Source organism: Magnetovibrio blakemorei (genome assembly GCF_001746755.1).
Classification (GTDB): Bacteria; Pseudomonadota; Alphaproteobacteria; order Rhodospirillales; family Magnetovibrionaceae; genus Magnetovibrio; species Magnetovibrio blakemorei.
On record NZ_MCGG01000014.1, the window covers coordinates 1 to 57,671 of the forward strand.

General features: G+C 54.9%; 46 protein-coding genes and 1 pseudogene (1 of these 47 running past the window's edge). 25 read left to right on the forward strand and 22 right to left on the reverse strand.

Features of this window, described 5'->3' with window-relative positions; genetic code table 11:
• The 4 genes from BEN30_RS04800 to BEN30_RS04815 all read right to left on the reverse strand — a co-directional run.
• A partial coding sequence (locus tag BEN30_RS04800) for a hypothetical protein (protein WP_139134855.1) occupies window positions 1–279 on the reverse strand: 279 nt, incomplete at its 3' end.
• Between the two features lie 41 nt (window positions 280–320).
• Window positions 321–1,943: a FecR domain-containing protein gene (locus BEN30_RS04805; protein ID WP_069957215.1), complete on the reverse strand. Its 1,623-nt coding sequence runs from the start codon at window positions 1,941–1,943 to the stop codon at window positions 321–323.
• A gap of 338 nt (window positions 1,944–2,281) precedes the next feature.
• Window positions 2,282–3,763, reverse strand: coding sequence for a S41 family peptidase (locus BEN30_RS04810; RefSeq protein WP_170826960.1), 1,482 nt, complete (start codon window positions 3,761–3,763; stop codon window positions 2,282–2,284).
• 41 nt (window positions 3,764–3,804) lie between these two features.
• On the reverse strand, window positions 3,805–4,740 hold the full coding sequence (locus tag BEN30_RS04815) for a DHH family phosphoesterase (RefSeq protein ID WP_069957217.1): 936 nt from the start codon (window positions 4,738–4,740) through the stop codon (window positions 3,805–3,807).
• A 655-nt stretch (window positions 4,741–5,395) separates the two neighbouring features.
• On the opposite strand from BEN30_RS04815, the gene BEN30_RS04820 reads away from it, so the two are divergent.
• Window positions 5,396–7,327 (forward strand): methyl-accepting chemotaxis protein, encoded by a 1,932-nt coding sequence (locus BEN30_RS04820; RefSeq protein WP_170826961.1) that lies wholly within the window; start codon window positions 5,396–5,398, stop codon window positions 7,325–7,327.
• A gap of 112 nt (window positions 7,328–7,439) precedes the next feature.
• On the opposite strand, the gene BEN30_RS04825 is transcribed toward BEN30_RS04820, so the two are convergent.
• From BEN30_RS04825 to BEN30_RS04835, 3 genes are all read right to left on the reverse strand, one after another.
• The gene (locus BEN30_RS04825) at window positions 7,440–8,516 is read right to left on the reverse strand and encodes a COX15/CtaA family protein (RefSeq protein WP_245648990.1); all 1,077 of its coding nucleotides are present in this window, start codon (window positions 8,514–8,516) and stop codon (window positions 7,440–7,442) included.
• 113 nt (window positions 8,517–8,629) lie between these two features.
• Window positions 8,630–8,851 (reverse strand): DUF6967 family protein, encoded by a 222-nt coding sequence (locus BEN30_RS04830; RefSeq protein ID WP_069957219.1) that lies wholly within the window; start codon window positions 8,849–8,851, stop codon window positions 8,630–8,632.
• A 19-nt stretch (window positions 8,852–8,870) separates the two neighbouring features.
• Window positions 8,871–9,878 (reverse strand): TauD/TfdA family dioxygenase, encoded by a 1,008-nt coding sequence (locus tag BEN30_RS04835; RefSeq protein WP_084005032.1) that lies wholly within the window; start codon window positions 9,876–9,878, stop codon window positions 8,871–8,873.
• 529 nt (window positions 9,879–10,407) lie between these two features.
• Here BEN30_RS04835 and dsrA point away from each other — a divergent pair.
• From dsrA to BEN30_RS04915, 16 genes and pseudogenes are all read left to right on the forward strand, one after another.
• Window positions 10,408–11,619, forward strand: a pseudogene (gene dsrA / locus BEN30_RS04840) (dissimilatory-type sulfite reductase subunit alpha); the annotation flags it as partial.
• A 99-nt stretch (window positions 11,620–11,718) separates the two neighbouring features.
• Entirely contained in the window at window positions 11,719–12,801 is a 1,083-nt protein-coding gene (dsrB, locus tag BEN30_RS04845) for a dissimilatory-type sulfite reductase subunit beta (protein WP_069957221.1), read from the forward strand.
• A 105-nt stretch (window positions 12,802–12,906) separates the two neighbouring features.
• Complete coding sequence (tusD, locus tag BEN30_RS04850) at window positions 12,907–13,266, forward strand: sulfurtransferase complex subunit TusD (RefSeq protein ID WP_069957222.1); 360 nt, start codon at window positions 12,907–12,909, stop codon at window positions 13,264–13,266.
• A 4-nt stretch (window positions 13,267–13,270) separates the two neighbouring features.
• Window positions 13,271–13,693, forward strand: a complete 423-nt coding sequence (locus BEN30_RS04855; RefSeq protein ID WP_069957223.1) for a DsrE family protein — start codon at window positions 13,271–13,273, stop codon at window positions 13,691–13,693.
• A gap of 17 nt (window positions 13,694–13,710) precedes the next feature.
• Window positions 13,711–14,013 (forward strand): sulfurtransferase complex subunit TusB, encoded by a 303-nt coding sequence (tusB, locus tag BEN30_RS04860; protein WP_069957224.1) that lies wholly within the window; start codon window positions 13,711–13,713, stop codon window positions 14,011–14,013.
• Between the two features lie 119 nt (window positions 14,014–14,132).
• Window positions 14,133–14,468 (forward strand): TusE/DsrC/DsvC family sulfur relay protein, encoded by a 336-nt coding sequence (locus BEN30_RS04865; protein WP_069957225.1) that lies wholly within the window; start codon window positions 14,133–14,135, stop codon window positions 14,466–14,468.
• Window positions 14,469–14,703: 235 nt separating this feature from the next.
• Entirely contained in the window at window positions 14,704–15,444 is a 741-nt protein-coding gene (locus tag BEN30_RS04870; RefSeq protein WP_069957226.1) for a respiratory nitrate reductase subunit gamma, read from the forward strand.
• 38 nt (window positions 15,445–15,482) lie between these two features.
• Window positions 15,483–16,979: a sulfate reduction electron transfer complex DsrMKJOP subunit DsrK gene (gene dsrK / locus BEN30_RS04875; protein ID WP_069957227.1), complete on the forward strand. Its 1,497-nt coding sequence runs from the start codon at window positions 15,483–15,485 to the stop codon at window positions 16,977–16,979.
• A 110-nt stretch (window positions 16,980–17,089) separates the two neighbouring features.
• Window positions 17,090–19,030 (forward strand): NAD(P)-binding protein, encoded by a 1,941-nt coding sequence (locus BEN30_RS04880; protein ID WP_069957228.1) that lies wholly within the window; start codon window positions 17,090–17,092, stop codon window positions 19,028–19,030.
• 38 nt (window positions 19,031–19,068) lie between these two features.
• Window positions 19,069–19,563 carry a hypothetical protein gene (locus BEN30_RS04885; protein ID WP_139134856.1) on the forward strand — a complete coding sequence of 165 codons (495 nt, stop codon included), beginning with the start codon at window positions 19,069–19,071 and terminating at the stop codon, window positions 19,561–19,563.
• The gene (gene dsrO, locus BEN30_RS04890; RefSeq protein WP_084005034.1) at window positions 19,560–20,312 is read left to right on the forward strand and encodes a sulfate reduction electron transfer complex DsrMKJOP subunit DsrO; all 753 of its coding nucleotides are present in this window, start codon (window positions 19,560–19,562) and stop codon (window positions 20,310–20,312) included. The genes BEN30_RS04885 and dsrO overlap by 4 nt, the downstream gene beginning before the upstream one ends.
• 4 nt (window positions 20,313–20,316) lie before the next feature.
• Complete coding sequence (gene nrfD / locus BEN30_RS04895; protein WP_069957230.1) at window positions 20,317–21,537, forward strand: NrfD/PsrC family molybdoenzyme membrane anchor subunit; 1,221 nt, start codon at window positions 20,317–20,319, stop codon at window positions 21,535–21,537.
• 146 nt (window positions 21,538–21,683) lie between these two features.
• Complete coding sequence (locus tag BEN30_RS04900) at window positions 21,684–22,688, forward strand: glycosyl transferase family protein (protein ID WP_069957231.1); 1,005 nt, start codon at window positions 21,684–21,686, stop codon at window positions 22,686–22,688.
• Window positions 22,689–22,700: 12 nt separating this feature from the next.
• Complete coding sequence (locus BEN30_RS04905) at window positions 22,701–24,140, forward strand: cobyrinate a,c-diamide synthase (protein WP_069957232.1); 1,440 nt, start codon at window positions 22,701–22,703, stop codon at window positions 24,138–24,140.
• 27 nt (window positions 24,141–24,167) lie between these two features.
• Window positions 24,168–24,965: a uroporphyrinogen-III C-methyltransferase gene (cobA, locus tag BEN30_RS04910; RefSeq protein ID WP_245648991.1), complete on the forward strand. Its 798-nt coding sequence runs from the start codon at window positions 24,168–24,170 to the stop codon at window positions 24,963–24,965.
• A complete protein-coding gene (locus BEN30_RS04915; protein ID WP_069957234.1) occupies window positions 24,958–25,791 on the forward strand; it encodes a CbiX/SirB N-terminal domain-containing protein in 834 nt (277 codons plus the stop codon). Before cobA ends, BEN30_RS04915 begins: the two co-directional genes overlap by 8 nt.
• Here BEN30_RS04915 and BEN30_RS04920 read toward each other — a convergent pair.
• On the reverse strand, window positions 25,763–26,689 hold the full coding sequence (locus BEN30_RS04920) for a DMT family transporter (RefSeq protein ID WP_069957235.1): 927 nt from the start codon (window positions 26,687–26,689) through the stop codon (window positions 25,763–25,765). The genes BEN30_RS04915 and BEN30_RS04920 overlap by 29 nt on opposite strands.
• A 208-nt stretch (window positions 26,690–26,897) precedes the next feature.
• On the opposite strand from BEN30_RS04920, the gene BEN30_RS04925 reads away from it, so the two are divergent.
• Together BEN30_RS04925 and BEN30_RS04930 are read left to right on the forward strand one after the other, a co-directional pair.
• The gene (locus BEN30_RS04925; RefSeq protein WP_139134857.1) at window positions 26,898–27,911 is read left to right on the forward strand and encodes a sterol desaturase family protein; all 1,014 of its coding nucleotides are present in this window, start codon (window positions 26,898–26,900) and stop codon (window positions 27,909–27,911) included.
• The gene (locus tag BEN30_RS04930; RefSeq protein ID WP_069957237.1) at window positions 27,908–28,999 is read left to right on the forward strand and encodes an acyltransferase family protein; all 1,092 of its coding nucleotides are present in this window, start codon (window positions 27,908–27,910) and stop codon (window positions 28,997–28,999) included. Before BEN30_RS04925 ends, BEN30_RS04930 begins: the two co-directional genes overlap by 4 nt.
• Before the next feature lie 80 nt (window positions 29,000–29,079).
• On the opposite strand, the gene BEN30_RS04935 is transcribed toward BEN30_RS04930, so the two are convergent.
• From BEN30_RS04935 to BEN30_RS04950, 4 genes are all read right to left on the reverse strand, one after another.
• Window positions 29,080–33,258, reverse strand: coding sequence for a coiled-coil domain-containing protein (locus BEN30_RS04935; protein ID WP_139134858.1), 4,179 nt, complete (start codon window positions 33,256–33,258; stop codon window positions 29,080–29,082).
• 146 nt (window positions 33,259–33,404) lie between these two features.
• Window positions 33,405–34,475: a sulfite exporter TauE/SafE family protein gene (locus tag BEN30_RS04940; protein ID WP_139134859.1), complete on the reverse strand. Its 1,071-nt coding sequence runs from the start codon at window positions 34,473–34,475 to the stop codon at window positions 33,405–33,407.
• A 101-nt stretch (window positions 34,476–34,576) separates the two neighbouring features.
• Window positions 34,577–35,425 carry a universal stress protein gene (locus tag BEN30_RS04945; protein WP_069957259.1) on the reverse strand — a complete coding sequence of 283 codons (849 nt, stop codon included), beginning with the start codon at window positions 35,423–35,425 and terminating at the stop codon, window positions 34,577–34,579.
• Window positions 35,426–35,489: 64 nt separating this feature from the next.
• Entirely contained in the window at window positions 35,490–35,807 is a 318-nt protein-coding gene (locus BEN30_RS04950; protein WP_139134860.1) for a hypothetical protein, read from the reverse strand.
• 237 nt (window positions 35,808–36,044) lie between these two features.
• Between BEN30_RS04950 and BEN30_RS04955 the strand changes: the two genes are divergently transcribed.
• Window positions 36,045–36,974, forward strand: coding sequence for a LysR family transcriptional regulator (locus tag BEN30_RS04955; protein ID WP_069957241.1), 930 nt, complete (start codon window positions 36,045–36,047; stop codon window positions 36,972–36,974).
• A gap of 3 nt (window positions 36,975–36,977) precedes the next feature.
• Here the strand turns inward: BEN30_RS04955 and BEN30_RS04960 are convergent, their stop codons facing one another.
• Window positions 36,978–37,706: an SDR family NAD(P)-dependent oxidoreductase gene (locus tag BEN30_RS04960; protein WP_069957260.1), complete on the reverse strand. Its 729-nt coding sequence runs from the start codon at window positions 37,704–37,706 to the stop codon at window positions 36,978–36,980.
• Window positions 37,707–37,916: 210 nt separating this feature from the next.
• Here BEN30_RS04960 and BEN30_RS04965 point away from each other — a divergent pair, with 210 nt between their 5' ends.
• The gene (locus BEN30_RS04965) at window positions 37,917–38,657 is read left to right on the forward strand and encodes a Tgt2/MlaC family protein (protein ID WP_069957242.1); all 741 of its coding nucleotides are present in this window, start codon (window positions 37,917–37,919) and stop codon (window positions 38,655–38,657) included.
• Between the two features lie 32 nt (window positions 38,658–38,689).
• On the opposite strand, the gene BEN30_RS04970 is transcribed toward BEN30_RS04965, so the two are convergent.
• From BEN30_RS04970 to BEN30_RS04990, 5 genes are all read right to left on the reverse strand, one after another.
• Window positions 38,690–39,562 carry a universal stress protein gene (locus BEN30_RS04970; RefSeq protein ID WP_084005038.1) on the reverse strand — a complete coding sequence of 291 codons (873 nt, stop codon included), beginning with the start codon at window positions 39,560–39,562 and terminating at the stop codon, window positions 38,690–38,692.
• A gap of 63 nt (window positions 39,563–39,625) precedes the next feature.
• Window positions 39,626–41,179: a bifunctional aminoglycoside phosphotransferase/ATP-binding protein gene (locus tag BEN30_RS04975; protein ID WP_069957244.1), complete on the reverse strand. Its 1,554-nt coding sequence runs from the start codon at window positions 41,177–41,179 to the stop codon at window positions 39,626–39,628.
• 73 nt (window positions 41,180–41,252) lie between these two features.
• Window positions 41,253–42,503 (reverse strand): MFS transporter, encoded by a 1,251-nt coding sequence (locus BEN30_RS04980; protein WP_069957245.1) that lies wholly within the window; start codon window positions 42,501–42,503, stop codon window positions 41,253–41,255.
• A gap of 160 nt (window positions 42,504–42,663) precedes the next feature.
• Window positions 42,664–45,945, reverse strand: coding sequence for an efflux RND transporter permease subunit (locus BEN30_RS04985; protein WP_069957246.1), 3,282 nt, complete (start codon window positions 45,943–45,945; stop codon window positions 42,664–42,666).
• A 35-nt stretch (window positions 45,946–45,980) separates the two neighbouring features.
• Window positions 45,981–46,997: an efflux RND transporter periplasmic adaptor subunit gene (locus tag BEN30_RS04990; RefSeq protein WP_084005040.1), complete on the reverse strand. Its 1,017-nt coding sequence runs from the start codon at window positions 46,995–46,997 to the stop codon at window positions 45,981–45,983.
• Between the two features lie 285 nt (window positions 46,998–47,282).
• Here BEN30_RS04990 and BEN30_RS04995 point away from each other — a divergent pair, with 285 nt between their 5' ends.
• Window positions 47,283–47,489 (forward strand): YgaP family membrane protein, encoded by a 207-nt coding sequence (locus BEN30_RS04995; protein ID WP_069957247.1) that lies wholly within the window; start codon window positions 47,283–47,285, stop codon window positions 47,487–47,489.
• 95 nt (window positions 47,490–47,584) lie between these two features.
• Here the strand turns inward: BEN30_RS04995 and BEN30_RS05000 are convergent, their stop codons facing one another.
• From BEN30_RS05000 to pdxH, 3 genes are all read right to left on the reverse strand, one after another.
• A complete protein-coding gene (locus BEN30_RS05000; RefSeq protein WP_069957248.1) occupies window positions 47,585–51,328 on the reverse strand; it encodes a chemotaxis protein CheB in 3,744 nt (1,247 codons plus the stop codon).
• Between the two features lie 332 nt (window positions 51,329–51,660).
• Entirely contained in the window at window positions 51,661–52,596 is a 936-nt protein-coding gene (locus tag BEN30_RS05005; RefSeq protein WP_139134861.1) for a cation diffusion facilitator family transporter, read from the reverse strand.
• A 27-nt stretch (window positions 52,597–52,623) separates the two neighbouring features.
• A complete protein-coding gene (pdxH, locus tag BEN30_RS05010; RefSeq protein WP_069957249.1) occupies window positions 52,624–53,217 on the reverse strand; it encodes a pyridoxamine 5'-phosphate oxidase in 594 nt (197 codons plus the stop codon).
• A gap of 288 nt (window positions 53,218–53,505) precedes the next feature.
• Here pdxH and BEN30_RS05015 point away from each other — a divergent pair, with 288 nt between their 5' ends.
• Window positions 53,506–54,483 (forward strand): DnaJ C-terminal domain-containing protein, encoded by a 978-nt coding sequence (locus tag BEN30_RS05015; protein WP_069957263.1) that lies wholly within the window; start codon window positions 53,506–53,508, stop codon window positions 54,481–54,483.
• Window positions 54,484–54,504: 21 nt separating this feature from the next.
• Here the strand turns inward: BEN30_RS05015 and BEN30_RS05020 are convergent, their stop codons facing one another.
• Window positions 54,505–55,686, reverse strand: coding sequence for a YihY family inner membrane protein (locus tag BEN30_RS05020; RefSeq protein WP_069957250.1), 1,182 nt, complete (start codon window positions 55,684–55,686; stop codon window positions 54,505–54,507).
• A gap of 230 nt (window positions 55,687–55,916) precedes the next feature.
• Here BEN30_RS05020 and fabI point away from each other — a divergent pair, with 230 nt between their 5' ends.
• Together fabI and aroC are read left to right on the forward strand one after the other, a co-directional pair.
• On the forward strand, window positions 55,917–56,729 hold the full coding sequence (fabI, locus tag BEN30_RS05025; RefSeq protein WP_069957251.1) for an enoyl-ACP reductase FabI: 813 nt from the start codon (window positions 55,917–55,919) through the stop codon (window positions 56,727–56,729).
• A 26-nt stretch (window positions 56,730–56,755) separates the two neighbouring features.
• Window positions 56,756–57,671, forward strand: the 5' portion of a protein-coding gene (aroC, locus tag BEN30_RS05030) for a chorismate synthase (RefSeq protein ID WP_069957252.1). 170 nt of this gene lie beyond the right edge of the window; only the first 916 of its 1,086 coding nucleotides appear in the window; it begins with the start codon at window positions 56,756–56,758; the stop codon falls past the right edge of the window.

Consider the following 57,671-nt stretch of genomic DNA (forward strand, 5'->3'; position numbering starts at 1 on the left):
CACCGTAACGCCCAAGGTGGTCGTCGCCGACGCCGTATCCGAAGGCAGACCCGTGGCCGTGTCCGTCACGGTGGTGGTCACTTGCAGATCAAACGAACCGTTGTAGTTGGCGTCCGGCGTGATCGAAAGACCGGACAGATCGTCCGCCCCCAGCGTCCACGTGCCGTTGCCGTTGTCGGTACCAGCCGACAGTTTGGCCCCCGAAGGAACCCCCGAGATCACCACTGACGTGATGGTTTCCGAGCCGTCCGTATCCGACACTCCGGTGGCAATGTTCAAGGCAATCGCCGTGTCTTCCGCACCCGTTGCCGCCGTCGCCGTCAGGTCGGGGCATCCGCAACGGGATTCACGTTCACAGATGCCGTCGTCGATGAACTCGCCGTATCAGTGTTGTCAGAGGACGTGGCGGTGGCGCTGACCGAAAGATCAAAGGTGCCGGAATAATCGCCCTTGGGGATAATTTGCAAGCCATTCAACTGGTCTTGCGTCACCGTCCAGGTGCCATTGCCGTTGTCGGTACCCGCCGACAGCGTCCCGCCGTGCAGATCGCCAGAGATGATGATGTCTGAAATGGTATCATTTGGATCACCCGCCGCAACGGTGATGTTGAGATCAAAGGAACCGTCTTCATTACCCGTCGCGCCCGCAAAGGTGATGACCGGTTCGGCGGCAGAATCGGGGGGCGGGCTGGTGGGATCGTCGTGACCTTTGGGATCACTGGAGGGTTTCGGATCCTTGGAAACCTTGGGTTCTGATGGCGGGCCGTCAGTTCCACCCAACTTGGTCAAAATGGCTGACGCTATATGATCGACATCCATGGCAGAGTGACTGTCGTTGGAACCCGTCTGACCGGTATCGCCACTGGCCACGTTCCAGTTGGCAAGGTCAGTATCCAGCACATCGGTGACAGAGGTGGTGTCGATCTCGGCCAAAGCATCGCCGCCAACTTGAGCACCGCCTGCGGCGGTATCATATTCATTGTAGTTGATGCCAGAGGCCTGAAGGCCAAAATCGTTTGCGTTCGGCTGCGTTAACGGCAAATGACGCAATGCGCTGGAAAACTGGGAGATCATTTGATCGGACGAGATGGTTGACGTGGCCGACGGCGAGGTCGAGAAGCTGTGCACGACCGTAAATTCATTGGCACCGTTCAAAACCGACACGCCCGCACCGTTCATGACCACGACTTCACCAATGAAACCGTCAGATTCTTCCATCAGGGCAATATCGAGGGTTTGACCGTCTTTGATGTCCAGGCCCACCTGGGTGCCGCGAATACCAATGGTCGCCACCGGGGTGTGCAGACTCATGGCGTCGGGATCGGTTTTGGCCACTTGGCCCGAAACGAAGGTAAACACGCCTTGCATCACAGACAAAGACACCGAACCTTCTTGGGTGCCCGGATCGTAAACCATTTCATCCAGCACCATGCGGCCGTCTTCGGCCATGGAGAAGGTGGTTTCGTCTGCCAAAATAACACCGATTGAACCGTCGGCACCGGTTTCGAGAATGTCGCCCTGATAAACGGGGTCGCCGACTTTCAGCTCAACGCGCGTACCGTCCGCGCGGATGGCCGTCACCGTGCCTTGAAGATTTTCAACCTGACCGATGGGTTGTTCCGCGACGCCTTCAGCACCAGCCTGGGCTACCATACCAGGGGCGACAGAGCCCGCCAAACGACCGGCCAAATCGCCGGCAACTTGCGCGCCTTGAGCAGAGGAGAGATCGGGCAACGGATCCATCGTGAAGTAATCCGTCACAACGACTTCGCTGCCGTCAGGCCACGTCATCACCAAATCAGGTCCCTCATGGGCGAAATCCGCCGTCGCAGGATTAAGCCCATCGGGCAACGTCAGCATATCGCTTGTCGTTGCTTCAATCGTCGTGCTGGCATTTGCACCAGTCGCGTCGAGGGGGGTATTGCCTAGATCATTGGTAGCCATGATTCGAAACCTTCCGATGTCATAAAACTGCAGGGGTCCATAGCAAACCGGTCATTTGATCCGGCCCCTAGAACGCAAAAAACCAACCAAAAACTAGAACCCGATTCATGGGGTTTCCGCCTGGTCAGCCTTCAAAAGAGCGTAAATGTGTTGGTGTTGCTTTCAAAAGCATATATCGGCGCTGATTCTCCCGTCAACAGACGCCCCCCAATGTGATGATATAAGGAAAGCTGTTGATCTTGGCGGCACATAAAAGCGCACGCCATGGACAAAACGTTTACCTTAGCGTGACGTTTTAGCCCGCTTGAGAGCGCAAAAACGGGGGATTGAGGGAACCGCTACAAAGCCGGCTTGGCAGTGACTTCCTGGGCGATGTTTGCAAGAAATGCCGTCGTTGAACCCGCGTGCAAATACGCCAACGCGCAGCCCAGTTCGCGGTCGTCATTTTTAGGCCCTGCCATCGGACATGCGCTTTGATCCAAAGTGGCGCTGGCCGGTTTTTCTTCCAGAGAATCTCCGTCCAGTGCGTGGGGCAAGTCCGCTTCGCGTGGGAAAACGGGCAGATCTTTTTGCTCTTGTGTTTGCTCGCTTTGCGGGCGCTTCAGCACAATATCCGGGCCAACGCCACGGGCCTGAATGGTATGGCCGGACGGCGAGTAATAGCGCGCCGTCGTCAACCGCAGCCCCCCTTCCAGTGGCAACGGCTGAATGGTCTGCACGGAGCCCTTGCCAAAGGAGCGACGTCCCATAATCAAGGCACGGTGATGATCTTTCAGGGCACCCGCAACGATTTCGGACGCCGAGGCAGAACCTTCGTTGATCAGCACAACGATGGGCACACCGTGGCTCAAATCACCGGGTTTAGCCAAAAACTCGCGGTTACGCTTGGCATCGCGTTCGCGCACCGAAACGATCTTACCCTTGTCCAAAAAGCTGTCCGACACAAACAAGGATTGATTCAAAAGCCCACCCGGATTGTTGCGCAAATCCAAAACGACGCCCTTCAGATTTGATCCGGCTTGAGCATCCAATTCGGCAAAAGCCTGTTCGAGTTTATCTTCAACCTTTTCCGTAAAGCTGACGATACGCACATAGGCCACATCGCCTTCCATCCGCCAGCGTACGGAGCGTATTTGCACGATGGCTCGCACAACCTCCACATCAAACGCACTTTGACCTTCGCGCACAATGGTCAACACAATAGATTCACCTGGCCGCCCGCGCATCCGTTTAACGGCTTGGCTTAGATTCATGTCGCCAATGGACTCACCATCGAGGTGGGAAATGTGGTCTCCGGCCAGAATTCCGGCGCGAAACGCAGGCGTGTCTTCGATGGGCGAAACCACCTTGATCAAGCCTTTCTCCTTATCCATCATCACTTCAAGACCAAAACCGCCAAATTCGCCCTGCGTAATAACGTGGGTTTCACGCAGTTCTTCGGGGTTTAAGTAGCTGGAATGCGGATCCAAGGTCGCGATCATGGCGTCTAGCGCCGCTTCCACAACCACGCGCGGATCGCCGGAACCGGGAGCCAGTTTTAAGTCTTCCACCCCTTTTATAGCGGCGTCGACCAGCATTGCGCTGTCGGTTGTGGTGACGTAATTGGACTGAACAACCCGAAAGGCATCGCGGAAATGATCGCGCTGGCGCAAGTTTGCGGGGTTGTTGACGGTGAGCTTATAGGTATCGTCAAACCGCTCCAGATCTTTTTCGCTGTCCGGATCGATGGTTGTCACGGAGCCGAACACCCGCAGCACCTGATCGATGGCAACATTTCCATCCGAACAGGCGCTGAGCGTCTGCAGAAGCCCAAAGGCCATGGCTCCGCCCAAAGCGAAAACCATTATCTGCGTAAAGCGGTTCATCCGTCGGCTGTAATCCGGCTAATCAATTCGGCTTGAACGCGGGCCGCGTCATCATTGTCGATCTGGCAGGTCCCGGCGTTCATGTGCCCGCCCCCGCCATATTCGAGCATCAATGTGCCGATGTCCGTCTTGGAAGATCGGTTGATAATCGACTTACCCACTGCAAACACGGTATTCAGCTTGTTCAAGCCCCAAATCGCGTGAATGGAAATGTTGGTATCCGGATACATCGCATAAATCATAAAGCGATTGGTGGCAAAGATGGTGTCTTCTTGGCGCAAGTCCAAAACCACCAAATTACCATGCACGGTGGAGCACCGCTCCACTTGTTCACGCGCTTTAATGGCGTGGTCTTTGTACAGTTCGACCCGTTCAATCACGTCGGGAAGCTGCAAAATTTCTTCGATCGAGTGATCGCGGCAATAATCGATCAGTTCCATCATCAATTGATAATTGGAGATGCGAAAATCTTTAAAACGACCCAGTCCGGTACGCGAATCCATGATGAAGTTGAGCAAAACCCATCCGTCAGGGTTGAGAATTTCGTCTTCACTGAACTGTGCACTATCGGCTTTGTCGACCGCATCCATCATCTCGGTCGAGACGTTTTTGAACTCCAACCGACCGCCGTAGTAATCGTAAACCACCCGCGCCGCAGATGGGGCTTCGGGGTCGATGACATGATCGGGGGGGATATCGTCAAGGCGGATCATCTCACTGGCGTGGTGATCAAACGCAATATGAACGCCCGGCACGTAGGGCAAGTTGGTGGTGATGTCATCTTCCGAGATCAGAATGGTGCCATCTTGCATGTCTTTGGGGTGAACGAACTTAATGTCTTCGATCAAATCCATTTCTTTGAGCAGCACAGCGCAGACCAAGCCATCAAAGTCACTTCGAGTCACCAAACGGAATTTTCTGTGATCGCTCATCCAAGTCTATCCCTTAATCGACAGTTACTACCTTAATGAAGAACCTGCTCCATAATCGATCCCAAAGCCAGCGTTTTGCTCAACGTCTTATATAAAGAGATTCTAGCGTTCATTCACAAGTCCAAAGGCATTCTATCGGAAATCAACCAACACTCACAAGGCGTTATTGCCGCGTTGAAGCTGTAAATCGGATTTTTTCGCTCCAGAGCCGCTCGCAACCTCCAACATTGGCGCAAACGCGCTCTGTTCACGTCTCATCAATTGATCAAGAAACAAACGGCCCTTTGCGCCATCTCACAACCACCCGAAAGCCGATTATGGTTGATTATAAGAATTAAAACCTCGTCTAAACACCATTAACGCTTCTGATTTTCTAAGGAAAAACACACAATTGTGAACAGTCTATGCATGATATCAAATGTTTTTCTCCCCCCCTGACTTGACCTTAATCAAATACCTAGCTTATATCCCGTGCCATCTATACTGCCTAAAAACCTCTTTTTTAGGGTTAAGCACTTTACCGCCAGGAGTTAAGGCTATGTTTTCAAACATGAAAATTGGGGCTCGAATTGTTTTAGCCTTAACACTTCCGATCTTAGGATTACTGTTCTTTTCCGCTTACTCGATTTATGCAAAGCATCAAGTCTCGTCTGAGATGGATTCGCTTCAGCAATTGGCTGAAGTCGCTCCGCAGATCAGTGGCGTTGTCCATGAATTGCAAAAGGAACGTGGAACTTCAGCCGTTTACATCGGTTCAAAGGCTGCCAAATTTGCCAAGGAGCTTCCTGTACAACACGCTGACACCAATGCGGCTATGGATGCCTTAAACGCCGCCCTGAAATCCTTTGATGCTCAAAGTTTTGGCAAAACCCTCAACACCAAGCTCACCGCCGCACTCAGTGCGCTGTCCGAATTGGATGCCAAGCGTAACGGCGTCTCAGGTCTGACAATGAGCGTGCCGGATATGGCTTCGTATTACACCGGCACCATCGCAAAACTGCTCAGCATCGTTGAAGAAATGGCCGTCATCAGCACCAACGCCAAGGTCACCAAGACCATCACGGCCTACACCAGTTTTCTCCAAGCGAAAGAACGCGCGGGCCAAGAACGCGCCATGGGTGGCGCTGGTTTTGGGGCCGGCAAGTTTGCACCGCCGATCTACCGTCGTCTGGTTGAGCTGATCGCTGAACAAAACGTGTTGCTGTTCACCTTCAATGTCTACGCCACAGACACGCAAAGAACCGCCTTAAAAGACATCGTCAAGGGTGACGACGTCGATGAAGTCACCCGCATGCGCAAAATTGCCGTGGACAGCCTTTACACCGGCACCACCGAAAACATCGAAGGGCCTTATTGGTTCAAGACCATCACGTCAAAGATCAATAAACTGAAAGAGGTGGAAGACGTCATTTCCACCGATTTGAAAGCGCAAGCCAGCTCCATCAAAAGTGCTGCTTCCACATCGTTTTATCTGTTCTTGATTGCCACCACAGTGCTGATTGTGATCACCACAGGACTGGTTTATGTCATCGTATCTGGAATCACCCGCCCGATCACCAGTCTGACCTCAACCATGCGCACCCTGGCTGACGGCGACACGTCCGTGCATGTGTCCGGCACCCATCGCGGCGATGAAATTGGTCCCATGAGCATGGCTGTTGAAGTGTTTAAGGAGAATATGATCCGCAACCTTGAAATGGCCGCCCAGCAAGAAGTCGAAACGCGCGCAAAAGAACAAAAAACTTTGGCCATGGAAAAATTGGCTTCCTCGTTTGAAGTCGATGTTACGGGCGTTTTGAATGAGGTCTCTCAGGCCTCAAACTCCATGCAAAAAACCGCGGAAAGCATGGCCGCAACGGCCGAAGAAACCTCGACCCAATCCACCATCGTTGCGGCGGCGGCCGAAGAAGCCTCGACCAACGTGCAAACCGTTGCCAGCGCAGCCGAAGAACTGTCCAGTTCCATTTCAGAAATCTCGCGCCAAGTGGCCCAGTCGACGCAAATTTCGTCGACCGCCGTGGCGGAAGTCAAAGGGGCCAATGACAAGGTCCAGGGCTTGGCCGACGCCGCGCATAAAATCGGCGAAGTGGTGGCGTTGATCACCGACATTGCCGATCAAACCAATTTGCTGGCGTTGAACGCAACCATCGAGGCGGCGCGGGCGGGTGACGCGGGTAAAGGCTTCGCCGTTGTGGCATCCGAAGTCAAAAACCTCGCCAATCAAACGGCCAAGGCAACGGAAGAGATTTCCAACCAAATCGGAGGCATTCAAACCGCCACCCAAGATGCCGTGCAGGCCATCGGCTCCATCGGTGGAACCATTGGGAAAATGAGCGAAATTGCCTCCGCCATCGCCGCTGCCGTCGAAGAACAAGGCGCTGCAACCCAAGAAATCGCCCGCAACGTCGAACAAGCCTCTGCGGGAACCGGGGAAGTAACCTCCAACATTGCGGGCGTCAGCCAAGCCGCTGGGGATACCGGACAGGCCGCCGAAATGGTCCTGGCTGCGGTCAACACCTTGACGTCTCAGTCCGATAAACTGAGCCACCAAGTGCAAGACTTCCTTCAAGGCCTGAAGAAGATCTAAGGCGAAGAAGATCTAAGGCGAAGAAGATCTAACGCTTCGTTCTGGGCACTGAGTTCTGGGCGCTCTTGGCGCTTAGTCTAGGGCGCTTAGTTCTAGGGTTTGGTCTCGGCGCTTAGTTCTGGCGGGGTGCGCGCAGTTCATGTGCGCACCACAGCGCCAGAGAAAACAACACCACAGCGCCCATTTGATGCAGGCTGGCAACAGCCACCGGTACCACCAACACCAGTGTGGTGATGCCCAGGCCAACTTGAACCAAGGCCATCATCCCCAACAGGGAAATCGCTTTGCGGGTGCGCGGTGCCAGGTGCTTGTCCACCGAACTGATCCAAAACAGCACCACCAATACGCCCGTCAACTCCGCCAAGGTGCGGTGGTTGAACTGTATGGTGGTGATGTCTTCAAACGGCGCCGCCCATACAGGGACATAATCGTACAGACCGCCGGGTATGAGCGAACCGTCCATGAGCGGGAAGGTGTTGTAGGCAAAGCCAGCGTCCGTGCCCGCGACGAAGCCACCCGACAGCGCCGTCAACGCGATCAGGGCGAACAACCACTTCACCCGTCGGCTCAAGTTTTGCGGATCTTGATGATAAACGTCATAAGGTTCACGTTTCAGCAAGCCCATCGCCACCCACAACAAGGCGGCAATGATCAACAGCGCCAAGCCAAAATGAGCGGTCAGACGGTACTGACTGACGTCTGGATGGTCCACCAAGCCGCTCATGACCATAAACCAGCCCATCACGCCCTGAGACCCGCCCAGCACAAACAGGCCCAGAAACTTCCAAAACAAAGCCTCCGACACCCGCACCCACCGCATAATGAAGAAGGCTGCAAAGGGCAAGAAAAACGCAAAGCCCAGCAACCGCCCCCACACCCGATGAATAAACTCCAGCCAAAAAATGCCTTTAAAGCCGTCCAAGTCCATGCCGGCATTGATCCGGCTGTATTCCGGGAATTGCTGATATTTGGCGAACAAATCGGCCCATTCGGCATCATTAAGTGGCGGAATCCAGCCCATCAGGAGGTTCCATTCCACCATCGACAGCCCCGAATGCGTAAGCCGCGTCAAGCCCCCCAGCAAGACCATCACCATCACCATGCCCGCAACGGACAAGAGCCACCCCGCCATCCAATTGGCGCGACGCTGAATCAATCTGGCACTGAGTGGAATATGCGTGTTGGTCAAAATGGCCTCCCCATGAGCATTTTTTGTCTTTAGCTTCTATACATAAAGTTTATACGCCCCCCACCGGGGTGTGACAATTGACCACGGTTAACCGGAATGGCGAAACAACGCCGTCACGCAGCTGGCGGATTGGCCTTCACCCACGCGCCCATCAGCTCGATGAGGTGCTGCGCGGTGTCTGAATCGAGTTCCAAGTCGGTGAACCGTTTGCCCTCTTTGACGCGCATGCGCAGCATTTTAAAGCCGCCTTCGTACTCAACGTCGGAAAAGGTGAGTTCTTTGTTCCACGGCGCGTTGACAATCTCGATTTCAGTGATGGATTTGTGATCGCTCATGGGCGGTTTCCTTTTTGTCTTAAATGAGAGAGGCAGTCCCTTCTATACGCTCAATATAGCGCGCGCGCAGCATCATGCGATTCAGGTCATCTTGAGCACCGTCTTCAAACCCGGTGCGGGTGTGCAGAACATTGTTGCAGATTAAGCCTTCGCCCGGTTTCATCGTGTGACGGAAAATATAAGGCTCGCCGGGGCCGCCATCCGTCAAAATCTCTTCCATAAACGCCACCGCCTTTTGGCTGGCAGCGTCCTTGGCCCACACAATATTGCGTTTGCGCGCGGTGTAACGCATGTACAAGCTGCCGTCTTTACGGTTGAGCGAGAATACCGGCCCTGTCACATCGCCACGATTGACGTCTGTGTCCACATCGTTGCCGGGAATGGTCATGGCCTCATCGGCACACAGAGCCGCGACCATTTCGGGATCGCGTTCGCGCATCAATAAATAGACCATTTCCGGATCAAACAGGGCATTTTGCCCCCCCGCCGTCCCAGCCGGGCGCACACAGTGCAAAATCATCGCCCGGATTCGCCGGGCCGGCGTGTTGTAATATCCATCGGTGTGCCAATTGATTGGTCGGCTGGTGTAAGGAATGTACATTTTACGCCCCGCTTCCAGGCGCTGCGCACCTGCCGCAACGTGCAGCGGCGTGATGGCATCTTCGTCGGCGTACGGGTTTTTGTCCAAGTGGTGCAAGCCAAAACACCGTCCCAAGGCACACACCTGATCCTTGCTGTCTTCCACATCCGCCAAGACTGGAACCGCGTAAACGGCCATGTTGCAACGACGCACCCGGTCGCGAATCGCATCTAATTCAAAGGCACTAGGCGCCGAAGAATCTTTCACCTCGACCACCAGGTCCGCAGCCGTTTTTGGGAAGCCTGCCAGCTTGACATCGCGCCAGCGCGCGTAAGCCTCTTCATTATCGAGAGAAAACGGGCCTTTTGCGCCTCCACCGGGCGCCAACGAGACGGCTTCACACTGAAACTGCTGTTTTTGCCCCGGCTCAAAAAATGTGTTGGTCATTTTATTTTTTTTATCCTTCTCGCCGATTTTAGCAATTTTAGGTATTTTTCAACATCACCAAATTGTTACTCGATTTTTTAGTCTGATTTTAGTGTTTATATACGGATGATTAAGACACTGAATTGTAACAAAATTTCAGAATTGGTGCGTTGCAGCACATTTCCTGTTGGACATATTAGATTGCCGTAATATAAAATCCATCGAAATAACGAACAAATGCGTGGAGACACGCACACGAACTTACAAAAAATATAATTGTGAGACGTGCAAAAAAAGAACAGGCGTTGGCTGTACCGGGGGTTCGCCCTCACAGGCAAAACCGCTAACAGACGCGTCCTGGTGTGTCCCGATGGGACATACTGTTTTTTGGCTGGATTTCCAGCTTGGAAACGGGGGGACCTCTTTAAGCTCCTGAAGGTTCAGGAGTGGGGACCCTTTTTGTGTCCTTTTTGGGATCGAACGAACTCTGCGGAGGAATGAAAAAAAATAGGCGACGAATAAACCAAATACTCCCAATCTCGATCAGCTCGAAGCTGGCCCGTGGCCGAGCTTTGTTACGGGCCTTAAGCGCCTGGCTGACGATGAGGGTAAATCTTATGCTCCGATCATGAAGAGCCTGCTCGGTCAGCTTGAGCACTCCTATGAAACCCGTAAGGGTTATTGGAAAGGCGGCACCGTTGGTGTGCGTGGTTATGGCGCTGGCGTTATCCCTCGCTTCTCGGAAGTTGCCGATAAGTACAAGGAAAGCGCTGAGTTCCACACACTGCGCATCATGCCGCCGGCTGGCATGCACTACGACACTGGCACGCTGCGCAAAATGTGCGACGTGTGGGAAAAGTATGGCTCTGGCCTGATTGCTTTCCACGGCCAGTCTGGCGACATCATGTTCCAGGGCTGCTCCACCGAAAACGTCCAACCGGCTTTTGATGAGCTGAACGAAATGGGCTTCGATTTGGGTGGTGCCGGTGCAGGCGTGCGGACCTCGATGAGCTGCGTCGGCGCTTCGCGTTGCGAACACTCTTGCTACGACGAAGGCAAGGCCATGCGCATGGTCATCAACAACATGCTTGATGACATGCACCGTCCGAGCTTGCCGTACAAGTTCAAGGCAAAGTTCTCGGGCTGCGCCAACGATTGCGTCAACGCTTCGCACCGTTCAGATTTCGCCGTTTTGGGCACCTGGGCCGACGACATCAAAGTCGACCAAGCCAAGATCCAGGAAAAAGTTGCGGAAATGGGCCGCAAGGCGTTCAACGACCAAGTCGTGAACATGTGCCCGACCCGCGCGTTGTCCCTCAACGACGACGACACCTTGGACATCGATAACGAAAGCTGCGTTCGTTGCATGCATTGCATCAACGTTTGCACCAAAGCGATGTCTCCGGGCGACGAAAAGGGTGTGACCATCCTGATGGGTGGCAAGCGCACGCTGAAGATCGGTGATCTGATGGGCACCGTGGTCGTTCCGTTCCACAAAATGGAAGATGAAGACGATTACGAGTGGTTGGTTGAACTGTCTGAAAACGTTCTCGACTTCTTCGCCGAAAACGCACTCGAACATGAGCGCACCGGTGAAATGATCGAGCGTATCGGCCTGGTCAACTTCCTGGAAGGTATCGACATCGAAGTTGATCCCAACATGGTCAGCCATCCGCGCACCAGCTCTTATGTCCGTATGGACGGCTGGGACGAAGAAGTTGAAAAGTGGAACGCCCGCAAAGGCGCTGCAGCGGCCGAATAAGCTTGGCTCAACCCACTAATTTGTAAACAAACACCCGCCGGGATTTCATCCTGGAATTCCGGCGGATGTTGACTGACACGAGAATTTTGGAGGACTACCATGAGTGAAGCGCAAGAAGCTCCACGTATGCCGGATGAATGCGGCGTCCCGGACGGCATGGCTTTCATGCATCCGGCTCTGAAGAAGAACTACGGCAACTGGGACTATCACGACCGTCCCCAAGTCGGCGTTCTTCATCACGTTGCAAAAGACGGCAGCGAAGTCTGGACTGTCAAGGCGGGTACGCAGCGTCAGATGGACGTTTATACCATCCGCAAGCTGTGCGATATCGCTGACGAATTGGCTGGTGGCCACGTTCGTTTCACCACCCGCTCGAACATCGAGTATATGGTTGAAAGCGCAGCCGAAGTTGAACCGTTGATCGCACGTCTGGAAAGCGAAGGCTTCCCCGTTGGCGGCACCGGCAACTCGGTTTCGATGATCTCTCACACCCAGGGCTGGCTGCACTGCGACATTCCGGGCACCGATGCCTCGGGCGTTGTGAAGTCTCTCATGGATGCCATGTACCATGAGTTCAAGCATGAAGAGATGCCGAACCGCGTCAAAATCACCACCTCTTGCTGCCAGATCAACTGTGGCGGTCAAGGTGACATCGCGATCAACATTCAGCACACCAAGCCGCCGATCATCAACCACGATCTGGTGTCCAACATGTGCGAACGTCCGGCCGTTGTGGCCCGTTGCCCGGTGGCGGCTATTCGTCCCGCGCTGGTGAACGGCAAAGCAACCCTGGAAGTCGATGAGAAAAAATGCATTTGCTGCGGTGCGTGTTTCCCGCCCTGCCCGCCGATGCAGATCAACGACCCGGTTAATTCCAAGATCGCCATCTGGGTTGGTGGTAAGCACTCTTCGACCCGTTCCAAGCCGTCTTTCCACAAGCTGGTTGCCGCTGGCATCCCGAACAACGCTCCGCGTTGGCCGGAAGCTACGGAAATCGTGCTGAAGATCCTTGCCGCATACAAAGAAGGTGGCAAGCCTTGGGAACGCATGAACGAATGGATCGACCGTATCGGTTGGCCGCGCTTCTTCGAAGTCACCGGTCTGCCCTTCACCAAGTTCCACATCGAAGATTGGCGCGGTGGCCGCAGCACGTTGAACGCGTCCTCTCACGTTCATCTGTAGGCATCTTTAGACCAACTCTGAAGTCGACAGCATTTCTTGCGGGGGGCGATTATTTTCGCCCCCCCAAAGAAAACAAGACAAAGATATGAAACAAGGGATTGTTTTATGAAGTTCGGTATTTTGATCAATGAAGGACCGTTCACACATCAAGCGTCCGACACGGCTTATCATTTCACCAAAGCCGCGTTGGAAAAGGGCCATGATGTCCCCCGCGTGTTCTTCTATTACGACGGCGTGAACAACGCCAACAAGCTTTCCGAGCCACAAGCCGATGACCGCAATTTGGTCAAGTTGTGGGGCCAATTGGCCGCTGAAAAGAACGTTGACCTGGTGGTGTGTGTCGCCGCCGGTATGCGTCGCGGCATTAAGGACGAGAACTTGGCCGACGGGTTCCGCATTTCTGGCCTCGGCCAGTTGGTGGAAGCCGGTATGGGCTGCGACCGTCTCATGATGTTTGGAGACTGATCCCATGGCTGAATACGAATTTGAAACAGAAGGCGTCAAAAAGACCTTCACCTTCATGAACCGCAAAGCGCCTTATGGCACGGTCTACGCTCTCGAAGTGTTGGAAACGGTTTTGATCTCGGCAGCGTTTGAACAGCACGCCAACATCGTGTTTGCTGATGATGGCGTCTACCAGCTGAAAGCCGGCCACGACACCACCGGGATCGGCATGAAAAACTTCTCGCCCACGTTCGGCATTATCGAAATGGAAAAAGAAGACGCCGATGAAGACGAAGACATTGATATGGTCTGGCGCATCATCGTCGAAAAAGAATCCATGGAAGCCCGTGGCTTGACTGCGGATGACTTCAAGGTTGAAGTCGAAGTGCTCAGCGCGGCTGAACTTGCTGACATCGTTGACGCCTCCGACTGCGTCATCAGCGGCTAGAGAAGGAGAGACATATTATGCTTCACACCGTGAACAAGTCGCCCTTCGAACGCAACTCGCTTGACACATGCTTGCGTCTGGCGAAAAAAGGCTCTGCCATTTTGCTCATTGAAGACGGCGTTATCGGTGCCGTTAAGGGCACGGTGCAGTCTGCAAAAATTGAAGGTGCCGTAAAAGACCACCCCGTTTTTGTTTTGGGTCCGGACTTAAAAGCCCGTGGCCTTGCCGAAGATCAAGTGATTGATGGCGTAAAAGTCGTAGATTACGCGGGCTTCGTAGACTTAGCTGAGGAACACGGCACGCACAGCGCGTGGCTTTAAAGTAACTTGAGTTCTGCCCCAAGCCGGGGCTGATTATTCGCCCCCGTTTGGGCATTGGATTCCGATCTCTCCCCCCGCAAGGGACCACCCCAGGGGATCGGACAAAAGGAGACAACACTATGGCTGCATATACCGTAAACGGTGTAGATTACGAACACGACGAAGAAGGCTACATTCTTGACGTTACCAACTGGAACGAAGACTTGGCAAAAGTCATCGCCGTTGAAGAAGGCCTGGATATGACCGACGAGCATTGGCTGGTCGTCAACTTCCTGCGCGAATACTACAACGAATATCAGATCGCTCCTGCTGTTCGCGTGCTGGTCAAAGCCGTGAAAAAGCAGTTCGGCGCTGAAAAAGGCTCCAACAAGTACTTGTATGAGCTGTTCCCCTACGGTCCTGCTAAACAGGCTTGTAAGGTTGCCGGTTTGCCGAAGCCCACGGGCTGCGTCTAAGGCGTCTTGATTTCCTGGGGCGAGCGGATCTCCGGCCAGCTCGCCCCGGACTTCACCACCGTTATTGGCACAACGTTTTACACGATACTCTGCACGACCCCGTGATGGCTTTTGGGCCTGAACGCTTTTTGATTACCTAAAGACATTGTTTTTGTTCATTTGTTTTGCCTTTTTTGACCACCCAATTTGTTTTGCAGTGTTGCAAGCGACTAAGAGTTTTGAGGACTGATACGTGATGTCGACCTTGTCAGTGATCTACGCGATACTTTTTTACGCGGCGACAGCAGTGCTGGTCGTTGGTTTGGCATTGCGGATTAAGCTGTACGCCGCCACGCCAACACCGTTGAAGATTCCCACCATGCCTGCCCCACTGACAAAGTCCGGTGCAGCATTTCGGGTCTTTCGCGAAGTTGCGTTCTTCGAAAGCTTGTTCAAATCCAATCGCTGGATTTGGATTTTTGCCGTGTTGTTCCACGCCGGCCTGGCTTTGGTATTGATGCGTCATGTGCGTTACTTCCAGGCCGACATTTGGTTGGTTGTGAAACTGATCCAACCGTTTGGCATTTATGGCGGTATGGCTATGGTTGCGGGTCTGTTGGGCCTGTGGGCGCGGCGCTTGGTTCAAGAACGTATTCGGTACATCACCGGCCCATCTGATCATTTGATGTTGGCGTTGTTGGTGCTGATTGGCCTTTCGGGCTTGAACATGAAGTTCCTCAGCCACACCGACATTATCCAGGTGAAGACATTCTTCTTAGGCTTACTGCGCTTTAACATTCAAGATTTACCGACCGATGGCCCGCTTTTGATTCACTTGGGCGCTGTTGCAGCTTTGATGATTGTGTTTCCGTTCAGCAAACTTTTGCATGCACCGGGCGTGTTCTTCAGCCCATCGCGCAATCAGGTTGACGATGCACGTGACAAACGCCACCTGGCGCCGTGGGCGGCTCACATGGACGCAGATCGCGACGCCTAAACGGCTCGTGGCATAGACTTCGATCGAGGAATTTCATCGTGGCAGACCAAAAATTTGAAACCCCGGCGTTCCGCGAATTCAGGGACAATCCCGCCATCAAAGACGGCGCGATGTCGCATTCGCAACCCTTCGTCGCCAAGCCCGAACATAATACTCCGCTCGGCTTTCCGGGCGAATTGGTAGACAACTGGGAAGTCAAAGCCGTTGAAAAGCTGGGCGACCTGCTGAACAAAAACCGGGCTCTGCGCGTCTATCTGGACAGCTGCGTCAAATGCGGTGCATGCACCGACAAATGTCACTATTTCCTCGGCACCGGCGATCCCAAGAACATGCCGGTTGCACGCCAAGATTTGCTGCGCTCTTTGTACCGTCGTCACTTCACCCTGGCGGGCAAACTTGTCCCCGGTCTGGTCGGCGCCAAAGACATGGACAAGGAAATGCTGGACGACTGGTACAAGTACTTCCACCAGTGTTCACAGTGTCGTCGTTGCTCGGTGTTCTGCCCTTACGGCATTGACACCGCTGAAATTTCCATGGCGGCACGCGACATCATGGATCACATCGGCGTCGGTTCGAAATACTCAAACGAAATTCTCGCCAAGGTCCACGTCATTGGCAACAACTTGGGCCTGCCGCAACCGGCCTTGGCCGATACCCTTGAAGGTCTGGAAGAAGACGTCCTCGACGACGACGGTGTGGACGTGAAATTCCCCCTCGACGTTCACGGTGCCGACGTGTTGCTGGTGACCCCGTCTGCCGACTTCTTTGCCGAACCCCATGTGGACGGTTTGATCGGTTACGCCAAGGTCTTCCACCAAGCGGGCATCAGCTGGACCTTGTCGTCCTACGCTTCGGAAGCGGCCAACTTCGCGATGTTCATCGGTTCGTACGAACAGATGCACAAGGTCGCCAACCGCATCCGCAAAGCGGCTCTCGATTTGGGTGTGAAGCGCATTATCTTTGGTGAATGCGGCCACGCTTGGCGGGTTGCGTACTCGTTCCTCAACACCTTGGCCGGCCCGTGGGATTTCTTGGACCCGAAATACCCGGTGCCGCAGCACATTTTGGAAGTCACCAACGGCTTGATCCAATCGGGCGGCATCGTCCTGGACGCCGAAGCCAATGATGACAAAGTGCTCACGTTCCATGACAGTTGTAACGTCGCGCGCGGTTCGCGTATGGGCGACGTCGAAGGCGGTCAGTTCATCATCCCGCGCAACGTCATCAAGGCGAGTGTGAATCGCTTCGTTGAAATGGACCCGCAAACCACAATGGAAAAAACCTTCTGTTGCGGTGGTGGTGGCGGTCTCTTGACCGATGACTTGATGGAATTACGCGTTAAAGGCGCGCTGCCGCGTATGGAAGCGCTCCATGACGTGGTTAACAACCACGGCGTCACGCACATGGCCGCAATCTGCGCCATTTGTAAGAGCCAATTCACCAAGGTGATGCCGTACTACGGTTTCTCCATGGATATGATTGTAAGTGTGCATCAACTGGTCGGCAATGCCATCCAGCTTGGGGCAAAAGAATAGACGAACAACGAACAGGCAACGCGAGGGATTGTCTCGCCGCCCCCTGACACAAAAAAACAGGGCATCATCACAGAGGGGCTGAAGCCCCCTTGCGAGGAAGGAAGAAAAAAATGACTGCGGAACAGGCTTTAAATTGGCGCCGATATACGGACGGTGAGTCCAAATGGGACGACCTTCAAGACGACATCTTCAAGGCAGGCTGGTCACACAAGTGCCCCACCTATGTGCACCGCGCACCGCCGTGTCAGGGTTCTTGCCCGTCCGGCCACGATATCCGTGGTTGGTTGGCGATTGCCCGTGGTATGGACAAGCCTACGGTCGAAGGCATGGAATGGCAGGAATATGCGTTTGAACGCATGGTCGAAGCCAACCCCTTCCCGTCGGTCATGGGCCGCGTTTGCCCCGCCCCTTGCGAAGATGGCTGCAACCGTAACGAAGTTGACGATCAAGTCGGCATCAACGGCGTTGAACAGCATGTCGGCGACTGGGCCATTGCCCACAAGATCGCGCTGCCGAAACCGGAAAAAGAAACCGGCAAGAAAATCGCCGTTATCGGCGGTGGTCCTGGCGGACTGTCATGTGCATGGCAGATGCGCCGCAAAGGCCACAGCGTCACGGTTTTTGAAAAGCAAGAAAAGCTCGGCGGCATGATGGCCTACGGCATTCCCGGCTACCGCGTTCCGCGCGATATCCTGGACGCTGAAATGCAGCGCATCCTGGACACCGGTGTGGTCGCCAAAACCGGCGTTACCATCGGCAAAGACATCACCATCGAACAGCTGGAAAATGATTTCGACGCGATCTTCTGGGCCGTTGGCGCACAGAAGGGTCGTGGCTTGTTCCTGGACTCCTGGGAAGGCACCGAAAACTGCATCACCGGCGTTGCGTTCTTGGAAGCGTTTAACCAAGGTCGTTTGCACTACACCACCCAGAAAGTGGTTGTGGTTGGCGGTGGTGACACCTCCATTGACGTTGCATCGGTTGCCCGTCGCTTGGGTCACATCTCCACCATGGCGGAAAAAGATCGTCCGGAAGCTGTTGTTCTGGGCCACACCGCGCACGACGTGGCGTCCGCCGCACAGCGCGAAGGTGTGCAGTCCGTACTGACGTCCTTGTTCCCGCTGGAAGGCATGACGGCTTCCGAACGCGAACGCAACGACGCAACCCGCGAAGGTGTGGAAATCAAAGGCGGCGTGATGCCTGTTGACATCATCAAAGATGCCAACGGTCGCGCCACCGCATTGCGCATGTGCGAATGCACCATGAACGGCATGACCCCGGTTCCGGTCGAAGGCACCGAGTTCGATATCGAATGCGACTTGATCGTATCCGCGATCGGTCAGATGGGTGACTTGGCCAACGGTCTGGAAAGCCTGGACAACGGTCGTGGCTTCATGGACATCACCCCGGTCTATCAAGTTAAAGGCAAAGAAAAGCATTTTGCCGGTGGCGACGTTGTTCGTCCTCACCTGCTGACCACGGCCATCGGCCATGGTTCGATCGCAGCCGAAAGCATCGATCACATGCTGGCTGGCCACCCGGACGAACGTCGTCCGAAGGTCGACGTGCACCACTTCAACTTGTTGAACGAACTGCATCAACGCGGTAAAGACCCCGAGCCTTACAACAAGGAATATGTGCGCGGCACCGATCGTGAGAAGTTTGCAGTTCACAACTTCGAAGATCGTTCCTCTTCACAGATCATCCCGCATGAAGACCTGTTCTTGGGCCACTTCACGTATGATGGCGTACAAAAGCGCGATGAAAAGCACATCAGCGCCGATGAAGTTCTGGGTAACTTTGAAGAACGTCTGGTTGGCTTTACCGCCGAACAGGCTCAACACGAAGGCGAACGCTGCATGAGCTGCGGCATGTGCTTCGAATGCGACAACTGCGTGATTTTCTGCCCGCAAGATGCCGTGTTCCGCGTCAAGAAGGACATGACCACCGTTGGTCGTTATGTCGACACCGACTACAAAAAATGCATCGGCTGTCACATCTGCCGCGATGTTTGCCCAACCGGCTACATCCAGATGGGTCTCGGCGAATAACCGAACCGATTGGACTAAGACTTAAGGAGGAACGTCGAATGCGTTCGACTTCTCGAATACTGAGCCTCACGATTTTAGGCTTTGCCATTTTAGCCTTTACGATTGGGAGCAGCATTTTTGCTGCTCCCGCTCAGGCTGGCGAAGTGCCTATGCCTTCACCGGCAAAGGCCTTCAAGGGTGAACAATGCCTAGAACCGACAGACGTGATGCGCCGCGATCATATGGATTTTCTCAAACATCAGCGTGATGAAACGTTGCGTGAGGGAATTCGCGGCCAGAAGTATAGCCTGAACTCCTGCATTGATTGCCACGCGGTCACGTCACCCGACGTTGCGGGCGGTCAAGTGCGTACACTCAAGCCCTTCTGTGCTCAGTGCCACGCCTATGCCGCCGTTTCGATTGACTGCTTCCAGTGCCACAACGGTGCCTATCAGCCCGGCATTGGCGATCAATCTGCTTTACCCGCCGATCATCAAGCACAAGCCATGATCGCAGCCCTTGAGAAGCAACTTGCGAAGGGGGCGGACAAATGACGGATAAATCCATGACCAAAGTTGACACGTCGCGTCGCAATATCTTGAAGGGTGGCGCAGCAGCTGCCGTGATCACCCTTGCGCCGGGCGTAACGCTCCGCACCGTTGAAGCCGCCGTCACAGGCCCCGCAACCAACGCCAAACGTTGGGGCATGTTGATTGATGCCAATGCGCCTTCCGACGTGTGGGACATCGCGGTAGAAGCTTGCAAGGCCGAACAGGGCTGGGGCAAAGACGAAGCCCATGCCAACCCGACCACCGACCCGCAATGGATCCGCAAAGTAAACGTCAAAGATCCCAAGACCGGCGCCAAAGCGTCCCTGCCCGTCATGTGTCAGCACTGCGCTAACCCGCCGTGCGTTGACGTGTGCCCAACCGGTGCATCCATGAAGCGCGCGGATGGGATTGTCTTGGTTGACAAGCACATTTGCATCGGCTGCCGCTATTGCATGATGGCGTGTCCTTATTCCTGTCGGTCCTTTGTCCATGAAGACGTGCACGGCCAGCGCCCGCACATGCCGCGCGGCAAGGGCACCGTTGAAGCCTGCACTCTGTGTGTGCACCGCGTGGATAAGGGCCAACAACCCGCCTGTGTCGAAGCCATCAGCAATATGGGCTCCGACGCCATGATTTTCGGTGATTTGAATGATCCGACTTCTGAAATCGCGCGCGCCGTTTCCAAATACGTCACGCAACGCATCCGCTCTGACTTAGGTGTCGAGCCAGGCATCCATTATCGGGGGATTTAAGATTATGGCTGCAGATACGACCGTTTATAAAGAAATCGACGGCAAGGGCGGAGATTACTTTTCCCTGGTTGGTTGGCTGGGCCTGATGATCGCTGCCGGATTGGCATCGGTTTATTACATGGAACATCACGGCCACATCGTGACCGGCATGACCAATGCCGTTGTCTGGGGCACGCCCCACGTCTTTGCGGTGTTTTTGATCGTTGCCGCATCCGGGGCACTGAACATTGCCTCCATTTCGTCTGTGTTTGGCAAGTACCACTACAAGCCCTTGGCGCGTCTGTCCGCGGTGACGGCAATCGCTTTGCTGGCTGGTGGATTGATGGTTCTGGTGTTGGATTTGGGTCGCCCCGATCGTTTGATCGTGGCGATGACCAAGTATAACTTCAAATCCATCTTTGCCTGGAACATCTACCTCTATACGGGCTTCTTTGTCATCGTCTTGGCCTACTTGTGGATGATGATGGAACGGCGCATGGTGCCTCATTCCAAAAAAGCAGGCTTGCTGGCTTTCGTGTGGCGCTTGGCGCTGACCACGGGTACCGGCTCGATCTTCGGCTTTTTGGTGGCGCGTCCCGGTTATGACGCGGCAATTATGGCGCCGATGTTCATCGCCATGTCGTTTTCCTTTGGCTTGGCGTTCTTCATCATTTTGGTGTCCGTCACCTATCGGGCATCAGGACGTCCTCTGGGCGATCTGATCTTGTTCAAGATGCGCAACCTTCTGGGTATCTTCATTGCGGCCGCCTTGTACTTCACCGTGGCGCAGCACCTGACCAACCTTTATGCCGCCGAACATGCGGGTATCGAAGCCTTTATCTTGATGGATGGTGGCATTTACACCTTCTTGTTCTGGGTTGTGCAAATTGGCCTGGGCAGCTTGTTCCCGTTGGCGTTGCTGTTTAATCCGGCTACCGGACGGCGCTGTCAGGGCATCATCGTGGCATCGCTGTTGGTGATCATCGGTGGCTTGGCGCAAATTTATGTGATCATCATCGGCGGCCAAGCCTTCCCGATGCCCATTTTCCCGGGTATGGAAGTGAGTTCCAGCTTCTTTGACGGCGTGGTGCATTCTTATGCGCCCAGCTTGCCGGAAGTGGTTCTGGGCCTCAGCGGTGTGGCAACCACGCTGTTGATCATTGCTGTTGCGATCAAATACCTGCCATTGCTGCCGACCAGCTTGTCGGACGCTAAGGTTGATCCGCACCACGCACCTAAAGACTAAAGTTGGCACAAAATCAGTCGTACCATTTGCGGGGAGGCAAATGACTGGTTTTTCGGGGGGGGTCCAGGTCATAGTGCCTGGATCCCCTTTGCTTTTCAAATCCCCTGGTTTATTCTCAGCTCACTCATTTTTTGGATAGAGACACCATGATCACCGAACATCCCTTTGCCCAATTCATCCGCATCATTGGCCGCGGCCCCAATCTGTCGCGCCCGCTGGATGAAGAAGAAATGTATGAAGCCGCGAAAATGATCGTGGCGGGCAACGTCGAATCTCTGCAACTGGGTGCATTCTTGTGCATCTTGCGCATGCGCACCGAAGTCCCCGGCGAAGCCGCGGGCTTTGTCAGGGCCGTGCGCGACACCTTGACCATGCCCCAGAACGCCCCCACCGTCGATGTGGATTGGGCGTCCTATTCGGGCAAGAAACGTCAATTGCCGTGGTATTTGCTGTCCGCGCTTTTGCTGGCACAAAATGGCATTACCATTTGCATGCAGGGCACCGAAGGCCACACCGAAGGGCGACTGTTTTCCAGCGAAGCGTTGACACAGCTGGGCATTCCCCATGCCGGGTCGTTGGCGGAGGCTGCCGATCAGATCCGCGCCACCAACTTTGCCTATCTGCCGCTGCGCAACTTTGTGCCGCGCTTGCAAGATATTATCGAGCTCAAACCGATCTTGGGCGTGCGCTCGCCCATCAACACCTTTGCCCGCATGATCAACCCGTTTAACGCGGCCCATGAAATGCAAACCGTATTTCATCCCAACTATCGCGATGTGCACAGAGAAAGTGCGCAGCTGCTGGGACAAAAGCACATGGCCGTATTTAAGGGTGAAGGCGGCGAAGCCGAACGCCGTCCGCACAAGCCGGTGGTGGTGCAATACCTCCACGATGGTGTGCAAAGCGAAGAAGTCTGGCCCGAGTTGGTCGCTGAAAACTCTTTTTACAAAGACGAAGCTCTGGACATCACGCGCTTGCCCAAAATCTGGAACGGTGATGAAAACGATGAATACGGTGAAGCCGCCATCATCGGCACGGCGGCCTATGTGCTGCGCTTGATGAACCGTGCCGCCAGCCCCACGGAAGCCGTCGAACAAGCCCGCAACATGTGGACCACGCGCAATCGCGCACACATGTTCCAGGCAGCCTGATCCAGAGTACCCATGGGCCACATCCTCATCTCCGCAGCACATAAATCATCGGGCAAGACCATGGTCACCACCGGTCTTGTCCGGGCTTTGACGTTGCGTGGGCGGCGCGTGGCGACGTTTAAAAAAGGCCCTGATTACATTGATCCCAAATGGCTGGCGGCGGCGGCAGGTCTCACATCGGGTGGATCGTGTTATAACCTCGACTTCCACACCCAAACCGATGATGAAATCAAAGACATGTTTGCCCGCCACAGCGCAAACGCCGACATTTCCATCATCGAAGGCAACAAAGGCCTTCATGACGGCGTCGATGTGGAAGGGTCCAACTCCAATGCCGCGCTGGCCAAAATGTTGGGCGCGCCGGTGATTTTGGTGATCGACGCGTCGGGCATTACACGCGGTATTGCACCGTTGCTCAAAGGCTATGAAGTCTTTGATACAGATGTGAACATCGCAGGTGTCATCCTCAACAAAGTGATGGGGCCTCGGCACGAAGAAAAACTCATTGCAGCGGTTGAGCGCTACACCAACATTCCGGTACTGGGCTCCATTCGGCGCAATGCCAAGCTCAATGTGGATGAGCGCCACATCGGTCTCATTCCCAACAACGAATACCCTGCCGCGCGCACCCGCATTGAAACGCTGGGTGAACAAATCGCCGCACAGGTTGATCTGGACCGCATCGAAGCCATCGCCGCCAGCGCGGCGAAAATGGCCCCTGCCCAAGCCAGCGACATCGCATCACAAACCGTGCGCCCAGACGTACGCATCGCCATCGCCAAAGATCCCGCGTTCGGGTTTTATTATGCCGACGATCTGGACGCGCTCAAGGCAGCCGGGGCGCAGTTGGTGTACTTCAACACCTTGAACGACGTGTACCTGCCCACCTGCGACGGCTTATTTTTAGGCGGCGGTTTTCCCGAAACCCAGATGAAAAGACTGGAAGCCAATAAGACCCTGCGCACCCGCATCAAGGCCGCCATCGAAGCCGGTCTGCCGACCTATGCGGAATGCGGAGGATTGATGTATTTGTCGCGCTCCATTTCCTGGCACGAGGACAAGCATGAGATGGTTGGCGTCATTCCTGGCGACACCACCATGCACATCCGACCACAAGGTCGCGGCTACGTGCAATTGCACCCGCCCCCAAAACACCCGTGGAACATTTCCGAAGAGGCGTGCGCATTTGACGGCGAATACATCCCGGCACACGAATTTCACCATTCCCGCCTTGAAAATATCGATACAGACCTCACATTCGCATTTGAGGTCTTGCGTGGCCAAGGTGTAAACGGAACCCACGATGGCATTGTCATGCACAACATGGTGGCCGGATATACGCACCTGCGCAGCACTAGCCGATGTCGCTGGGCGGAAGCCTTCACCGCATTTGTCCGCCAGAAGAAACAAGAACGACGTGGCAACCCCTCTCCGGCGCAAATCGCCGGTTAAACTGCCCCTAATTTTAAGGAAATGACTTTGAGTAAAGTTAAAGACAAATCTGATGGTGTCAGCGTGTTCATCGTAGGCGCTGGTCCGGGCGACCCCGGCCTGTTGACGTTGAAAGCTGCCGAATGCTTGAAAAAGGCCGACGTGGTGGTTTATGACCGACTGGTATCGGATGATATTTTGGACATGGTGCCCGCCAGCGCCGAAAAGATTTTTGCAGGCAAAGCCGCGCGCGATCATTTTATGCCCCAAGACGAAATCAATCAGACCTTGGTCGACTTGGCGCGCCTCGACAAAACCGTGGTGCGCCTTAAAGGCGGCGATCCGTTTATTTTTGGCCGCGGCAGCGAAGAAGCCATGTTCCTGGCCGAACACAACGTCAACTTTGAAATCGTTCCCGGCATTACAGCGAGTGCCGGATGTGGTGCCTACGCTGGCATCCCGCTCACCCATCGAGGCTACGTGACGGGCGTGCGCTTCGTCACCGGACATTGCCGCGAAGGTCAGCACTTGGACCTCAACTGGAAAAGCATGGCCGATCCCAACACCACGCTGGTGATCTATATGGGGTTGATCAACGTACAGAAAATTTCCGACGAATTGATCAAGGCCGGACTGCCCGGCGACATGCCCGCCGCCGGGATCGAGCGCGGCACAACCCCGGACCAACGCACCATCCTCACCACCTTAAAAGATCTGCCCGCGTGCATTGATCGTGCAGACCTCAAAGCCCCTTCTTTGTTGATCATCGGTAAAGTGGTTGACCTTGCCAGCACCATTGCCTGGCATACGCCCGCGCATGAGTGCCTGTTGGAGGAGGATGTCTAAGCCCCCTTCCCCAATCCTGGATTTGAGCCACACCGGGCTTTTGATCGCAGCGCACGGTTCTCCCAGCACCAAGGGAGGGCGTACTTCGTCGCGCAAACACGCCGAAACCATTCGCAATTTAGGGCTATTCGCCGACGTGCGCGCGGGCTTTTTGACCGAAAAACCGTTCATCAAAGACGTTCTGGATGGCATCCATTTGCCAGAAGTTTATGTCGTGCCGAATTTGGCCTATCGAGGCTTCGTTTCAACCACCAAATTGCCCCAAGCCCTGAACCTTACGGGTGAGGTGACGGAACGCATAACGCCGAACGGCCATCAACGGGTGCACCTGTGCGATCCTGTCGGCACCGACCCCAGCACGGCCAAAACCTTTGCCGTGCGCATTCTGTCTACCATGGACAGCTTAAAGGTCCCCGATACCGATACCGCTATCGTTGTCATCGGCCATGGATCGGGACGTGGTCGGGAATCGTTTGAACACACCAACCGCATCGCCCGCGACCTTTCGCGTTTTGGCATTATACCGCCGGTTTTCACGACATTTTTGGAAGAACCGCCCTTCATTAAAAATTGGCGCGACCTGACCCGCGCCAAAAACGTGATCTTCGCGCCGTATTTGATTTCCGACGGATTTCACGGTTCAGAAGAAGTGCCGCGCGACATCGGTTTCAACACCAAGTCCGAAATCTTCATTGAGCGTTTGTCTCATGTCCAGCCCAACGAAATGAACCAAGACGGCCAGCGCTTGATCTATCTGCCGCCGCTCGGCGACGCGCCGGAAATGGCGGAACTGATCATCAACCGGGTGCGCGCTTCATTAACCTAAAGATCCGCCCGTCGATAACCCCCAGCCCCAAAGCGATCAATGCCATGCCGAGCAGGCTTTGCAGCGCCAGGCTTTCGCCCAAAACTAAGACGCCCAAAACGATGGCGCTGACCGGCACCAACAACGTCACCAGCAACACGTTGGTTGCCCCGGCGGTGGCGAGGATACGAAAATAAAGCACATAGGCCAGCGCCGTGGACACGACCGCTAAACCCAGCAAAGCGGCAATGGCGTATCCGCTGGGAACGCTCAGCGTCCACGGCTTGTCCAGCACCAACGCCACCGGCAACAAAAGAATAGCCGAGCCCGTCACTTGGCCCGTGGCCGTATGCAGGGGCTTCACCCCCATGGCCTTAAAACGACGACCAAAGACGCCCGCACAAGCATAGGAAAGGGCCGCGCCCAAGATGGCGGACTGGGCCAAAATGTCTTCGCCAAGACCGCTGAGTAATTGCGGTCCCATCAACACAGCGACCCCGGCAAAGCCCGCCACCACGCCGCCTAAGCGCGCAGGCGTCAGACGTTCATCTTGGGTCAGCACATGCGCAACCACGACGGTGAATATGGGCGTCGTTGCATTGAGGATGGACGCCAATCCCGATGCAATATGCGTCTGCCCCCACACGATCAAAGAAAACGGAATGGCGTTGTTGAGCAAGCCCATGGCGAATAATGCCGCCCACACGCGAATCCCCCCGGATATGGGGGTGCCCTTGAAGAGCAAATAGAGATGGAGCACCACCGCCGCCAAACCGACCCGCAGCACCACAATGGTCAACGGCGGCAATTCATCAACCAGAACCCCAACAAAAAAGAACGATCCGCCCCACAAAAGCGAAAGCGTCAACAGCATCAACCACTCAGAAACGGTCATGGAGGCGTGAATTTTTGACGTCATGGAACGTACTCCTTAGGTGTGCAAGAGCTACCCTAGCAGGCAAATCGCACCCCGCCATTCCGTTACTTGCGCCCACCTTGCTTTTTCACCTTATATTCCAGGTTGCCGCGCTGCGGCTAACCAATGGGCGTAGCCATGGGGGAGAATGGTTGTACGCTCTTCCCCTTCTTGTCATAATTGAGGCCAGAGGAACGAGGGGGTGAGTGGCGTGGAAATTGGATTTGATGGGATCGGTTCCGTTTTTTCTGAGGTCACGCACGTTGTTGCCGGCCCGGACACGCGCATTTGGCCGTACTACTTAACAGTGACGATCCTCATCGCTTTTTTTGTCTATCTCTATCGCCGAATTGATCAGCCCTTCCTCACATGGCTGTTGCCGAAATCCGTTTATTTTCACCCATCGCACATCGTTGACCTCAAGGTTTTCTGTATAAACCGCCTGTTTTTGGCGCTGGGCCTGTTTAATATGGTTTTCCTCAGTGCCTATGTGGCCGATAGCCTTGCGGGTGGGATCGGCCCCATGCTGCGCTTGGACCCGTTTTCCCCGATCCTGATCTCACTGCTGCTCCTGGCCGCCGGAGATTTTGGGACCTACTGGGTACACCGTATTCATCACGAAAATAGTATTCTCTGGCCTTTGCATGCGCTGCACCACTCTGCCGAGGTGATGACCCCGATCACGGTTTATCGCAAGCACCCGCTCTATGACGTGATCTCGACCTTCGTGAAGGCCCTGCTCATCGGTGCGGTGCAGGGCTTATTTTTAGCCTTCTTCACCCAGGACCCCAGCTTTATGACCGTGGCGGGCGTTAATGCTGGCTATGTGCTGTTTAACGTGGCCGGGTCAAACCTCCGCCATACCCATATTTGGCTGAGCTTTGGCCCTGTTCTTGAGCATCTTTTCATCTCACCCGCGCAACACCAAATTCACCATTCTCTGGCGCCTAAGCATCACAATAAAAATTATGGCGAGGTGCTGGCCATTTGGGACTGGATGTTTGGCACACTCTACGTGCCGTGCAGCCATGAAACTTTGGAATTCGGCTTGGCGGACAGCGCGGGCAACCGCCTTCAACAACCCCATGACAGCCTCGCCAATTCCATGTTCATTCCTCTGCGCGACAGCGGCCTGCAACTTGCCCGTCTTGTCGGCCTGCGACAGCCTGCGCAGCCTGCCAAAGCCGAGGCGACGCGCCCACAAGACACCACCTTGGCGGAATGATGACGCGAGGCTTTTCCCTTTATCTTGATTTTTTACGCTTTGGCGCAGCGTTCGTCGTGCTCTTGTCGCATATCGCGTATCCGCGTTTCAGCGACGGACGGTGGCTATGGATTCGTGAGCTCAATTTGGGCAGCGATGCGGTGATCGTGTTTTTTGTACTTTCCGGGCTGGTGATCGCGCACGTCGCAAAACGCAAACACTGTGGCCTGGGGCCGTTCGCTTTTGATCGGATCACCCGGTTGGTTTCTGTCGCGTTGCCGGCGCTGGTGCTCGGCTATGGACTGGACCGTCTAGGCGCGCATTTGGCGCCTGCCATTTATGCCGGGTGGTATTACAACCCACTGCCCCTGTGGGAGATGCTGGTACGCGGTTTGAGCTTTTCCAGCGAGTGGACCGGCATGGCGACGCGGCTTGGGACCAACGGTCCGTTCTGGTCCCTCAGTTATGAGGCGGCCTATTATACGCTCTTCGCCGTTGCCTTCTATCTGCGGGGGGCTCGACGGGTGGTGTTGCTGCTGGCGGGCATGCTGCTCTTTGGCCTCAACATCTTGCTGTTGATGCCCGCATGGCTGATGGGCGTCGCCCTTCACACGTGGATTGTGGGCGGGCGGCGGCCAAGTCGTTTCGTTTCTATGGGGCTAGCGGTGTTGCCCGTGATGGCATATGCCTTGGCGCTTTGGACAGATCTGCCGAGCATGCTTTCCCACATGACGGCGGGGCTTAACCACGCCCTCACCCTTCGCTTTTCCGATGAGTTTGTGTGGAATGGATGGCTCGGGCTCTTGGTGACGCTCCACTTGGCCGGGATTGCGGGTTTGGCTTCAGGTAGCGTTGCACCACGCAGGGCTCAGGTGGGGCGGTGGTTGGCTGGCGGAAGTTTTTCCCTGTACCTGGTCCATTATCCCGTCTTGCAATTTCTTGCGGTGCTGCCGCTGAAGTCAGGGCATGGGTGGTTGGAGGATGCCCTGCTGCTGGCTTTGACGCTGCTGATTTGCTTCGTCTTTGCTGCGTTGTTCGAACGCCGTCTTCACACATGGCGAGCGATGCTGCGCTGGGGGTGGCAAAAAAAAGGGGGCGGAAACTGGTGAGTTTCCGCCCCAAGATGGGTCCCCTAAGTCAGGGACCCTCCCCCGAAATGTACAAACGAATAGATCGTCTAAAGATCGCGTTATAAATCGCGACCCAACGCCCTTGAAAGCACCATATACAATTTGCCCATGTCTGACGACAAGAACGTGTTTTCAAGGACCCCATCATGATCGCGTTCGCGCGCTTTGTCCATCATTGCGTTAAATTCGCTCACATAACGACCGACATAGTCGCGGAACTCCCCGTCTTCCTGATAAACAGACTTGATGGCCGCCAGGGTGTTTTTCTCTTTGAAACCCAACATTTTGCGCACAAAAATGCCTTTTTCACCCTTATTGAAGCGCCGCCAATCGTCTTCGGTGATGGGCACTTCGGCAATGCGCGCCAAATCAACCGCAAGGGATTGCAGTTTTTCCGTGATGAAGGCCGCACGGCGCATAAAGTCTTCGCTGTGGGCCCGATCCAAAGTCGTATCCAGGGCTTGATTGAGCACTTCAGCCTGAGCCACGGCGCCCAACAGTCCACGGGTCTCTTGTTCGACCTTGTGACCAACGCTTTCCAACTGCCCTGCCACCGTCGCCGAAGCGCGGCTCAAATCGTCTACCCCATCGCGCAAGGTTTTGTCCCAAGCGACGATACGCGCCACGGACTGTTCGGTAACCGTGGCGACGTTGTGGCTCTGTTTTTCCAACGCATCGCCGAGCATGCTGGCACCTTGCTGCGCCCGGCTGTACATCCGGTTCAGCTCGTTCAACTGGCCCCGTGCACGATCGTGGGCCACTTCCATATGGGTAGAAACTTTTTCCACTTCCTTGACGCTGTCTTTGCTTTGGCGTTCGACTTGGTCCAAGAAGGCCCGGATTTTGGCCAAGCTGTCTTCGGTCAAACGCGCGATGCCTTCATTTTGCTCGCCCAAGGTATCGCCGACTTGGCTCAATTTCCCCAACGCTTCATCAGATACGGACGCCACTTCACGGCCCTGAGAACGCAGCGTTTCCGCGACACCTTCTATCTTGGTCGTGGCCTGCGACGAAGCCGTACTCAAATCTCCCAAATGCTGGCGCAAGTTTTCGCCGGCGCTGCCCAAATCCCGCACCGTGTGTTCCGAGATCCGCGACATTTCCCCGGCCGAGCGCTGAATGATGTCGCTGACGCGTTCCAATTCACCTGCAGCACGTTCCGATGCCGCCCCCAAATCGGACGTTTGGTGGTGGAAAGCGTTGGTCACCAAGTCAATCAGCTTGGCGGCTTTATCGACCGATTGGTTGACGCCATGCACTTCTTCATTCAAGCGCGTTCCCACTTCACCCAGCTTTCCAGCCGCCCGGTCCGAGGCTTCCATCAAGCCGCTGGCTTGACGGTGCATGTCTTCGGAAAAGGTGCGGATGTGGCTGGACGCACGGGTATACGACTGGGTCAAGTCTTCCGTGCGCCGCGACAGCAAGCTGCCTAAGTCCTCCAGGCGATCTCCGGCATGATCCAAGGCGTGATCCAAGTCGCTGGTGTGACGGCGGAAGGTATCGGAAATACCTTCCAAGCGATCCCCGGCCTGGGCCGTTGAACGGGTGGCTTCTTCGGCGCGTTCAACCAACCGCTTGCCGATGCTTTCCAAGTTGCGTTCCGCACTTTCAACGCGCTGAGAAACCGTTCTTTCACCATCGACCAGCGCACTGGTCACTTGACGCACTCGACTGACGGATTCATCGGAAATGGATTGCAGGCTAAAGGCACTTTCTTTGAGCTTTTCGCCCGTGTCCAACAAACGATCTGTCGCCCGGGTGCCCAAGTCATCGAGTTCGCGGGCATGTTCTTTGATGGTGTCACCCATCACGTCGATGCGTTCGGCAGCCTGTTTTGACGCATCGGTCAGACCCGCGGTCTGGCGGTGCAAGGCATCGGAGACCAACGAAATCAAACGCGCAGCCCGATCCGATGCCGAGCCCACTTCACGCGAACGTTCCAGCAAGGCCGCCGTGGCTTTGTCCACGTCTTCAACCGCCGAAGAGGTCACCCGCGACACACTTTCGGTCTGGCCTTCCAAGGTGTTGCTGACATTTTCCAAACGCTGAGTGGCTTCGTCCGAACTTTCCATCAGATCGCTGAGGCTTTGGCGCACGGCTTCGCCCAGTTCGCGCAAATGTCCCTCGGCCCGCTCTGATGCGGTTTCCATCATATCGGTGCGCTGCTCAAGGTGTTCAGACGCGGTCGTGACCAACTTGCCGGTGCGCGCCGCAACATAAACCATATGCTCGGTGCGCTTTTGCAATTCTTCGCTCACGCCGACCAACTTGTCGGAAGCCCTATCTGTGACGTTTTCCAACTGCCGCGCCCGCTCATGAACCGTTTCGCCCAGATTGACGATGGAACTGACCGCACCTTCGGAAACCCCCTTAAAGTCGATCAGGTGGGTGCGGAACGCTTCGGTCACTTCTCCGGTGCGCTGTGACGACGCGTTGATGCCGTCCAATCCATCTTTCAACGCCCGCGTGGCGGTGGCGATGGAGTTGACCCCGGAGAACGCACTGGACGAGATGCGCTGCGCCCCTTCTTCCATGATGCGGGTCGCTTCCGACAAGGCCAATTGCGCCTTTTCAGAGGTGCTGCCCAAATCCCCGGCGCCATCGTACAAGCGATTGGCAACACCATCGATACGCAGCAGGCTTTGCTCCGTCGCGTCTTTGATGTTTTGCGTTTGCAGTTTTAAGCTGTCCGCCGCATCCGACAGCCGCGCTTGAGAGTCATCGCCCGTTTTGCCCAGTTCATCCGCCCGCGCCTGCAACGACTTACCCACCGTTTCCACTTGATCCAAGGCTTTGGCGGAAATCAGGCTTAAGTCGAGCGAGGTTTTGCGCAACAATTCACGCACTTGACCGGAATGCTCCGTCGCCGTTTGTGCAGAGCTTGCCAAGGCCCGCGCTTCCGTCTGGAAGGCTTCGCCCGCCGCTTTCATCCGCAACGCCACCAAGTCCGATGCCGCGACCAGTTCGTGCGCATTTTCGCCCATGGTCTCGGTCATGGATTTGACCCGTGCAGACACGATTTCGGCGGTGTCATTCAAAGCCTGGGTCTGGCGCATCAAGTGGCCTTCAACCTCATGCGCTTGGGACGCGGCATCCAGAACCGCACGTTCCATATCCGACTGTTGACGACGCAGGGCTTCACCGACCCGCTGGGTTTGTGCTTCCATGCGGTCTGCGCGCGCGCCCACTTCGGCACTGGTTCCCGCCATCAATTCGGAGCCCGTTTCCAGGCGTTGCACGGCCTCTTGGGTTGCGGTGTTCATCGCCATGATGCGCGTCGACAAAATTTCGCCAACCGTTTCCGCCCGCCCCGCCGTTTCCGCCGAAATGCGCGCCATATCTTCGCTGCGTTGACCAAAGGTCTCGGCGACTTCAAGGGCGTGACGTGATCCCACTTCGGAAACGTCCGCCAAGTCTTGAATGCGCCGTTCCAAGATTTCGACCAAGTCTTCGGCGCGGGTGCTGGCGCGGTCTGTTGCCGTGGCGATGTCGTGGCCACGACGATGCAAAACGTCACCCACGTCCCGGGCGCGGCTCTCGGCCTTTTCCGAAACCACCCGCAATTCTTCGGTTTCGCGCGACAAAGCATCGGCCACCGCACGGGCGCGCAAGTCGGCATCTTGGGACACCCGCGCCAATTCCAAGGCGCGTTCGCGGACCTGGTTGGTGATGGCTTCGCCACGTTGGTAGGCTTCATCAGATGCTTTGCTTAAGTCTTGGGCTTGGCGACGCAGGCTATCGCTGATTTCCTTGACCCGGCTTTCGGATCGATCCGTGGGATAGGTCAGCTGGCGGATTTGCCAACGCAAATGCCCCGTCTCGGCGCGCAGGGAATGACCGCGCTCAAACAGCGCAATCACCATCCACAACAAGGCGATCGGGGTAAAGATACCCGCTGCCAAACCTCCCAGTTCATGGGGCAGAAGCTCAAACAGCACATCCCAACCGACATATTGGCCGATATAGCTGTTGGTCAACCACAGCCATCCGCCCGTAGCGAAGATGCCCACCGCGGTGGCCAACTTGTAACGCAGATAAAACGGCTGATTCCAGGTGTCATACTCAATTTGCGACGGGGTGTTTTCAGCCCCTTCCGGCCCAATTTCGCCAAAGGCATCGTCAAGTTCCCGCTCAAGCGCGTCTGCAGGCGCGCCTTCACCGTTTTGCTGATGGGTTGGTGTTTTGACCATATCTGTGCGAACCGCCAATCTGTACGAACCGGGGAGGGTTATGGACACAGATCATACACCCTCTATATAGGGCGGTAAATAGATGTCAGGCGCTATATATGGTGCGGAGAAGGCCTTTATAGCCTAGAAAAAGAGCCAAATGTGCACAACCGGGACAAAAGCTTGTGGATAACCTTGAGCCGCGCACTTTCGCCCTAGGCGTCCGCACTTGCCGCCTCTTTGGCTTTGCGGTCCTCATGGATGCCTTTGAACAAGGCCAGCAAAATGGCCCCCGCCCCCGCCAACAGCGCAAGCCCCAGGGTGGAAAAGCTGAGGGTCGACAGCACCGTCAAAGTGCCTTCGGGAATGGTCGGAATCAGGTCCAAGTTCGACAGGTACACCGGAACCTTAAAGAAGCGGCTGACCAAGACAATCAGCATAATCATCGCCATGATCATCTTCACCACCCATTCCTTAACATAGGTGGTACCAATGGCCCCGATTTGCACACCAAACAAAGAGCCTGCGAGGATGATCATCGCCAGCCGAATATCAACGAAACCATCCCAGGCGTACAGCATGGTGCCGCCGGCACCCATCACAAACGCCACCACCAGTTCGGTGGCTGTGGCCATAATCGCCGGCACCCCCAACACATAGATCATCGCCGGGACACCGATAAATCCCCCCACCGCGATAGACGCCGCCAACATCCCGGTGGCAAAGCCCAGGGGCAAAATAAACAACACGGAAATTTCTTTATTGCCGATGCTTTTGAAGCGCATCATCGTACCGGGGATGCGCACGGACTGCACCCACAGGGCAATTTTGGGAGTCACATGGGGCGTGCCGACACCTTCCTCACGACGACTGCGCAACGCATCGCGCATGACAAATCCACCGACCACCGCCAATACAACGACAAACACAGCGGATACATAGAGATCCGTTCCCGCATCCCCAAATTGATTGCGAATGTCGGTCATCACGCTCTTGCCATAAAACACCCCGGCCTCGGCGAATATCCCCATCATTACACCCAACTTGACGTCCACCTGGCCATATTTGGCGCGTTTAATGGAACCAACCAAGGCTTTCGGGAATTTGTGCGCCATATTGCTGGCCACCGCGACAATCGCCGGTGCCCCCAAGCTCATCATGGCCGGGGTGAGAACAAACGCTCCGCCAGAACCGATAAAGCCACTGACCATACCGCCGATAAAGCCCACCACAAACAGCAGCACAACGATGGTCGGGGTTAAATCAAGAAAGGTAATGGCTTCCATAAGGAGACTCCTTGAGGGCCGCCCATACATCGGCCTCTTTTGTGTTTTAGAACTGAGGGGGGAGGAGCCTCAAAAACAAAATTACTGAATCTGATGCAGTCTCAACCGCCGCGCGCGATCAAAACGGGCATTGACGTCTGGTTGATGACGCGTTCGGCTTTCGAACCAAATAACATCCGACCAATCCCGGTGCGACCAAAGTTGCCCAACACGATCAAGCCCGCTTGGCGTTCCTTGGCGACATCCACAATGGTATCATCAGCCGGACCTTCTTCGACGAGACCGCGTGCTTGGATACCTTTGTCCTTGAGAAACTCAAGCACCCTGTCGACAATCGGCTGAGCCTCGGCTTGACGTCGATCGCTGTGGACGGGCACTTTGACGGACAAAACGGTCAAAGGAACACCGCTCACGCGGGCCAGCTCCGTGGCGGAAACCACGGCCATGTCGCTAAAACGCGAACCATCCGTAGCAACCAAGATAGACGACCACATATTGGCATCTTCGGGAACCGCCATCACGGAACACGGTGCATAGCCAATGACCTTGGCGGTGGCATCGCCCAACATCAAACGCGCCAATCCGCGCCGACCTTTGCGCCCCATCACAATGATGTCTGATTGCAAGTCCTTTGAGGCCTCGACGATCACTTCGTAAGGATCGCTTCCTGAACGAATGTGTCCAGAGGCCTCTACACCCGCGTCTTCAGCCACTTTCTTGAGGCGTTCGATCGTTTCATTGGTTTGGCGCTCCGCCTCTACATCGTTCGGCTTCCCCATCCAGCCCGCTTCGCCGGGTGAAGAAATGGCCGATAAAATATTCAGATGCGCAGCATGCTCTGCACACAGCGCCATGGCGATACGTTCCGCCCCGGCGCTCCACTCCGAACCGTCCGTCGCCAGCAAGACGTTTTTAAAACGCCCAATAGGTGAAAGTTGAGATGTTGTCACGTCCACATTCCCCACATTGTCGAACACATGCCAATCGATGAGCGCTTCGCTTTAGGCAAATTGATTAGCGCTTCGCTCTCAGGCCCAGGGCTTCCCAGAACTTATCTGTGAAAATACCATGAACGACGGAAAACAGAAAGGCAATGGCGATGGGCAACAGGAAATACGTCTTGTCGCCCTGGTTGGTCATTTCCGCGATATGACGAATGTCGGCATTGAATGTGTACAGGCCATAATACAAGATCATGCTTAACAAACCCATGCCCAGGGTTGCCTTCGTATGGGTGCGTAATTTGAACAGGTTGCGCAGGCTGCGGCGACGTTTTTGGGGGAGATCGTGGCCATGGTGCGCAATAGCGCTACCCTCCATATGCGTAAGCATTGTGTTGGTCTTCCTTTGTTTCGAATTCAATGTGTGCATGTGAATAATTTGGGGCCAATCCGGCATTCCAAACTGGAATGTCACATAAGGGTCAAAAACCTTATCACGCCCTAAAATTCAATCTCTCTATTTCTCTAAGCTATGGACAATGAACGAAATTCATTCATTTAAGATGCCTACAGTATCCACACTCGCGACTGGGTTTCCAAATCACTATTTTTTTGCTAATATTCCTTTATGGAATACAAAAAACTTCCCGATATCCGCGGCTGGGCGGCTTTACGCGCCATTGTTGAAAAAGGCGGCGTTTCTGCCGCCGCGCAAGCCTTGAACGTTGGCCAACCCGCCATAACCAAGCGTCTGCACACCCTGGAAGAAAGCTATGGCGTAGTCTTGCTGGAACGTTCAGGGGGGCGCTTGCGCCTGACCAAGGCGGGAGAAAAAGTTTACCTGTTGGCGGTCCAGACCTTGGATCGGCAAATGTCGCTGCGCCGTGAGTTGGACGAACTGATGCTCGGCAAGACCACCGTGCATCTGGATGTCACGATTGCCATCGGCGAACATTTCCTGCCCCGGTTTTTGCTCAAATTCGCCGAGCTTTACCCGCATTACCGCATCGAAAGTCGCTTGGTTTACGGCCGTCAAAGTGAAAGCAGTCTGGTCACGGGCATGACCGACGTAGCGCTTTTGGAACGCACCCCCGAACACCCCGATCTGATGGTGCAAAAATGGATGGACGACGAATTGTTGCTGGTGTGCGCTCCGGACCATCCATTGGCCGAGGAAGAGATGATCCCCATCACCATGCTCCTGGATCTCAGCTACGTGCTGCGTGAAGTGGGTTCTGCAGCGCGCCTTGATCTGCATGAAGCTCTAGAGGCGATTGGCTTTGACAAGCTCAACATCGCGATGGAAGTCGGCGGCACCGAAGCCATTGTCGATGTGCTGATCCCCGGACAACACGTCAGTTTTTTGCCCCGTTTTGCCGTGATCAAACACATTCAGGCTGGTCGCCTGCACCACATCAAGGTCTGTGGCTTTCGCATCATGCGGACCCTGTGGATTGCGCGCCACAAGACAAACATTGATCTGCCCATCGCCGACGCCCTGATCGCCATCATCCGTCAAGAACAAATCGCAAAACCACGCCCCAAAGCGCGTCCCTGAGCCTCAATACATATGCTGGCCGCCGGTGACCCAAATTTCGGTTCCGGTGACGTAGGTGCTGTCTTCGCTGCACAGGTAATAGACGGTGCTGGCCACATCGCGTGGCGAGCCCATGCGGTCCAGCGGAATGCGCGGGATCAGGGCTTCGTATTCGGGTTGGATCATGGAGGTTTCAATTTCACCGGGCGCAACCGCATTGACGCGCACGTTCAGCGCCGCGAACTCCCCCGCCATTTCACGGGTCATGGCGCTCAACGCGGCCTTGGAAATGGAATAGGCCGATCCGGCGAAGGGATGGATGTAATGCCCCGCAATGGAGGTGATGTTGACGATGGCCCCTTGGCCCTTGTGCAGGGCTGAAGCAAACCCCCGCGAAAGCCTGAGGGCGGCAAAAAAATTGATCTCAAACACTTCACGCCACGCCTCCAAATCCCCGTTGAGACAACCCAAACGTTCCTTAAAGGGCGTTTTCGGCGACAACCCCGCGTTGTTGACCAGGGCATGCAATTGACCGCCTTCCAGCAGCTTACCCGCCTCGGCAATGAACGCTTTAACGCTGTCGGAATCTGACAAATCGGTGGGAATATGCGCCAACCAATTGGCTTCGGTTGCGCATTCTTCAGGGGCCGGACCGCGGGCGCAGGTGATGATCCGCCAACCGCGTTCCAAAAACAAAAGCGCCGTCGCATGGCCAATGCCCCGCGACGCCCCCGTGATGATGACTGTTTTCATTTTTTCGTCCATGAGAAGACGTTAGGACAAACCGAGCGTGCTTTCCAGTGGATAGAGTATGGATCATTGAATTGATGTCAAAGAACGTCGCGACAAAATCCATTTTGCTGTACTGTTGCAACGAGAAGACTCCACCGCCATATACTTGAAATCGAACGGTGTCATGCTCCGGCCTGATGCTGACCGGATACAACTTTGCAGGGGGACCTTATGAAACGGACATTATTCGCCACCGCTTTGGCTTTGGCTGTCGTCAGCGCCACGTTGACCAGTGCCACTCTGGCGCACAGCGCCGAATACGGCCAGCAATATGCTCAAAATTACGAACGAAACTACGGCCAAGGCTACATGACGCAAAACGCGCCCCAACAGGTCCAGCGCGCCCAACCTCAACAAGCCCCCCAATACGCCCCGTTACGCGCCGCCCCGCAAGCCAACGACCCGGCACGCAAAGTATCAATCCAGCTTGAAAGCTTACGGACGTTTTTGACCCAAGCCCAGGCACAAGCGCAAAACGGCACCATTGATGCCGATGCGGCGCTCAGCTACATCGAAAAGCAAATCGCACCCGACATCGACTTTGTGACCATGGCCCGCATGTCGTTGGGACGTCTGGCGCAACGGATGGAACCGCCGCAACGCGCCCAAGCGCTGAACGCGCTGAGACGCAACTTCACCACCAAGTTGGTTGAGGCCATGGGCGATATGCGCGCCACCCGCTTTACGGTCGGCACCACCCGCCCCGGTTCCAGCCGCGGCGAATTGGTGGTTCCAGTGCGTTTGGACCGCTGGCGCGGCGAACCGCTCACCATCAACTTCCGTTTTTACAACGCTCAAGGTTCATGGAAAGTCTTTGACGCTGAAGCCAACGGGCAAAGCGCCATCTTGTTTTATCGCGGCTACTTCGCCCGCCAATGGCGCGACGGCTGGCCCCAAAACATGATCAACTAAGACCGGGTCAGAACCTCTTAATCTAACAGGTTCTAGTGACCAAACAGGACCGGTATTGTGGCGGTGTCCATCAACGCACTGGTGACACCGCCCAGCACCGTTTGCACGAAGCGCGAATGGGAATACGCGCCACACACAAACAAGTCTGCGTGGACGTTACCCGCATGTTCCAACAGCGTTTCGCCAACGCTATGCGGTCCCTGCGCAAAGCGGGTGACCTGGGCGCTCACGCCCCATCGTTTCAAATACACGGCCAGTTCTTCCCCGGGGCTTAGTCCGTCGACGATGGTGCTATCACACGTCATCACATGAACTTCAGCCGCCCGCGTTATAAACGCCATAGCGCCTTGCACCGCCCGCGCGGCTTGCGCCGTGCCGTTCCAGGCAATGGCGACGACGCGTCCGATGTCTTGAGCATGGGGAGGATTGGGCAGCAGCAACACCGGGCGCGCACTTTCAAACAACGCGGCATTCAACGTCAAGGCGCGCATCGGCGAACTGTCTGCCACGGGGCGTGCACACACAACCAAATCGGACAGCCGCCCCTGCCAGGAAAGCACATCATCTTCGCGACCAACGTGTTCACACCATCTTGCGCTCACACCCTCTGCACCATTGCCATTTTGAACTTGGGGCACATTTTGCTGTGCGCAGACCTCTTCAAATAATGTCTTCAAGGCGGTGGCTTTTTCGGTGGCATCGCGTTCGGCGTTGGTGATCATTTCTTCAACCATGTCGCCGGACATGCCCTCGCCAAACAGGGGAATTGAATCGCGTGCATCAGCGCGCACATGCAGGGCCTCAACAAGGGCACCAAACGGGCGCGCCATCTTCAAAGCGTTTTCCAAAATAGATCGATTGTCGGATGCGCCGTCGAGAGGAACGAGAATGGATCGAATGGACATAATAGCCTCCTTACCTACCCTCTCTTTATGATGGACCTAACGGCGGCAAAGATAAAGCTGACATTAGCCTTTTGTGCTTAATATGCCTAATATTTTCAAGGCTTGGGCATCCGTCTGGGAACACGACCCAGATGAATCGATGGCGTGCCAATCGATAACGCCCAACTCATAATCAAGCTGCTGACGCACCACGTGCGCATCAGCGTCAGAGGCATTGTTTTTGCGTTTGGTGACCCGCGCTTGCATGACGTCCGGCGGTGCGCTCAACCAAAATCCATAGAACGGCACGCCCATCTCAGCGGCTACGTCTGCGATGGCTTGACGTTCTGCCGGTTTGGAAAAAACGCAATCGGCAATCACCGAATGTCCGGTCGCAAGCACCGTGCGCACTTCGTCATAAACGGCTTGGTAGGTCTGTTCCGACATTTTGGGCGTGTACCCTTCTGCACCCAGTTTATCGAGCGGATGCAGACCCGCCATGCGTTTGCGTAACACATCACTGCGCACCAGTCGGGCACCTGGGGCCGCACCGATGTGTTGGGCCAAGTCACGGGCAAAGCGCGACTTGCCGCTGCCCGACAGCCCCCCCACCGCAATCAACTGCGGCTCAGGAACGTCTAAATAGTTCAGCGCCATATCCAAATAGATTTGCGCTTGGCTCACCTGCTCGGCTTTAAAGGCAGCTTCATCGACACTTTTTGCCGCCGCACAGGCAACGAAGGAGCGCACCCCGGCGCGCACGCTCAAGAACAGAGGCAGTGCCGCCAGGCCCCACGCCGACCCGGTGATGTCCATGTACCGGTTCATGGTCACCGTCGCCAATGTACGCAGACCACGATAGTCAAGATCCATCAACAAAAACGCCAAGTCGTACAGCACGTCGATGGTGGAAAAGGCCTCGTTGAATTCGATGCAATCGAACAGCACCGGTTCGCCGTTTTCAAGAAAGATATTGCGCAAATGCATATCCCCGTGACAGTGGCGCACACAGCCGTGCAGGCGCCGACTTTCCAACAAATCGACAACCTCATCAACCATCTGCAAGCTGTGCTCGGTGAGTTGGGAGACCTGGGCCATGTCCAGAAATCCAGGCGCATTTTCCACGAAAGCCTTGGCATTGCTTTCAATGGTCATGATCATGCCGAAACGCCCACCACCGTCTTGACGGGCCTCGGAAGCGGCGTGGAACATGGCGATTTTGTCGGCAAGATGTTCCATTAGGTGACGGTTCAGCTTGCCCTTCGTCGCTAAGCGATCAAACAGTGTGTCTTCATCAAAGCGCGCCATGTCGACAACCCAGTCCACCACTTCGCCGGGCTGGTTCAAGTGCAACTTCCCGTCAGCGCCGCGCGTGATGGGAATGACACCACGGTATAAATTGGGCGCGGTGCGGCGGTTCAACGCCACCTCCGCCTCACAGTTTTTCAGCCGCTTGTCTTTGTCGGAATAATCCAAAAACGGATACGCCACCGCGCGTTTGAGTTTAAGCACACGGGTCTCGCCGATGAACACTTCGGACGCATGGGTGCTGGCCCGGCCCACGGTTTGGGTCGCGTCGCCAAACACAGCCGGGTCGCTCAACAACGCCACTTGGGCAGATTGATCTTCTTTAATCATCGCTACAAGATAGCTGAGTTATATAAAAAGACTAGCCCTCTCATTGGCCCTCTCATTGGCCCCGACAACGCCCCTAAGCCGTCGCAAGTTGTTGATAAGGCGCTTCGCGCACGGGTAGATTGATCAACGCGGAAAAAGCCCCGACGCCGACGCCGACCCACCACACAACTTCGTAAGAGCCATACATGTCGTACATGGCTCCACCCAGCCAAACGCCCAAAAATGATCCCAACTGGTGAGAAAAAAAGACAATGCCGTAGAGCGTACCCATATAGCGAATGCCGTAAATGTGCGCGATCAGACCGGATGTCAGCGGCACACTGGCCAACCACAACACCCCCATGGACAAGGAAAACACCACCACTGTGGTGGGCGTCATGGGCAGCAAGATGAACCCCGCGGCAATGAGGGTGCGGCCCATGTAAATTGAGGCCAACAGATATTTTTTCGGCCACACGTTGCCCAACGCGCCCGCGATGATGGTGCCGACAATGTTGGCGGCCCCAATCATGGCGATGGAAAACGCCCCCAAGGCTGAGGTGGTGTTGATGCCCAGCCCGCGTATCAGACTGCCGTCGGGGATCGCTGCGCACATTTCGGTGACGAAGGCGGGAAAGTGCGCGGTCACAAACGCCAGCTGAAACCCGCACGAAAAAAAGCCCAAAAAGATCATTGTATAAGACGGATCGCGCAGCGCCTTGGCCAAAACGCTGCCCAGACTTTCTTCCAAAGAGCTGCGCGGCGCCATGTCGGTTTTGCCCATCAACGGCAACACCATCAACACCCCCAATATAGCCACCGCAAACAAAACGAACACGGAGGACCACGTCATGGATTGCAACAACGCATTGGCGACGGGCGGGCCGATGATTTGACCGGCTGAGCCCGCCGCCGTCGCGATGCCCAGCGCCAAGGAACGATTAGCATCGGACGTTGAGCGCCCCACCACCGCCAAAATCACGCCAAAGCCCGTTCCGGCAACGCCAAAACCAACCAAGACTTCATACATCTGGTGTTCCAAAGGGGTCACAGCGGTACTGCTCAACACCAGCCCCAGGGCATAGATAATTGCACCCAGCACAATGGTCTTTTTGTCGCCGAACTTTTCCGCCAACGCGCCAAAGATCGGCTGACCAATCCCCCACGCCAGGTTCTGGATGGCGATGGCCATGGAAAATTCAGCACGCAACCAACCGAACTGATCGGCGATGGGAATTTGAAACACGCCAAAGCTGGCGCGGATGGCAAAACCAACCATCAAGACGATGCTGCCGGCAATCAAGACAGGCGTAAACACAGATGAAGAGGACTGCGCACGGACCATAATCTCACCCCAGAACGTTGTTCGTTCAAAACTATGGGAATTGCTCCGGGCGAGGTCAATGCCAACATTGTGTCCATACAAACGGCGCTAAAACTCATGCTGGTTTCAAACTTGCGCAATTGTGCTCAAGATAGCGGCCACGACACGATCATCGACGGCATCATTTACCGTCCTTGATGTCGCGTCCATCATCGCGCAGCACCACATAGATGGCCGGGATCACCAACAACGTCAACGCGGTTGAGCTGGCCAAACCGAACACCATGGAAATGGCCAAGCCTTGGAAAATCGGGTCGGCCAAAATAAACGCCGAGCCGATCATCGCCGCCACGGCGGTCAAGAAAATCGGTTTAAAGCGGATGGTCCCCGCTTCGATCAACACGTCACGCAACGGCTTGCCCGATACCTGACGCTGCTTGATGAAGTCCACCAGCAAGATCGAGTTGCGCACGATGATCCCCGCCAAGGCGATAAAGCCGATCATCGACGTCGCCGAAAACGGTGCGCCAAAAATCCAATGACCGAACATAATGCCGATCAGCGTCAGCGGTACCGGGGTGAGGATCACCAGCGGCAACTTGAAGCTGCCAAACTGCCCCACCACCAGCAGATAGATGCCGAGCAGGGCAAACACAAACGCCAGCCCCATATCACGGAAGGTGATATAGGTGACTTCCCATTCGCCATCCCACAACAGCGTGACCTTGCTTTCGTCTTTGGGCTGGCCGTGATAGGCGATGGTGGGTGCACCGTCCGGGCCCCAGTCCATGGCGTCGAGCTTGTCTTTCACCGCGAACATGCCGTAAATCGGCGCTTCGAACTGGCCCGCCATTTCGCCTGTGACCAGTTCCGCAAAGTGACCGTCGCGGCGATACATCGGGTAAGACGCCTGTTCGCGCACCAAGCTCACCACGTCGCCCAATTCCACCACCCGGCCACTGTCGCCCGCAGGTCCCGGTGCCGATACCGGCGTAGACAAGATGCGTTCGCCCATGGCCAAGCCTTCCTTGGGCAAACGGATGGCGATTTCGATGGGGTTCACGCCTTCGCCGCGCTGCGAATAGCCGACCGTCTTGCCGCCGATGATGGCTTGAATGGTGTCAAATAAATCGCCTTCTTTAACGCCGTGAAATTCCAGATTTTCCTGATCGATTTCCAAACGTACGCGGGTTTCCGGCTGACCATAGCTGTCGTCCACATCGGCCACGAATTCAACGGATTCAAAAGCTTTGCGCACTTTTGCCGCAGCGGCGCGACGGGTCTCGGGATCGGGGCCATAGATTTCCGCCATCAACGTCGCCATAACCGGCGGTCCCGGCGGCACTTCAACCACTTTGACAGACGTTCCGGGCGGCACGTCCAAGCCATCCAACAACGTGCGCACATTCAGGGCCACGTCATGGCTTTGACGGTCGCGGTCTTGTTTGGCGGCCAAGTTGATTTGCAGTTCACCCTGCCACGGTTCCGAACGCAGGTAATAATGGCGCACCAGGCCGTTAAAGTTGAACGGCATGGCGGTGCCCACATAGGCTTGCATGCTGACCAATTCAGGCAGCGCCTTAATGCGGTTGGCAACATCCAGAACCACCCGTTCGGTGCTTTCCAGGGTGGAGCCTTCTGGCAGATCGACGACCACCTGCAATTCGGATTTATTATCGAACGGCAACAGCTTCACGGTCACGTCTTTGGTGGCAAACAGCACCAACGACGCCAAGGTCGCAATACCCGTCACCACCAGCAATCGGATCGAGTTTTTACGCCCGGTCAAAAGCTTGGTGGCGATGCGCTTGTAAAAATTGCCCAAGACACCGGGGCCGTGATCCGCATGGTTGCCCATATCGACGGGATCGGTAAAGTCCGCGTCGTCGTCCATCAAAACATCTTCTGGCATTTTTTTACGCCAACACGTGATCTTGCACAGCAGCCACGGCGTGATGATCATCGCGACGAAGAACGAAAACACCATCGCGGCAGAAGCGTTGGCGGGGATGGGACTCATATACGGCCCCATCAAACCGGACACAAACATCATCGGCAGCAAAGCAGCAACGATGGTGAGCGTCGCGATAATGGTTGGATTGCCGACTTCGGCGACGGCCTCAACGGTGGCCCGCATGGGGCTGCGGCCGTCTTTCATAGACCAATGGCGGACGATGTTTTCCACCACCACAATGGCGTCATCGACCAAAATACCGATGGAGAAAATCAACGCGAACAAACTCACCCGGTTGATGGTGAAGTCCATCATATAGGCCGCAAACAAGGTCATCAAAATGGTCGTCGGCACCACCACCATGACCACGATGCCTTCGCGCCAGCCCAACGCCCAGCCCACCAAAACGACGATAGAAATGGTCGCAAGACCTAAGTGGAACAACAGCTCGTCGGATTTTTCCAGCGCAGTTTCCCCGTAGTTGCGGGTGATGGTCGCTTCCACGTCTGCAGGCAGCAAGCTGCCTTTAACCAACTCCAAACGGTGGGTGATTTCGTCAGCCACCAACACCGCGTTGGCACCCTTGCGCTTGGCAATGGCCAAGGTCACGGCGGGCTTGGCGTCCAGGGTTGCGCCGTCAACATCTGATTTGGTCATGTGCCACACACGGTGTTCTTCGGGCTTGGCCCCAACCACCACGTTGGCCACATCTTTCACATAAACCGGACGACCGTCGCGCGCGGTGATCATCAGCAAGCCGACATCGGGCATGCCAATCAGGGTTTGCCCGGCCATCACGCTCACGGCTTTGCCGCCATCGCGCACCCGGCCCACGCGAAACGAACGGTTGGCGCTTTCGACCTTGCCGATCAATTGTTCCAGCGTCACGCCATAAAGCGACAGCAATTCGGGATCGGGTTCAACACGGATTTGATCGGCGCGACCACCGACAAAAAAGGTCAAGCCGACGTTTTCGACCTTGGCCAATTCATGCATCAGTTCTTCGGCGATGTTATAAAGCGCGTTGTCGTTCCAGCGCCCCGCATCAATGCCTCTGGGGGCCAAAGTGATGGTGACGATGGGCACATCATTGATGCCGCGACCGATGATCAAGGGATCGGGAATGCCGACCGGAATATGACCAATGTTGGCGCGAATGGCATCGTGCACGCGCAAAATGGCGACGTCTTCATCGGTGCCGACGTCAAAGCGCGCGGTGACCATCACTTGGTCGTCCTGGGACATGGAATAAACGTGCTCGACGTTGTTCACGCCCTTGACGATATCTTCCAAAGGTTTGGTCACCAGCTCCACCACGTCGGGGGCTTTGAGGCCGTTGGCATCCACCAAAATGTCCACCAGCGGGACCGAGATTTGCGGTTCTTCTTCGCGCGGCAAGGCCATCAAGGCAACCACACCCAGCGCTACAGACGCCAGCAAAAACAGCGGCGTCAAGGGCGAACGCAAAAACGCTTTGGTTAAGTGTCCAGAAATACCAAGGTTCTTCATCGGATCAATTTCCCTAAGGATTTACGGACAAAACGTTATGGATGCGCCAAGACATCGCCGGGAACCAGCCCCGACAAAACTTCAACACCACCACTTTGCGGCAAGCCCGGCTGCACCACCACTTCCCGACCGTCGCTGAGCTTGGCAAACGTGAGGTTATAGCGGCTGTACAAAAAATCCGTCGGAACGACGATGGCCGGACGGGCCCCGGTACCAATCCACACACGAATGCGTTCCCCAACAAAGAAGTCCCCCAAACCCGCCACTTCCACATCCGCCGACACCCGGCCTTGTTTGATTTCGGGATACACTTGACGGATCAGACCGCTGCGCAACTTGTCGCCGCTGTCGGATGTCAACGCGCCAAGACCGCGTTGCGCGACTTGAACTTCGTCGCCTTCACTGATGAACATGGCATGACGTTCGGGCAGTTGCAGACGCAAGATGTAGGCTTCCGCCGCCAAAGAAGCGATGGGCTCGCCCGGCAAAATGACCGAACCTTTGCGCACCTGAACCTTGAGAATGCGACCACTGGCGGGCGACAACACATCGCCTTCGACACTGGTTTGAATGAGCACTTGGCGTTCTGCTTGGGCCGATGCCAAAGAGCGATCCGCGACTTCGCGATTGGTGCGTGCTTCGTCCAGACGCGCCTTGGGGATTGTGCCAGAGGCGTAAAGTTGTTCCGCCCGCGCCAGCGCGGTGGTGGTGAGGTCTTTTTGCGAACGATAAGATTCAATTTGCGCATCGATGGATTTCAGCTGAAGGGCTAACTTTTCATCAACCACGCGGGCGATTTTCTGATTGGCCTGGACCGAAGAGCCTTCGTCCACTAACAGTTCCGTCACCGTGCCGCCGATGCGCGCGCGCGCGGCAACCACGTCGACGCTTTCCACCGTCGCAAACACAGACTTGCGGTCTTCAACTTGACCTTGGCTGACCTGAAAGGTCGCGTCTTGGGCAGAGGCCGAAACGCTGCCCACAACACCACCCACCCAGGCCACCTGGGTCACGGCCAAAACCAAAAATGCGCTTCTGAGTGTCGTCTGCATCTCAAACCTCATCGCCAAAAAAGCTTCTATAGTTTTGATATATCATAGTTTTACTGCGAGTGCGAACATATCGCTTGCTTTTATATATTAGTTTTTACTAAATTAGCAACATCTTAAGGGTAAAAACCCGCTACACTCTATCCTTTAGCCCACGGAACATATACATTCTGTCCTTGAGGTAAGGTATTCAGTGTTGGTCGATCACGCCCCGTTCTGGGTGAGCGATCCAACCTAAAAAGCAACGAGAAACAAACAAGCCAAAACCAACAAACAAGGAATTCACTTATGAGCATCGACCGCATCGTTATGGCCTTTGCCGGCGTCGTCATCTGGGCCGGTCTGGGCGTGTTTTACGTCACAGGCGAAGTTCTCTGGCTGATCGTTCCGGCATTCGTCGGCCTGAACCTTTTCCAAGCCGCCTTCACCAAGTTCTGCCCGCTGGCCATCATCTTGAAGAAACTCGGCGTAAAACCCGGACAAGCCTTCAACTAAACACCTAGCCCCCGCCTACAAGATAGCGCTCAAAGAACAAACGGCCTCACTATTGTGAGGCCGTTTGGATATTTTGCGTTTAAGGCAAAATCAGTTTAGCAGATTTTTGATGCCGGGAACAAAACGGTCACCACCGTTCCCTTGTTTAACTGACTATGGATGTTGATCGTACCACCGTTCAATTCCACCAAAGACTTGGTGATGGAAAGTCCCAATCCGGTACCCCCTCCCTTGTCCGATGACATGGGGCCAAGAACCTGTTCAAAGGGCCGCATAATGCGGTCAATATCCCCCGGCGGAATGCCAATACCGGTGTCGGAAACGACGACATCAAAACCGAGTTCGCTTGCGCTTGCGAAAACCGTCACAGTTCCACCGCGCGGGGTAAACTTCACAGCATTATCCAGCAAATTGATGGCAATACGCTTAAGACTCGTCTCATCAACCCAGAGCATGGGAAGTATCTCAGGGCATTCACATATCACATTGACCCCCGCACTTTCCGCCCGCTCTGCAACCAGTTTTATGGCCTTTTCCGCTACGTCTTTTACATTGACTTCCTCTTCATGCAGTTCAATTTTGCGCGCTTCAATTTTGGCCAAGTCCAAAATTTCATTGATCAAGCTGAGCAGATGTGTACCGCTGTCATGAATGTCCTTTGCGTATTCCGTGTATTTTTGGATTTCAATCTGACCAAAGTGTTGATGGTGAATGATTTCGCTAAAGGCCATAATGGCGTTCAGAGGTGTTCTCAGTTCATGACTCATATTGGCCAGAAAATCCGTCTTGGCCCGTGAAGCCTCTTCCGCCTTTTCCTTCGCCTGCCACAAGTCTGCTTCGACCGTTTTTAAATCGGTAATGTCACTGTGAATAGCGAAAAATCCGATGACGTTTCCTTGCTCATCGATCTGCGGTTCAAAACGTTGACTCATGTATGTTTTGTCACCGTTCACATCAACCACTTCCCGTTCAAAGGTCTGACTTTCCCCCTTTAACACCATGTCTTTGTGGGGCTTAATCACCTTGTAGTTGGTATTGCCGACAATTTCCTTGATCGAACTGCCGATAACCTTCTCTACGGTTTTGCCGTAAAAGTCTGCATAGGGTCGATTGGCAAACCAATATTTTTCATTGGCATCGGCATGAAAGATCAGTGCGGGTACGGAATCGGTGACGTTGCGTATCCACTCCTCATTGGCCTGAAGCTTTCTTTGCGCCGCACGCACCTCCGTCTCATCGATAAAGGTCAGTATTGCGCCATCGGTTTTACCTTCGTGGTTGTGATAAGGCGCAATGCGCATGCGATAAATCAGATTGTCTGCCGTGACCTCGCTAAAATATGACTTATTGCTGAGGATGACCTCTTGAAGGCTGCTTCTCAGATTTTTAATATCCGTATGGCTGGGTACGGAAGTGATAACCTGTCCCAGGTCGGTAGACATCAAACCAAACAGACGTACCGATTGCGGCGTAAAGCGGGTCACCCGCAGCTCTCTGTCGACCACAATCAACGCAAAACCAATATTGTCTTGAATGTTTTCCAAATCGGTATTGGCTTCGCCAAGCTCCAAGGTGCGCACTTGAAGTTCTTCGTTGACGGTGGTCAGTTCTTCGTTGGTGGACTGAAGCTCTTCGTTAGACGTTTCCAATTCTTCGTTAGACGACTGCAGTTCCTCGTTTGCGGCCTGCATTTCTTCATTGAGCGCCTGCAACTCTTCATTGGAGGTTTCCAATTCCTCGACAACCGTCTGCAGGTTTTCTTTCGTCGCAATCAATTCTTGCTCAAGCTCGGCGATCCGCATCTCAGCATCTTGATCCAGAGAACCGGATTCCTGGACTTCAATGCCAGCAATGGCCTTTTCCGTTTCGCACGAAACTAAAAACAGAAAATCATCATCTTGGTCGATAAACAGCGGACGAACGACCAGACGGGCGTTCACGTTTCCATCCTTTTGCATAATCAACTTTTTGGTGCCATAAACAGGCATGCGGTCCTTACGCGCGCGATGCAGCAGCACGCGAAGATCGGTGCGGAATTCGTCGATGATCAGCTTTGAAAGATTGAGATTCGGCTTACCCCTGGGTAAATTCATAAACGTTTCCACGTTTTCGTGGAAATGCAGGATGTCCATGTCGCCATTGACGACGACGCTGTCAGGCGCATAAGCCTTCACGAACGTTTCGTTCATTAAGTTTGTTACAGAAACTTCTTTTTTTTCTTCTTCCTTCTCGGCAGATATCGGAATTTTTGACCGAAAGTGAGAGAACATGGGAAGCAGTTGTTTTTCTTGCCCAACACGTTTTTTGAACAGCTTCGAGGTGCTGCGAATGGGTCTGAAAAAATCAACGTGATGGCCGACAGACTCAGACTTGCCGAGGAACAGATGGCCATCTGTATTCAGCGCATAATGGAAAACGCTAAAAATTTTATTTTGCAAATCGGTGTTGAAATAAATCATGACATTACGACAGCTGATCATATCAACCCGTACAAACGGCGGATCTTTAGCCAAATCTTGGCGCGCAAACACGACCAATTCACGGATCGGCTTTTTCACCTGATAAGATTGCGCCATCTGATCAAAATATTTATCAATAGACGCATTATCGAGGTTCTTGACGGTCTCTGCTGAATAAAGCCCCTTGCGTGCATGGGCCATCGCATCCAAGTCAACGTCCGTCGCGAAAATCTGCACCGTGTATTCGTTTATCGAATTACCTAAATGATCCGTCAGCAGCATCGCGATGGAATAGGCTTCCTCACCCGTTGCACACCCGGCGACCCAAATGCGAATGCTATCACCCGGTCTTTTGCCTTTTAAGATTTGTGGCAAAGCCAAACTCAAATCCTTAAACGCTTTGGTATCGCGGAAAAACGACGTTACGGAGATGAGAATATCCTTGCACAGCAAGTCAAGTTCCTGCGGCTGGCGGCGAACGTATTCCAGATAAACTTCCAACGTTTCAATGCGGTTAGCCGCAAGCCTGCGCTCAAGACGACGGCGCAAGGTATTGGGCTTGTATTGGGAAAAGTCGATGTCGGTGCGATTGCGCACCATACGAAAAATCTCGTCAATCGTTCCGCTTCCTGCGGCAGCGGCTGATTTTTGCACCACAAGCCTTGGAAACCGGGCGAGAGAAGCCAACTCTTGGCCGATCTTATCGGGTGACGAAAGTTGATCTACGCACCCCGTTGCAATTGCGGCTCTCGGCATACCATCGTACTTGGCGGTTTCCGGGTCCTGCACGATGGTAAAGCCAGAGTTGGCCTTAAGGGCGCGAATACCATGTGCACCATCCGTACCGGTACCGGACAGAATAATGCCGATGGCGTATTCGCCCTTGTCTTCGGCCAATGAAACAAAAAAGGCATTTACAGATGGTTTGGGACCGACAGGCGCTGAAGGTTTACGCAGCCACAAGGTTGAGTTTCTGATCAACACATCCTTGTTGGGGGGCGTGATGTAAATTGTGTTCTTTTCCACCACCGTCCCATCGACGATTTCTTCGATTTTTATTTCCGTCTCGCGCCCCAGCAGTTGCGTCAACATACTGCGATAGTCCGGCGATAAATGCTGTGCGACCACATAGGTCATATTTGAGAGGGCTGGCAGATTTGTGACGAGAGGGCGCAAGGCTTCAAGCCCGCCAGCGGAAGCCCCGATACCGACCACAAACAATTCATCTTTGGGAGCTTTGCTCGCACCCGCCTTTTGGGAAGTTGTCGTTTTTTTACGAGCCGCAGGCTTTTTACCTGTTGTTGTTAAATCGGCCCCATTGTTTTCAGGAGCACTTTCAACGGAACTGAATTCTACAGGCGTATTCTTGCGCGGTGACACTCTTTTAACCTGAGTGGGTTGTTTTGACAATTACCGCGCCCCCCTAATCTATATAAACCGAGTTCCTAATTGTATTTTCACGCGCACAAAATGACCATCACACTCAAAACAATATATTCTAACATCTCACGAAACCTTATGGTTTATCAAGTTTATTAAATGCGATGCATACTCATTAAAAACTATTGATCATCTCCAAGTCTTCAAACCAATCGCCTCCTGACCTAATCGTACAATGCAGTTAGGGCAACAGATTCAAGATACGATATAGGCTAAATAATACAATGGCCTCCACGAACGTGGAGGCATTTCTGCTTGTGCCATGCCCAGGCTTAATCCTCAAACACCCGTTCTTCTTCGATGCCGCTGGGGTCTTGGTGGATCAGCACTTCGGCGCGGGGATAGGCTTTTTTGACTTTGAACATCACCGCATCCGCCACGTCATGCGCTTGAAACAGCGATAACTTTCCGGACATTTCCAGGTGCATTTGAATGAACAAATCGGGACCCGATTGGCGGGTGCGCATGTCGTGCACACTGATCACTTGGGGGTGATCCGAGGCCAAGGCGTGAATTCTTTCGCGGTCATCTTGGGGCAATTCCCGGTCCATCAAGATGTGATAGGCCTCAATCCCGATTTCATAGGCACCGTGTAATATGTAAAACGAGATGGCGATGGCGAACAGGGGATCGGCGATTTGCCAGCCCAACTCTGACGCCAAAAACAACGAAACGATGACGCTGATGTTGACCAGAACATCCATCGAATAATGGGTGCTGTCGGCGACGATGGCCAGCGACTGGGTGCGCTTGGCGACGTACTTTTGAAACACCACCAGCGCAATGGTGGCAATGATGGAAAACACCATCACAGCGTAACCGATGGGGGTATTCGTGATGATTGATGGATTGTAGAGACGTTCCCCCGCCTGCAACAACAAGAACATCGCCGATCCTGAAATAAACGCCGATTGCGCCAACCCGGCCAAGCTTTCCGCCTTACCGTGGCCGAAGCGATGCTCATGATCCGCCGGTTCCAAAGCATGACGCACAGCCAACAAATTCACCGTTGAAGCCGCCACGTCGAGAAACGAATCAATCAATGTCGACAGCAAACTGACGCTGTCGGTCATCAGCCAAGCGCCAAACTTCACCACGATCAAGGTGCTGGCCGTGCCCACGGCAGCATACGTCGCCATACGCATCAGGCGTCCAGCGGCCTTGCGATCAAGTGATTTTTTGGTGGCAGGTGGTGCGATCTCGCTCATACGTTCATTCGCCGTTTCATATTAAAATTAAGGATAAAGGCGTTCTTTTTCCCAACCCTTCAGTCCGTGAATATAGATCACCCGCTCATGCAAGCGAAAGGGTCGGTCATGCCAAAATTCCAGTCTTGAGGCCTTTATGCGAAAACCCGACCAGAATTCAGGCCGCGGAATTTCGCCAAGGGCAAACTTTGCCGCAAACTTGGCAACCCGCGCTTCCAGTTCAAACATACCATCCAACGGCTGAGATTGCTTGGACGCCCAGGCACCGATGCGAGAATCCCTGGGACGGGATGCATAATAAGCGTCAGCCTCAGCGTCCGACACCGCCTCCACCTCACCCGAAATGCGGATTTGACGGCGCAAGCTTTTCCAGTGAAACAGCAAAGACGCCTTGGGATTGGCGATCAATTCGCGCGCCTTTTGGCTGCCCAAATTGGTGTAAAACACAAAACCACGCTCATCATAGCCTTTCAACAACACCATGCGCACCGACGGCATGCCCGACTCACCCACCGTGGCGAGCGCCATGGCGTTGGGATCGTTTACTTCTTTTTCTTCGGCTTCACTCATCCAGCTTTGAAACAAATCAAAAGGGTCGGCGTCGGTGGGGACGAAAGTCATATCAAAACCTGCTTTAAATGAGATTCTTCAGCGATTCGCAGCGAATCGCACACAAATGTTAAGAAGTTGTTTACCACACATGCGTTGTAATCAAAGTTCGCGTGCGGTGCCACGTCCAGTACACGGCGACACACGATAACAAAGTTCAACGGGCAACACACCCAAAAGGAATACCTTGCAAAAAATGCGCTCTTTCTTCGCCCCCTCTTTTCGCATTTTGGCCTGCCGCGCATTCGCGCAGCACTTAGGCGCGTGGAAAACCATCGTCGCCCCGGAGGTCACCACCTGATGTCTACGACAACTCGCGATCCATACTCCACCTTGGGCGTGCACAGCAAAGCCAGCCTGGAAGACATCAAAAAGTCCTACCGCACCTTGGCGCGGGCCCATCACCCGGACTTAAAACCGGGCGACAAGATTTCGGAAGAACGCTTCAAAGACATTTCCAGCGCCTATGACCTGCTGTCCGATCCCGCCAAGCGGCGCATGTTCGACAATGGTGAAATCGACGCCATGGGCAACAAGCGCGCCGGCTTTGGGACATCGCGCGGCTATGACAGCTACAAACGCAACGCCAATACGGGCACCGGGGGGACAGGTCCAGGTGCATCCGGTCCGGGCGCGACAGGTCCACACGGCGGCGCACGCAAAAGCCCGTTCAGCAATTTTTTCAAAGACCGCCAAAGCAACGCCCACCAATCCATCAAGGCCAAAGGTGCGGATGTCAGCTACACCTTAAAAGTTTCGTTTTTGGATGCGGCCTGCGGCGTGGAAAAGAACGTCCGCATGACGTCGGGCAAAACCTTAAAAGTGCGCATTCCCGCCGGCACGCAAACAGCCGACGTTCTGCGCCTTAAGGGCCAAGGCATGAACGGGTTGGGCGGCGGCGTTGCCGGTGATGCGTTGGTGGAAATCATCGTCGAGGCGGATCAAAAGTATCGCGCCGAAGGCCTTGATGTTTACAGCGAAGAAGCCGTCACCTTGGCGGAAGCGTTGTTGGGTGGGCGCATCGAAGTGCAAACCATCCACGGTCCGGTGTTGGTGACCGTGCCCGAAGGTTCAAATTCCGGCACCAAATTGCGTCTCAAAGCCAAGGGCATTCATCACACCACCACCCCCGTGCAACTGGGCGACCATTATGTCTCGCTGAAAGTGGTGCTGCCGGAAAATGAAGATTCGGATCTCAAAAAGTTCGTCAAAAAGTGGATCGGCAAACGGCCCTACAGCGTGCGCAAAGAAACCCTCAACCGCACTGCAGCAGAATAGGCGGCAGAATAGACAGAACGCTTAAGCGGGTTCACTTTCAAACAATTCCCTCAGCGTGCGGCCATAGCCGCTGCCTTTGAGCCCGCCTAGGCTGTCTTTCAATTGGCCACGCCACGGCGGACCACCTGCGGGCAGGTCGTCGGGGTTGGGGGCAAGACCTAGGCCATGGGCGACGTCCGCGATGCTCAGCACATCGGGGTCGCGACACAACAACCACTCATCCCTGTCGCTGAGCGCCACGAAGCCTTTCTCGCGGAGCACTTCCAAGGCTTGGGCCAAGATATCTTCGCGCAACAGATTCAATTTGGGACCCGTCTCCGCTTCACCACGGGTTTTTCGCCACAGCTTTTCCATGGCCGCCAGCGCCGCGTCCAGTTTGCGCGCAGGCGCCATATCGTCAAAACCTTGGGCGATGCGTGCGCGTCCCCATTCCGGCATCAACGCCGTGACTTGGGCCCCGATCAACACCACCGCCCACGACAAATACATCCAAATGAAAAAAATCGGAACCGTCGCCAAGGCACCATAAATGGTCTGGTAGGACGGGAAAGTCGAAATGTAAAAGGCAAAGGCACGCCGTAACACACCGAACAACAGCCCCGCCGTAATGCCACCAATCAACGCGTGCCCCATCTTCACCGGACGATACGGCACGATGGCGTAAAACACCGTAAACGCAAAAATCGCCAAAACGGACGGCAACAATCGCGCCATGACGCCAGCCAATCCCGGAATGGCCCCCACTCCGGCCCATTCCGACAGCGCATACAGATAGGTCGCCAGTGACAAGCTACCGCCCAACAGCAACGGCCCCAACGTGATCACCGCCCAAAACATCATCAACCGCGGAACGAACGGGCGGGTCGCTTTAACATGAAAGATAGAATTGAGCGCGGCCTCGATGGTCGACAGCATCATGATCGCGGTGATCGCCAAACCGACGATGCCAATCGCCGTCATTTCCCCCGCTTTGCCAACGAATTGATCGAAATAGACTTGAACCTCGTTGACGGATTCGGGCAAAAAGTTTTCAAACAACACACCCTTCATCTGCACTTGAATGTCGTCGAAAATGGGAAAGGCGCGGAGAATCGCAAACGCAATGGCAATCAAAGGGACCAACGCCAGCAACGTTGTATAGCTCAACGCGGCCGCAATGCGCATACACTGATCACGGCGAAACTGAGCCATGACCAAACGCATAAAAGCCCTTAATTCAAGGCCTAAAGAGGGCTTAGGCAGCGTTTGGGTCTGGACAGCGGGTTCAGGATCGTTCATTGAGCAGCAACAACAATCTATTAACGAGTTTCACCCATGATATACATAAATTCTCGTGTTTTGCGACGACTAAGCTGAACCGCTGCTTTTCAGGCTGGGTGTGTATCGTGTAGGATGCGCGCTCTCCGCATATTAAAACAAGGATACCAAGGACTATGACCGCTGCCGCTCTGTTGATGGCTGGAAAAAAAGGCATCGTTATGGGTGTGGCCAACAATCGCTCCATTGCCTGGGGTATTGTTCAACATCTGCATGCCCATGGTGCTGAAATTGCCTTCACCTACCAAGGCGAAGCACTGAAAAAGCGGGTTGGACCGCTGGCCGGGGAAGTCGGCTCCGACTTCCTCATCGAATGTGATGTCACCGACATGGACAGCGTTGACCGGGTCTTTGAGACCGTCAAAGAGCGCTGGGGCAAAATTGACTTTGTCGTACACGCCATAGCGTACTCCGACAAGGACGAACTGAAGGGCCGCTACATCGACACCACCCGCGAAAACTTCCAGCGCACTATGGACATTTCGGTCTTTTCCTTCACCGCCGTATGCCAACGCGCCGCCCCGATGATGAACCCCGGCGGTTCGCTGCTGACGCTCAGCTACTACGGCGCAGAAAAAGTCGTGCCCCATTACAACGTCATGGGCGTCGCCAAGGCAGCCCTTGAAGCCAGCGTGCGCTACTTGGCCGAAGACATTGGCAAGGACGGTCTGCGCGTTAATGCCATGTCGGCGGGTCCCATGAAGACCTTGGCCGCCAGCGGCATCGGCGATTTCCGCTATATCTTGAAGTGGAACGAGCTCAATTCCCCGCTCCGGCGCAATGTCACCTTGGATGACGTCGGCGGTGCCGGGCTGTATCTGCTGTCGCCGTTGGCCGGCGGTGTGACGGGTGAAGTTCACTATGTCGATTGCGGCTACAACAACGTCGGCATGAAAGCCGTCGACGCTCCCGATATCTCCACCGTGTGATATCTCTTTGGTGATTGGATTTTAAAATGGCCGGCAACACCTTTGGCGAACTTTTCCGTCTCACCACGTTTGGTGAATCTCACGGCCCCGCCATTGGCGGCGTCGTTGACGGTTGCCCGCCGGGCATCAAATTGTCCGAGGCCGACATCCAGCCGTTCTTGGACAAACGCCGTCCCGGTCAAAGCAAGTTCACCACCCAGCGTCAAGAAGCCGACCAGGTGAAAATTCTCTCTGGCGTGTTTGAAGGTAAAACCACCGGAACGCCCATTGGCTTGCTGATCGAAAACACCGACCAGCGCTCCAAAGACTACGGCGACATCAAAGACAAATTCCGCCCCGGCCATGCGGACTACAGTTACTTCGCCAAATACGGCCAGCGCGATTACCGCGGCGGTGGCCGTTCCAGCGCGCGGGAAACCGCGGTGCGCGTGGCGGGCGGCGCGGTGGCGCAAAAGGTTCTCACCCACATTTTGGGCAAAGCCGCCAAGGTGCGCGGCGCTTTGGTGCAGATGGGGCCCATTGATATCGATTACCGCAACTGGTCGTGGGCGCAGATTGGCAAAAACCCGTTTTTCTGCCCCGACGCCAAAGCCGTCCAGCAGTGGGAAGCGTATTTGGCCGACATTCGCAAAACCGGCTCGTCCACAGGCGCGGTCGTCGAAATTCAGGCCAGCGGCATCCCCGCCGGGTTGGGCGAACCGGTGTTTGACCGCATCGACGCCGACATCGCCAAGGCGCTCATGTCCATTCCCGCCGTCAAGGGCGTGGAAATCGGCGAGGGCTTTGCGGCAGCAAGCCTCACGGGGGAAGAAAACGCCGATGAAATCCGCCGCGGCACCGACGGCCAGCCTGAATTCCTCGCCAACCACGCGGGCGGCACATTGGGCGGCATTTCGTCCGGCCAAGACATCATTGCGCGGTTTGCGGTGAAGCCCACCAGCT

Bases quoted from the DNA above. Each gene is read 5' to 3' on its own strand.
- BEN30_RS04805 (WP_069957215.1), bottom strand. From the start codon at position 1,943: ATGGCTACCAATGATCTAGGCAATACCCCCCTCGACGCGACTGGTGCA.
- BEN30_RS04810 (WP_170826960.1), bottom strand. From the start codon at position 3,763: ATGGCCTTTGGGCTTCTGCAGACGCTCAGCGCCTGTTCGGATGGAAAT.
- BEN30_RS04815 (WP_069957217.1), bottom strand. From the start codon at position 4,740: ATGAGCGATCACAGAAAATTCCGTTTGGTGACTCGAAGTGACTTTGAT.
- BEN30_RS04820 (WP_170826961.1), top strand. From the start codon at position 5,396: ATGGATTCGCTTCAGCAATTGGCTGAAGTCGCTCCGCAGATCAGTGGC.
- BEN30_RS04830 (WP_069957219.1), bottom strand. From the start codon at position 8,851: ATGAGCGATCACAAATCCATCACTGAAATCGAGATTGTCAACGCGCCG.
- BEN30_RS04835 (WP_084005032.1), bottom strand. From the start codon at position 9,878: ATGACCAACACATTTTTTGAGCCGGGGCAAAAACAGCAGTTTCAGTGT.
- dsrB (WP_069957221.1), top strand. From the start codon at position 11,719: ATGAGTGAAGCGCAAGAAGCTCCACGTATGCCGGATGAATGCGGCGTC.
- tusD (WP_069957222.1), top strand. From the start codon at position 12,907: ATGAAGTTCGGTATTTTGATCAATGAAGGACCGTTCACACATCAAGCG.
- BEN30_RS04855 (WP_069957223.1), top strand. From the start codon at position 13,271: ATGGCTGAATACGAATTTGAAACAGAAGGCGTCAAAAAGACCTTCACC.
- tusB (WP_069957224.1), top strand. From the start codon at position 13,711: ATGCTTCACACCGTGAACAAGTCGCCCTTCGAACGCAACTCGCTTGAC.
- BEN30_RS04865 (WP_069957225.1), top strand. From the start codon at position 14,133: ATGGCTGCATATACCGTAAACGGTGTAGATTACGAACACGACGAAGAA.
- BEN30_RS04870 (WP_069957226.1), top strand. From the start codon at position 14,704: ATGTCGACCTTGTCAGTGATCTACGCGATACTTTTTTACGCGGCGACA.
- BEN30_RS04880 (WP_069957228.1), top strand. From the start codon at position 17,090: ATGACTGCGGAACAGGCTTTAAATTGGCGCCGATATACGGACGGTGAG.
- BEN30_RS04885 (WP_139134856.1), top strand. From the start codon at position 19,069: ATGCGTTCGACTTCTCGAATACTGAGCCTCACGATTTTAGGCTTTGCC.
- dsrO (WP_084005034.1), top strand. From the start codon at position 19,560: ATGACGGATAAATCCATGACCAAAGTTGACACGTCGCGTCGCAATATC.
- nrfD (WP_069957230.1), top strand. From the start codon at position 20,317: ATGGCTGCAGATACGACCGTTTATAAAGAAATCGACGGCAAGGGCGGA.
- BEN30_RS04900 (WP_069957231.1), top strand. From the start codon at position 21,684: ATGATCACCGAACATCCCTTTGCCCAATTCATCCGCATCATTGGCCGC.
- BEN30_RS04905 (WP_069957232.1), top strand. From the start codon at position 22,701: ATGGGCCACATCCTCATCTCCGCAGCACATAAATCATCGGGCAAGACC.
- BEN30_RS04915 (WP_069957234.1), top strand. From the start codon at position 24,958: ATGTCTAAGCCCCCTTCCCCAATCCTGGATTTGAGCCACACCGGGCTT.
- BEN30_RS04920 (WP_069957235.1), bottom strand. From the start codon at position 26,689: ATGACGTCAAAAATTCACGCCTCCATGACCGTTTCTGAGTGGTTGATG.
- BEN30_RS04930 (WP_069957237.1), top strand. From the start codon at position 27,908: ATGATGACGCGAGGCTTTTCCCTTTATCTTGATTTTTTACGCTTTGGC.
- BEN30_RS04940 (WP_139134859.1), bottom strand. From the start codon at position 34,475: ATGGAAGCCATTACCTTTCTTGATTTAACCCCGACCATCGTTGTGCTG.
- BEN30_RS04950 (WP_139134860.1), bottom strand. From the start codon at position 35,807: ATGCTTACGCATATGGAGGGTAGCGCTATTGCGCACCATGGCCACGAT.
- BEN30_RS04955 (WP_069957241.1), top strand. From the start codon at position 36,045: ATGGAATACAAAAAACTTCCCGATATCCGCGGCTGGGCGGCTTTACGC.
- BEN30_RS04960 (WP_069957260.1), bottom strand. From the start codon at position 37,706: ATGAAAACAGTCATCATCACGGGGGCGTCGCGGGGCATTGGCCATGCG.
- BEN30_RS04965 (WP_069957242.1), top strand. From the start codon at position 37,917: ATGAAACGGACATTATTCGCCACCGCTTTGGCTTTGGCTGTCGTCAGC.
- BEN30_RS04970 (WP_084005038.1), bottom strand. From the start codon at position 39,562: ATGTCCATTCGATCCATTCTCGTTCCTCTCGACGGCGCATCCGACAAT.
- BEN30_RS04975 (WP_069957244.1), bottom strand. From the start codon at position 41,179: ATGATTAAAGAAGATCAATCTGCCCAAGTGGCGTTGTTGAGCGACCCG.
- BEN30_RS04980 (WP_069957245.1), bottom strand. From the start codon at position 42,503: ATGGTCCGTGCGCAGTCCTCTTCATCTGTGTTTACGCCTGTCTTGATT.
- BEN30_RS04985 (WP_069957246.1), bottom strand. From the start codon at position 45,945: ATGAAGAACCTTGGTATTTCTGGACACTTAACCAAAGCGTTTTTGCGT.
- BEN30_RS04990 (WP_084005040.1), bottom strand. From the start codon at position 46,997: ATGCAGACGACACTCAGAAGCGCATTTTTGGTTTTGGCCGTGACCCAG.
- BEN30_RS04995 (WP_069957247.1), top strand. From the start codon at position 47,283: ATGAGCATCGACCGCATCGTTATGGCCTTTGCCGGCGTCGTCATCTGG.
- BEN30_RS05005 (WP_139134861.1), bottom strand. From the start codon at position 52,596: ATGAGCGAGATCGCACCACCTGCCACCAAAAAATCACTTGATCGCAAG.
- pdxH (WP_069957249.1), bottom strand. From the start codon at position 53,217: ATGACTTTCGTCCCCACCGACGCCGACCCTTTTGATTTGTTTCAAAGC.
- BEN30_RS05015 (WP_069957263.1), top strand. From the start codon at position 53,506: ATGTCTACGACAACTCGCGATCCATACTCCACCTTGGGCGTGCACAGC.
- BEN30_RS05020 (WP_069957250.1), bottom strand. From the start codon at position 55,686: ATGCGTTTGGTCATGGCTCAGTTTCGCCGTGATCAGTGTATGCGCATT.
- fabI (WP_069957251.1), top strand. From the start codon at position 55,917: ATGACCGCTGCCGCTCTGTTGATGGCTGGAAAAAAAGGCATCGTTATG.